The 51691-nt window shown below is 70.5% G+C and carries 44 protein-coding genes, 1 tRNA gene and 2 pseudogenes; 32 read left to right on the top strand and 15 right to left on the bottom strand.

Features of this window, described 5'->3' with window-relative positions; all coding sequences use genetic code 11:
- The 4 genes from ABD378_RS09440 to ABD378_RS09425 all read right to left on the bottom strand — a co-directional run.
- Nucleotides 1–691: FAD binding domain-containing protein (locus tag ABD378_RS09440; protein WP_344520100.1), on the bottom strand; the 691-nt coding region annotated here is incomplete at its 3' end.
- A gap of 38 nt (nucleotides 692–729) precedes the next feature.
- The gene (locus ABD378_RS09435) at nucleotides 730–2127 is read right to left on the bottom strand and encodes an MFS transporter (protein WP_344520099.1); all 1398 of its coding nucleotides are present in this window, start codon (nucleotides 2125–2127) and stop codon (nucleotides 730–732) included.
- A 68-nt stretch (nucleotides 2128–2195) separates the two neighbouring features.
- Nucleotides 2196–3467, bottom strand: a complete 1272-nt coding sequence (locus ABD378_RS09430; RefSeq protein WP_344520098.1) for an FAD-dependent monooxygenase — start codon at nucleotides 3465–3467, stop codon at nucleotides 2196–2198.
- Between the two features lie 58 nt (nucleotides 3468–3525).
- Nucleotides 3526–4557 carry a 2,5-dihydroxypyridine 5,6-dioxygenase NicX family protein gene (locus tag ABD378_RS09425; protein ID WP_344520097.1) on the bottom strand — a complete coding sequence of 344 codons (1032 nt, stop codon included), beginning with the start codon at nucleotides 4555–4557 and terminating at the stop codon, nucleotides 3526–3528.
- A 432-nt stretch (nucleotides 4558–4989) separates the two neighbouring features.
- On the opposite strand from ABD378_RS09425, the gene ABD378_RS09420 reads away from it, so the two are divergent.
- From ABD378_RS09420 to ABD378_RS09395, 6 genes are all read left to right on the top strand, one after another.
- Nucleotides 4990–6078: an ROK family transcriptional regulator gene (locus ABD378_RS09420; RefSeq protein ID WP_344520096.1), complete on the top strand. Its 1089-nt coding sequence runs from the start codon at nucleotides 4990–4992 to the stop codon at nucleotides 6076–6078.
- A 23-nt stretch (nucleotides 6079–6101) separates the two neighbouring features.
- The gene (locus ABD378_RS09415) at nucleotides 6102–7358 is read left to right on the top strand and encodes an ABC transporter substrate-binding protein (RefSeq protein ID WP_344520094.1); all 1257 of its coding nucleotides are present in this window, start codon (nucleotides 6102–6104) and stop codon (nucleotides 7356–7358) included.
- Complete coding sequence (locus ABD378_RS09410; protein WP_344520093.1) at nucleotides 7355–8302, top strand: carbohydrate ABC transporter permease; 948 nt, start codon at nucleotides 7355–7357, stop codon at nucleotides 8300–8302. The genes ABD378_RS09415 and ABD378_RS09410 overlap by 4 nt, the downstream gene beginning before the upstream one ends.
- Nucleotides 8295–9137, top strand: coding sequence for a carbohydrate ABC transporter permease (locus ABD378_RS09405; protein ID WP_344520091.1), 843 nt, complete (start codon nucleotides 8295–8297; stop codon nucleotides 9135–9137). Before ABD378_RS09410 ends, ABD378_RS09405 begins: the two co-directional genes overlap by 8 nt.
- 84 nt (nucleotides 9138–9221) lie before the next feature.
- The gene (locus ABD378_RS09400) at nucleotides 9222–10271 is read left to right on the top strand and encodes a Gfo/Idh/MocA family protein (protein WP_344520090.1); all 1050 of its coding nucleotides are present in this window, start codon (nucleotides 9222–9224) and stop codon (nucleotides 10269–10271) included.
- Nucleotides 10268–11278, top strand: a complete 1011-nt coding sequence (locus ABD378_RS09395) for a Gfo/Idh/MocA family protein (protein WP_344520089.1) — start codon at nucleotides 10268–10270, stop codon at nucleotides 11276–11278. Before ABD378_RS09400 ends, ABD378_RS09395 begins: the two co-directional genes overlap by 4 nt.
- Before the next feature lie 42 nt (nucleotides 11279–11320).
- On the opposite strand, the gene ABD378_RS44150 is transcribed toward ABD378_RS09395, so the two are convergent.
- Nucleotides 11321–12076, bottom strand: coding sequence for a CAP domain-containing protein (locus ABD378_RS44150; protein WP_425583825.1), 756 nt, complete (start codon nucleotides 12074–12076; stop codon nucleotides 11321–11323).
- Nucleotides 12028–12765, bottom strand: a complete 738-nt coding sequence (locus ABD378_RS44145; protein WP_425583824.1) for a TerD family protein — start codon at nucleotides 12763–12765, stop codon at nucleotides 12028–12030. The genes ABD378_RS44150 and ABD378_RS44145 overlap by 49 nt, the downstream gene beginning before the upstream one ends.
- A 180-nt stretch (nucleotides 12766–12945) precedes the next feature.
- Here ABD378_RS44145 and ABD378_RS09385 point away from each other — a divergent pair, with 180 nt between their 5' ends.
- Nucleotides 12946–14292, top strand: a complete 1347-nt coding sequence (locus ABD378_RS09385) for a radical SAM protein (protein ID WP_344520088.1) — start codon at nucleotides 12946–12948, stop codon at nucleotides 14290–14292.
- Here ABD378_RS09385 and ABD378_RS09380 read toward each other — a convergent pair.
- Entirely contained in the window at nucleotides 14289–14915 is a 627-nt protein-coding gene (locus tag ABD378_RS09380) for a TetR/AcrR family transcriptional regulator (RefSeq protein WP_344520087.1), read from the bottom strand. The two genes, ABD378_RS09385 and ABD378_RS09380, sit on opposite strands and share 4 nt — an antisense overlap.
- Nucleotides 14916–14997: 82 nt before the next feature.
- On the opposite strand from ABD378_RS09380, the gene ABD378_RS09375 reads away from it, so the two are divergent.
- The 4 genes from ABD378_RS09375 to ABD378_RS09360 all read left to right on the top strand — a co-directional run bounded on the left by ABD378_RS09375 (nucleotide 14998) and on the right by ABD378_RS09360 (nucleotide 18460).
- Nucleotides 14998–16038 (top strand): saccharopine dehydrogenase NADP-binding domain-containing protein, encoded by a 1041-nt coding sequence (locus ABD378_RS09375; RefSeq protein WP_344520086.1) that lies wholly within the window; start codon nucleotides 14998–15000, stop codon nucleotides 16036–16038.
- 5 nt (nucleotides 16039–16043) lie between these two features.
- Nucleotides 16044–16934: an NmrA family NAD(P)-binding protein gene (locus tag ABD378_RS09370; protein ID WP_344520085.1), complete on the top strand. Its 891-nt coding sequence runs from the start codon at nucleotides 16044–16046 to the stop codon at nucleotides 16932–16934.
- A 167-nt stretch (nucleotides 16935–17101) separates the two neighbouring features.
- Nucleotides 17102–17851, top strand: a complete 750-nt coding sequence (locus ABD378_RS09365; RefSeq protein ID WP_344520084.1) for an SDR family oxidoreductase — start codon at nucleotides 17102–17104, stop codon at nucleotides 17849–17851.
- Nucleotides 17852–17905: 54 nt separating this feature from the next.
- Nucleotides 17906–18460 carry a GNAT family N-acetyltransferase gene (locus ABD378_RS09360; RefSeq protein WP_344520083.1) on the top strand — a complete coding sequence of 185 codons (555 nt, stop codon included), beginning with the start codon at nucleotides 17906–17908 and terminating at the stop codon, nucleotides 18458–18460.
- Nucleotides 18461–18521: 61 nt separating this feature from the next.
- Here the strand turns inward: ABD378_RS09360 and ABD378_RS09355 are convergent, their stop codons facing one another.
- Both ABD378_RS09355 and ABD378_RS09350 read right to left on the bottom strand, forming a co-directional pair.
- Entirely contained in the window at nucleotides 18522–20051 is a 1530-nt protein-coding gene (locus tag ABD378_RS09355) for an amino acid permease (RefSeq protein ID WP_344520082.1), read from the bottom strand.
- Between the two features lie 81 nt (nucleotides 20052–20132).
- Complete coding sequence (locus tag ABD378_RS09350) at nucleotides 20133–21125, bottom strand: hypothetical protein (RefSeq protein WP_344520081.1); 993 nt, start codon at nucleotides 21123–21125, stop codon at nucleotides 20133–20135.
- Nucleotides 21126–21364: 239 nt separating this feature from the next.
- Between ABD378_RS09350 and ABD378_RS09345 the strand changes: the two genes are divergently transcribed.
- The 6 genes from ABD378_RS09345 to ABD378_RS09320 all read left to right on the top strand — a co-directional run bounded on the left by ABD378_RS09345 (nucleotide 21365) and on the right by ABD378_RS09320 (nucleotide 29460).
- Nucleotides 21365–22837, top strand: coding sequence for an FGGY family carbohydrate kinase (locus ABD378_RS09345; protein WP_344520080.1), 1473 nt, complete (start codon nucleotides 21365–21367; stop codon nucleotides 22835–22837).
- Nucleotides 22834–24291, top strand: coding sequence for an FAD-dependent oxidoreductase (locus ABD378_RS09340; protein WP_344520079.1), 1458 nt, complete (start codon nucleotides 22834–22836; stop codon nucleotides 24289–24291). Before ABD378_RS09345 ends, ABD378_RS09340 begins: the two co-directional genes overlap by 4 nt.
- Entirely contained in the window at nucleotides 24288–25511 is a 1224-nt protein-coding gene (locus ABD378_RS09335; RefSeq protein WP_344520077.1) for an NAD(P)/FAD-dependent oxidoreductase, read from the top strand. Before ABD378_RS09340 ends, ABD378_RS09335 begins: the two co-directional genes overlap by 4 nt.
- Nucleotides 25512–25856: 345 nt before the next feature.
- Nucleotides 25857–27044, top strand: coding sequence for a thiolase family protein (locus ABD378_RS09330; RefSeq protein ID WP_344520076.1), 1188 nt, complete (start codon nucleotides 25857–25859; stop codon nucleotides 27042–27044).
- Nucleotides 27045–27099: 55 nt separating this feature from the next.
- Nucleotides 27100–28617, top strand: coding sequence for a long-chain-fatty-acid--CoA ligase (locus tag ABD378_RS09325; protein WP_344520075.1), 1518 nt, complete (start codon nucleotides 27100–27102; stop codon nucleotides 28615–28617).
- A 78-nt stretch (nucleotides 28618–28695) separates the two neighbouring features.
- Nucleotides 28696–29460, top strand: coding sequence for a sulfite exporter TauE/SafE family protein (locus ABD378_RS09320; RefSeq protein WP_344520074.1), 765 nt, complete (start codon nucleotides 28696–28698; stop codon nucleotides 29458–29460).
- A gap of 17 nt (nucleotides 29461–29477) precedes the next feature.
- Here the strand turns inward: ABD378_RS09320 and ABD378_RS09315 are convergent, their stop codons facing one another.
- The 3 genes from ABD378_RS09315 to ABD378_RS09305 form a co-directional block, all read right to left on the bottom strand.
- Nucleotides 29478–31568: an MDR family MFS transporter gene (locus tag ABD378_RS09315; protein WP_344520073.1), complete on the bottom strand. Its 2091-nt coding sequence runs from the start codon at nucleotides 31566–31568 to the stop codon at nucleotides 29478–29480.
- 111 nt (nucleotides 31569–31679) lie between these two features.
- Complete coding sequence (gene cobF, locus ABD378_RS09310; protein ID WP_344520072.1) at nucleotides 31680–32459, bottom strand: precorrin-6A synthase (deacetylating); 780 nt, start codon at nucleotides 32457–32459, stop codon at nucleotides 31680–31682.
- A 69-nt stretch (nucleotides 32460–32528) separates the two neighbouring features.
- Nucleotides 32529–33092, bottom strand: coding sequence for a DUF309 domain-containing protein (locus ABD378_RS09305; protein WP_344520071.1), 564 nt, complete (start codon nucleotides 33090–33092; stop codon nucleotides 32529–32531).
- A 106-nt stretch (nucleotides 33093–33198) separates the two neighbouring features.
- On the opposite strand from ABD378_RS09305, the gene ABD378_RS09300 reads away from it, so the two are divergent.
- Nucleotides 33199–33272: transfer RNA gene (locus ABD378_RS09300), tRNA-Pro, on the top strand.
- Here ABD378_RS09300 and ABD378_RS09295 read toward each other — a convergent pair.
- The gene (locus tag ABD378_RS09295) at nucleotides 33238–33723 is read right to left on the bottom strand and encodes an integrase core domain-containing protein (protein ID WP_344520102.1); all 486 of its coding nucleotides are present in this window, start codon (nucleotides 33721–33723) and stop codon (nucleotides 33238–33240) included. The genes ABD378_RS09300 and ABD378_RS09295 overlap by 35 nt on opposite strands.
- Between ABD378_RS09295 and ABD378_RS09290 the strand changes: the two genes are divergently transcribed.
- On the top strand, nucleotides 33622–34002 hold the full coding sequence (locus ABD378_RS09290; RefSeq protein WP_344520103.1) for a hypothetical protein: 381 nt from the start codon (nucleotides 33622–33624) through the stop codon (nucleotides 34000–34002). The two genes, ABD378_RS09295 and ABD378_RS09290, sit on opposite strands and share 102 nt — an antisense overlap.
- Before the next feature lie 140 nt (nucleotides 34003–34142).
- On the opposite strand, the pseudogene ABD378_RS09285 reads toward ABD378_RS09290, so the two are convergent.
- Nucleotides 34143–34535 (bottom strand): annotated as a pseudogene (locus ABD378_RS09285) (hypothetical protein); the annotation flags it as partial.
- A 264-nt stretch (nucleotides 34536–34799) separates the two neighbouring features.
- Here ABD378_RS09285 and ABD378_RS09280 point away from each other — a divergent pair.
- Nucleotides 34800–35129, top strand: a complete 330-nt coding sequence (locus tag ABD378_RS09280; protein WP_344520070.1) for a hypothetical protein — start codon at nucleotides 34800–34802, stop codon at nucleotides 35127–35129.
- Between the two features lie 339 nt (nucleotides 35130–35468).
- Here the strand turns inward: ABD378_RS09280 and ABD378_RS09275 are convergent, their stop codons facing one another.
- Nucleotides 35469–36512: a helix-turn-helix transcriptional regulator gene (locus ABD378_RS09275; protein ID WP_344520069.1), complete on the bottom strand. Its 1044-nt coding sequence runs from the start codon at nucleotides 36510–36512 to the stop codon at nucleotides 35469–35471.
- Between the two features lie 408 nt (nucleotides 36513–36920).
- Between ABD378_RS09275 and ABD378_RS09270 the strand changes: the two genes are divergently transcribed.
- The 12 genes and pseudogenes from ABD378_RS09270 to ABD378_RS09215 form a co-directional block, all read left to right on the top strand.
- Nucleotides 36921–38447, top strand: coding sequence for an AMP-binding protein (locus ABD378_RS09270; protein WP_344520068.1), 1527 nt, complete (start codon nucleotides 36921–36923; stop codon nucleotides 38445–38447).
- 129 nt (nucleotides 38448–38576) lie between these two features.
- A complete protein-coding gene (locus ABD378_RS09265) occupies nucleotides 38577–38837 on the top strand; it encodes a phosphopantetheine-binding protein (RefSeq protein WP_344520067.1) in 261 nt (86 codons plus the stop codon).
- Between the two features lie 2 nt (nucleotides 38838–38839).
- Nucleotides 38840–39916, top strand: a complete 1077-nt coding sequence (locus ABD378_RS09260; RefSeq protein ID WP_344520066.1) for an anthranilate phosphoribosyltransferase — start codon at nucleotides 38840–38842, stop codon at nucleotides 39914–39916.
- The gene (trpA, locus tag ABD378_RS09255; protein ID WP_344520065.1) at nucleotides 39906–40742 is read left to right on the top strand and encodes a tryptophan synthase subunit alpha; all 837 of its coding nucleotides are present in this window, start codon (nucleotides 39906–39908) and stop codon (nucleotides 40740–40742) included. Before ABD378_RS09260 ends, trpA begins: the two co-directional genes overlap by 11 nt.
- A gap of 43 nt (nucleotides 40743–40785) precedes the next feature.
- Nucleotides 40786–41160, top strand: coding sequence for an ectoine synthase (locus ABD378_RS09250; protein WP_160508959.1), 375 nt, complete (start codon nucleotides 40786–40788; stop codon nucleotides 41158–41160).
- A gap of 51 nt (nucleotides 41161–41211) precedes the next feature.
- Nucleotides 41212–42351, top strand: coding sequence for an acyl-CoA dehydrogenase family protein (locus ABD378_RS09245; protein WP_344520064.1), 1140 nt, complete (start codon nucleotides 41212–41214; stop codon nucleotides 42349–42351).
- Between the two features lie 58 nt (nucleotides 42352–42409).
- Nucleotides 42410–43084, top strand: a complete 675-nt coding sequence (locus ABD378_RS09240; RefSeq protein WP_344520063.1) for a transglutaminase-like domain-containing protein — start codon at nucleotides 42410–42412, stop codon at nucleotides 43082–43084.
- Between the two features lie 59 nt (nucleotides 43085–43143).
- A complete protein-coding gene (locus ABD378_RS09235) occupies nucleotides 43144–44508 on the top strand; it encodes a TrpB-like pyridoxal phosphate-dependent enzyme (protein WP_344520062.1) in 1365 nt (454 codons plus the stop codon).
- 5 nt (nucleotides 44509–44513) lie between these two features.
- A complete protein-coding gene (locus ABD378_RS09230) occupies nucleotides 44514–45221 on the top strand; it encodes a phosphoribosylanthranilate isomerase (protein WP_344520061.1) in 708 nt (235 codons plus the stop codon).
- Nucleotides 45202–45984 carry a beta/alpha barrel domain-containing protein gene (locus ABD378_RS09225; protein WP_344520060.1) on the top strand — a complete coding sequence of 261 codons (783 nt, stop codon included), beginning with the start codon at nucleotides 45202–45204 and terminating at the stop codon, nucleotides 45982–45984. Before ABD378_RS09230 ends, ABD378_RS09225 begins: the two co-directional genes overlap by 20 nt.
- The gene (locus ABD378_RS09220) at nucleotides 45981–47456 is read left to right on the top strand and encodes a UbiD family decarboxylase domain-containing protein (protein WP_344520059.1); all 1476 of its coding nucleotides are present in this window, start codon (nucleotides 45981–45983) and stop codon (nucleotides 47454–47456) included. Before ABD378_RS09225 ends, ABD378_RS09220 begins: the two co-directional genes overlap by 4 nt.
- A gap of 373 nt (nucleotides 47457–47829) precedes the next feature.
- Nucleotides 47830–51691, top strand: a pseudogene (locus ABD378_RS09215) (amino acid adenylation domain-containing protein); the annotation flags it as partial.

The following is a 51691-nucleotide window of genomic DNA, read 5'->3' as shown; positions in this document are numbered from 1 at the left end:
CCGCCTCCGGCACCCGCACCACGGCGGCGGCGACCCCGCCGAGCGCGACGCGCCCGCCGCGTACGGTGCCGCCCCCGGCGTCGAGGTCCACGACGGCGGAGACGAGCGCGAAGTCCCCCTGCCGCTCGGCGAATTCGGTGAGCGCGGCGTGCGGTGCCGGGCGCGGGAAGACGATCTCGACGAGGATCTCGTCGAAGTCGAGGGCGGTGGTGTAGTAGCCGAGGAAGAAGTCCACGGCCGCGATCCTGCGCTCACCGCGTGGCCCGCGGGCCACGAACTCGGCGTCGAGCGCCACGGCGAGCAGACACCACTCGGCGGTGGCATCGGCGTGCGCGATGCTGCCGCCGACCGTGCCGCGCGTGCGGATCGGCAGATGCCCGATCCACGGCATGGCCTCGCGCAGCACCCCGAAGTCCGCCCCGATCAGCCCCGCCGGGTCCGTCTCCACCGTGTGATGGGTGGTGAGCGCCCCTATGCGAAGCCCGCCCGCCGTGTCGGTGTGCAGCCGGTCGAGCTCCCGCAGGCCGCCTATGTCGACCAGGTGCCGGGGCCGGGCAAGACGGAAGTTCATCATCGCGACCAGACTCTGGCCGCCGGCGACGACCTTGGCGTCGTCACCGAGCTCGGCGAGCAGCCGCGTGGCGCCGTCGAGATCGCGGGCCCGGTGATAGGCGAAGGGGGCGGGCTTCATGGTCCTCCTGTCGTACGTACGGTGCGTGACGGGCGCGGTCAGAGCGCCGCTTGCTCGGCGACCGGCAGGGGCGCCGCGGATGCCGGGGGCTCCTCCTCTCCGTCCAGCGCACGCCCCTTCGTCTCCGGCGCCGCCACCGCCATCCAGGCGACGGCCACCAGGACCGTCCCGCCGAGCACGGCGAACGTCAGCGGAAGACCGAGCACCGGCCACATCACCGAACCGAAGAGCAGCGGCGCGAACCCGGTGAGGACCCGGCTGACCGAGGAGGCCCAGCCGAAGCCGCTGGCCCGCAGGGGAGTGGGGTAGAGCTCGGAGACGTACGCGTACAGGGCGGGGATGGCCAGCTGGGCCAGGAAGCCGAAGACGCCGATGGCCACGACCGAGCCGGTCGGCAGGTCCCGGACGAGCGCGAACACCACCAGGGCGAGCGAGGCGACCGGCGCCGAGACGCCGATCAGCCACTTGCGGCCGACGAGGTCGACCAGGGCGGTGGAGACAAGCACGCCGACGATGCCGACGCCGCTCATCAGGGTGGTGCTCATGAACGCGGCCGTGTCGCCCTGGCCCTCCTCCTTGAGGATCGAGGGCATCCAGCTCAGCGCCGCGTAGTAGACGAGCATGATCGTGGAGAAGAGCAGCCAGGCCGCGGAGGTGATGCGCGGGCTGAAGCGCCAGATGCGGCGCAACTGGTCGACGGCGGCGGCCACTCCGCGCGGCCCGTCGTCCACCGGCGGCTCGGGGATGACGTAGGGCTCCACGGGGGCGCCCGTCCGTGCCACCAGGTCGTCGATCACCTTCCGTGCCTCGGCCTCGCGGCCCTTCTTCGACAGATAGATCGGCGACTCGGGGATGCCGCGCCGGGCCCAGAAGAGCAGGAGCGCGGGCAGCACCATCGTCGCCAGCATCCATCGCCAGTTGCCGTCGAGGGTCAGCATCGCCGTCGAGACGAGCCCGCACAGGGTCACGCCCACCGGCCACCACGCGTCGAGCGCGGTCAGGATCCGGCCCCGGTACTTGCGCGGCGAGAACTCGCCCACCAGGGCGTAGTCCACGGGGATGCAGCCGCCGAGCCCCACACCCGCGAGGAACCGCAGGGCGAGGAAGACCGGATACGTCGGCGCGAGCGCACCGAGCACCGAGAACATGGCGAAGATCAGCAGCGTGACGCTGAACGCCTTCTTGCGGCCGATCCGGTCGGCGACCGCGCCCCAGGCGACGGCGCCCACGGCCATCCCCACCAGGTTCGCGGTGGCGACGAGCCCGCGCTCGCTGAGCGAGAGGTCGAAGTGCTTGCCCAGGAGCGGCATGAGGAAGCCGTTCAAGGCGATGTCGTACGCGTCGAAGAGGTAGCCGAGGCCACCGATGATGAAGATCTTGCCCTGGACCGACCATCTCCAGGGAAGTTCCTGAACAATCTGATCGCCTGTTTTCACGTTCGCTCCACGGGGTCGTGTCGGGGACGTACTGCGGCGGTTGCGGGTGCCGGGGAGGTCCTGCTGGATCAGCGGGTGAACTGGTAGGAGAAAGCGCCGAGATCGGGGTCGTTGAGCGGGCTGCCGCCCCAGAGCCAGTCGTAGGAGAGATCGGACTCGCCGTCGAAGTCCCGGCGGAGCTTCTCGTCCCTGGCCTGCTGCTCGGGGCCGTCGGGGAAGTGGTAGAAGGTCTTGTTATGGAGGGATGCGTCCTGCACCATCCCGGCGTGCTTGGCGCGCCGGTCCACATAGCGGCGCAGCGCCCCTTCGATGCCGTCCGTCGTGACAGCGCCCAGTTCCTCGGCGAGCACGGCGGCGTCCTCCATGGCCTGCGAGGCGCCCTGCGCCTGGTAGGGGAGCATCGCGTGGCAGGCGTCGCCGAGCAGGGCGACCCGGCCGTCCTGCCACACCGGGTCGCGGCGCCGGTGGTAGAGCGCGAAGCAGGAGACGTCCTCCTTCGCCTTGGAGAGCATCGCGGGGACGCGGTCGTCCCAGCCGGGGAAGGCGTCGACGAGGTCCTGCGCGGTGGCGGCGACCGACCACTTCTCGGCGACCTCGTCCGTGCAGGGCACGCAGGCCACGATGTTGAGGAACTCGCCGCCGCGGATCATGTAGTGGACCAGATGGCGGTCGGGCCCGTACCAGATCGTGGACTGGTAGCGGTCCACCAGCCAGCGCGTCGCCGGGTCGGCCGCGATCAACTCGCCCGGTATGAGGGCCCGGTAGGCCATCTCGCCGGAGAACAGCAGGGTGTCGGGTGCGCCCATCAGGTCGCGCACCTGGGAACGGATGCCGTCGGCGCCGATGACGACGTCGGACACGTACCGCCGCCCGTCGTCCGTGACCGCCACCGGACGCGCGGGGTCGGTGCGGTCGAGTTCGGCGACCTTGCTCGCGGTGTGCAGTGCCACGACAGGGCCGGGACCCGCAGGGTCGACACAGGCGTCCATCAGGACGCGGTGCAGGTCGGCCCGGTGGTAGTGCCAGTATGGCGCGTTGAACTGCTCCTTGCAGCGCCGGCCGAGGGAGGTCAGGCCGACGATGCTGCCGTCCTTCCAGCGCCGCCGCACCTGGTCGAGCGGCTCGGTGTGGATGGCTTCCAGCTGCCGGCGCAGACCCAGGCCGAGCAGGATGCGGCTGGCGTTCGGAGCCGTCTGGATGCCCGCGCCCACCTCGCCGAGCTGCGGCGCCTGTTCGAGCACGGTGACCCGCAGGCCGCGGTGCCGCAGCGCGAGGGCGGCGGTCAGGCCACCGAGGCCGCCTCCGACGACGGTGACTTCGTACGACTGGCTGGACGCCACGCTTCCTCCATCTTCCTGATGCGTACTTCCCGATGCGTACGGGCAGTTGGTGCGCGGGTCAGCGCTCGGTGAGACGGCCGCCCGTCACGACCTCCGTGTCGTCGACCGTGACGGTGCAGCCGCGCATGGCGATGTCGAGATGCGCGTACGACTCGCGCCCGAGGACGGGGTGCGGTCCGGTCGACCACAGGAAGTTCCCCGCGAAGGCGCGGGCGTCCATGCCCATCAGGTCGTCCTTGCCGTACATCGCGGTGGCGAACCAGTCGGCCGTACGCATCAGACCCCAGCCCATGTGGGAGAGGCTGCGCGCCCACTGGTCGTCGGCGTCCTCGAAGAAGGTGGACAGGAGCTCGGCCTCGGCGCCGCCCGACACCTTCTCGATCTGCCCGCCCGCGATCTGCAGGGTCACCGGCTGGCGGACGTACTCCTTGAAGGGCAGCAGGATGTCGCCCTCGGCGAGCACGATCTGCCCGTCGGAGATCTCCGGCCAGCACAGGACCATGGTGCTCGGCCAGTGGTCCCAGCGGCCCGGGTCGTCGGCGAAACCGCACTGGAACTCGGGCTTGGAGCCCGCGAGTTGCACGGTCAGATCGGTGCCCGCGTCCGAGGTGACCTTCATGACGGACGACCGCTTGAGCAGCTGGACGCCTTCGAGGACCTCGTCCTTGTCGGCCTCCTTGGGCAGATTGCGGATGAGGACGTCGGGTGCGTCGCAGACGAAGATGATGCGAGTGCCCGCGCGCAGGATCTCCTGCTGCACCGGCGCGTGGATGAAGCCCTCGCGGGTGAGGTCGACGACCAGATCGGCGGACTTCAGCAGGTCCTGCGCGGTGGAGTCGTTGAGCACGGACACGAGGCCTGGGCCCGCGCCCGTGTGGGTGCTCGGCATCGGCGCGGGGCTGCCGCCGGGGACGGTCGCGGCGATGACATGGGCGCCGCAGGTCTTCGCGGCACCGAACGCCGCCGCCACATAGTCGCCGCGGCTGCCGGGCTCGGAGAGGACGACGACGTGCTCGCCCTCGCGGAGCTTGCACAGTCGCAGTTCGCGGGTGAACGCGTCGAGCAGATCGACGGACGAAAGATCGAACACGGGGGATCCCTTCTTTCGGGCTGCCGCGGGGATGCGGGCAGCACGACTCCGGACACATCGTGCGAGGGGATTGCGAGGGGGCATGGGGGAGCTATGGGGTGCTCAGGCAGGCCTCACTGGCCCGCCGCACAGGGTCTGAGCTGCGGATACGAGGCGGTGGGTGACCGCCCGACTGAGATAATCCGAACACGTACTATCTCCGTTGGCAAGGGGTCGTGCACGGAGTTAACCCGGGTGTTTCCTGATGGGTCATCAGGATGGCGGGGCGGCGCGAAGGGGGTTCCCCCTCGGCCATGGATATGCAAGTCTCCTCCTAAATCTCCGGGAGCAGCCGTTGACCCACTGGTCAACAGCGCTGCCACGGCCTCGACATGGGGTGAAGAAGTGTTGCGGAACGGGACACGAGGGCACGATCTCGCCTCGCTGCGCCGGTTGAACACCACCGTCGTGCTGCGCGCCCTGCACCGCCGCAGCCCGCAGACACTCGCGGAGCTCGCCGCGGGCACCGGACTCTCCCGGCCCACCGTGGAATCCGCCGTCGAGGAGCTGACCGCGCACGGCTGGGCCGGGGAGGCCGAGCGCGACGACAGCGAGCGCGCACCGGGGCGCCCGGCCCGGCGGTTCCGCTTCCGCGTGGAGGCGGGCCGCGTCGTGGGCGCCGACATAGGCCTGCACAAGATGGTGCTGCTCCTCGCCGATCTCGGCGGGACGGTGCTCGCCGTGCGGCGCGAGGACATCGACCCGGAGCTGGGCGGAGCCCAACGGCTCGACCTGCTTCGGAAGGGACTCGAAGCCTTCCTGGACGCACACTCCGTGCGGCGCGACGATCTCCTCGCCCGCTGCGTCGGCGTACCCGGCGTCGTCGACGCGGGCGGCACCATCACCTCCTACGTCATCCCCGAATGGTCCGGCGTCGACCTCGGGCGGCTCCTGGCCGACGGGGAGCCGGGCCACACCCTGGTCGAGAACGACGTGAACCTCGCCGTGCTCGCCGAGCGCTGGCAGGGCGCGGCCACCCTCGCCGGTGACGTCGTCTGCGTCCTGACCGGACACCGCGTGGCGTGCAGCCTCACCATCGGCGGGCGGCTGCACCGGGGGCGCCGGGGCGGCGCGGGCGAGCTGGGCCTGCTTCCGCTGCTCGGCATGAACACCGCTCAGGACGCGCTCAGTTGGAAGGGTGAGCGGCGCGCCGGCGAGTCCGAGGTGGCCGCCCTGGCCCGCGCTGCGGACGCGGCGGACCCGCGCGCACTCGCCGCCGTGACGGACTTCGCCGACCGGATCTCGCCGGGCATCGCCGCCCTCGCCCTCGCCGTCGACCCGGAGCTGGTGGTGCTCACCGGCGGCGCGACCCCGCTCGGCGGCCATCTCGTGCCGCTGATCGAGGACAGGCTGCGCCCCCTGACCCTGCACGTCCCACGCATCGCGCTGAGCACGCTCGGCGAACAGGGCGTCGCGATCGGCGCCGTACGCAAGGCACTTGACCAGGTCGAATCCGATCTCCTGACGGATTCGGCGCTCTAGAAGCCCTAGAACAGGAGGCGCTCATGCGCAGGAGGACTCTGCTGTACGGAGCGATGGCGGCGCCCCTGCTCGCCGCCTGCTCCGGCCAGAGTGACGACGGCAAGGGGAGTGGTGGCCGGACCACCCTCTCGTACGGGGTGTGGGACGTGGCCCAAGTGCCGGGTCTTCAGAAGGTGATCGACGCCTTCGAGGAGGAGAACCCCGGCATATCCGTGCGCATGGAGCTCACGCCCTGGTCGAGCTACTGGACCACCCTGAAGACCGCGATGCGCGGCGGGACGGCCCCCGACGTGTTCTGGATGAACGCGGTTAACCTGCAGCTGTACGCCTCCAGCGGAGTCCTGGAGCCGCTGAGCGGCCACATCGAGAGCGACGCGACCCCCGTGGACCGCCACCCGGAATCGCTCGTGAAGATCTACGCCTACCAGGGCACGCAGTACGGCATCCCCAAGGACTTCGACACCATCGGCCTCTGGTACAACAAGGCGCTCTTCGACAAGGCGGGCATCAAGTACCCGGACACGACGTGGACTTGGGACGACGTGCGCGACGCCGCCGCGGAACTCACCGACCCGCGCGAGCGGGTGCACGGCATGGCCGCCGAGATGGACCGCCAGGGTCAGCTCTACCCGGCCATCCACGGAGCGGGCGGCTACGTCCTCGAGGACGGGAAGTCCGGCTTCGGCGACGAGCGCTCCATCGAGGGCCTCCGCTACTGGACCGACATGATCGACCGCGGCTGGTCACCGCCGCAGAGCGCGATGGTCGAGTCCAAGGCGCGCAACCGCTTCTGGTCGGAGAAGGCCGCCATGGTCTACGAGATATCCGCGTTCTCAGGGCAGTATCACGCCGTTCCCGCGATCAAGGACCACGGCGGCGTCACCGTCCTGCCCAAGGGCCGGGAGCGGGCCACGATCATCCACGGCCTCGCCAACGTCATCTCCGCCAAGAGTCGCAAGAAGGCGGCCGCCTGGAAGTTCGTCCACTTCATGGCCGGTCGCAAGGCCGCCGAGATCCAGGCGTCGGCGGGCATCACCATCTCCTCGTACGAGGGGACACAGGACGCGTGGTTCAAGTCGATGCCCGAGTTCGACCTGAAGTGCTTCGTCGAGATGCTGGAGTACGCCGTGCCGTACCCGAGCTCGAAGAACACCGCGGTCTGGGAGAACCTCCAATACCCGCTCCTGGGCGCCGCGTTCAGCGGAAAGGGCGGCATCGAGAGCGCCGCCCGCACGCTGGGCGAACAGATGGACCGAGCCCTGAAGGAGGAGCGCGCATGATGAGTGTCTTTCCCTCCACGGCGGCGGCGAGGAAGGCGAGCCGAAGCAAACCGGCGGCAGGTTCCGCGCCCAAGTCCCGCAGCCAGCGCGCCGCTTACCTCTTCATCGCCCCGCTCGGCATCGGCTTCGCCGTCTTCTACTTCTGGCCGCTGCTCCAGACCTTCTACTACAGCTTCACCGAGTTCGGGGCGTTCGGCGGCAACACGTGGGTCGGCACGGACAATTACGTGCGCGTCCTGAAGGACGTCACGGTCTGGCAGGCGCTCGGCAACACCCTGATCTACTGCGTCATCGGGCTGCTCGCCCTGCCGCTCGCGATCGGCGTCGCGGCGCTGCTCAACCGGCGCGGACTGCGCGGCGTATCGCTCTACCGCGCCCTGTACTTCATCCCGTTCGTGACGCTGCCCGTCGCCGTCGGCCTCGTCTGGAACTGGCTCTACAACGGCGACTACGGACTGATCAACGAAGTTCTGGAGTGGTTCGGCGCGGACCGCCGCTACTGGGTCTCCGACCCCTCGACCGCCGTGTACGCGATCGGCACCGTGATGGTCTGGTCGACCACCGGCTACTACTTGATCATCTTCATGGCGGGCATCAAGGGCATCCCGCAGGACTACTACGAAGCCGCCGAGCTGGACGGCGCCGGGCCGCTGCGCCGCTTCTTCACGATCACACTGCCGCTGCTCAGCCCGACGATCTTCTTCGCGTCCATCATCTGCATGATCAACTCGCTGCAGACCTTCGACCTGATCTACATCATGATGGCCGAGAAGAACCCGGCGATCGGCGACACCCAGTCGGTGGTGAGCCTCTTCTACAAATGGGCCTTCGTCGAGAACGCCCAGGGCGCCGCCGCCGCGCTCGCCTTCCTGCTCATGCTGATCATCGCGGCGCTGACGCTGGTGCAGTTCAGGCTGCAGAAGAGGTGGGTGCACTATGCGTGAGTCCTCGCCCCGTCGGCGTATCAATGCCGGTTCGGTCGCCACCCACGCCGCGCTCTCGCTCGGCGCCCTGGTGATGGTCTTCCCCTTCCTGTGGCAACTGCTCACCGCCGCCAAGTCCCTCGCCGAGACGGCCAAGGTGCCACCGACCTTCCTGCCCGACACCTGGAACTGGTCGAGCTTCGAAGAGGTCTTCACCGCGCTGCCGTTCCGGGAAATGCTGTTCAACAGCGTCTTCAACACCGTGGGACGCACGGTCGGGCAGCTGGTGTTCTGCTCACTGGCCGCCTATGCCTTCGCGCGCATGCAATTCCGGGGCCGCAACGTCCTGTTCGCGCTCTTCCTGTCCGTACTGATGGTGCCGAGCTCGCTGCTCGTCCTGCCGCAGTACGACATCATCCAGCGGCTCGGCCTACTCAACTCGGCGCCCGCGCTGTTCCTGCCGGGCATGTTCAGCGCGTTCGGGACCTTCATGCTGCGGCAGTTCTTCCTGACGCTCCCCAAGGAGCTGGAGGAGGCCGCACGGATCGACGGCGCGGGGCCGTTCCGCATCTTCTGGTCGATCATGCTGCCGCTAGTGCGGCCCGCGCTCGCCGCGCTCGCCGTCATCACCGCGATGTGGTCGTGGAACGACCTCCTGTGGCCGCTGATCGTGAACACCGACCCGCAGAAGATGCCGATCAGCGCGGGACTGACCTCACTGGAGGGGCAGTTCGAGACCAACTACCCCGTGATGATGGCCGGTTCGCTGATCGCGAGCCTTCCCATGCTCATCGTGTACGTCTTCCTGCAGCGGCACTTCGTGCAGAGCGTCGCGCTCTCCGGATCCAAGAGCTGACGCCCGCCTCAAGAAGCCGACCCCCATCGATCCCTGCCGACCCCCGCCGACCCCCTCTCTGGACCAGGAAAGGTAATTCCCTTCATGCGACCGCTTCACATCGGCCTGATCGGCGCGGGCGGCATCGCCCGTGCCCATCTCCCCGGCTGGCTGGAACTGGGTGCGCGCGTCAGCGTGTACACCGTCGACGGCTCGGCGGAGAAGCTCGCCGCCGAGTACGCGGGGCGCGAGGTCGCCGTGGTGGCGGGCCTCGACGAACTGCTCGCCGACTGCACGGCCGTCGACATCTGCACCCCCACCCCCACCCACAAGGAGCTCGCCCTCGCGGCCGTCGCCACGGGCCGGCACGTCATCTGCGAGAAGCCCCTCGCGCTCAACGCCACCGACGCCGAGGAGATCGCGGCAGCCGCCGAAGCGGCGGGCGTGCGGCTGCACCCCGCCCATGTCGTGCGGTACTTCCCGGCGTACGCGGCGATGCGACAGGCGGTCGAGCGAGGCGAGTTGGGTGATCTCGCGGTACTGCGGTTCACGCGCGGCGGTGCGCGACCACAGTGGGCGCCCTGGTTCGGTGACCCCGCCAAGTCCGGCGGCGTCATCATGGACCTGATGGTGCACGACATCGACATAGCCCGCTGGATCGCGGGCGACGTGGTCCGCGTGCACGCGCAGACGCGGGGCGTCGAGCACACCACGGGCGGCACGGAGGCCGAGGTCGTCTCCGCGACCGCCGTCCTCACCCACGCCTCCGGCACCATCAGCCACATCACCGGCCTGTGGGGCCTCGCGGACCAGCAGTTCCGTACGACGTTCCGGATCGCGGGCAGCGACGGGCTGCTGCGGCACGACTCCACGTCCGTGCCCGGCTACCGGATCACCGCACAGGGGGTACGCGCGGCCAACGAGGGCATCCCGTCGAGCCCGATGACGGAGAGCCCCTACCTGGCCGAGCTGCGGGAGTTCGCGGCGTCCTGGGAAGAGGGCGGTGGTGAGCCGCGGGTGAGCGCGCGGGACGGGATCGAGGCGGTACGGATCGCCGAGGCGGCGGTCGAGTCGAGCCGTACGGGCCGGGCGATCGAGATCGGGACGAGCCGGGCGACCGAGACCCGGACGATCACCAAGGAGGTCACGCGATGAAGGTCGCCGTGCTGTCGTTCGCCCATGTCCACGCGGCCGGATACCTGCGGCTCCTTTCCCGTATGCCGGGTGTCGAGGTCATCGGCAGCGACCCGGACACCGGGTCGGCCGCGCCCGGTGAGCTGCGGGGACACGCGTTCGCGGAGGAGATGGGGGTCGCGTACGCGCAGACGTACGCGGAGGCCTTCGCCTGGGGCCCTGACGCGGTGATCGTCTGCTCCGAGAACGCGCGCCACCGTCCGCTGGTGGAGCTCGCGGCGTCTCACGGCGTCGACGTCCTGTGCGAGAAGCCGCTCGCCACGACGGTGGAGGACGGCGAGGCGATGCTGGCGGCGTGCCACGCGGCCGGCGTACGGCTCGGGGTCGCCTTCCCGGTCCGCTTCAGTCCCGCGTACGCGGCCGTCAAGGCGGCCGTCGCGTCGGGTGAGGCGGGCCGGGTCCTGACCGTGTCCGGCGCGAACAACGGCTCCATGCCGGCCTCCCGGCGCTGGTTCGCCGATCCCGAACTCGCGGGCGGTGGCGCCCTGATGGACCACACCGTCCACATAGCCGACCTGCTGGACGACCTCTTCGGCGAGGCCCGCCCCGTCGACGTGTACGCCCAGACGAACAACCGCATGTACGAGGGCGAGGTCGAGGCCGAGACGAGCGGTCTGGTCACCGTGACCTACGACAACGGCTCGGTGGCCACGATCGACTGCAGCTGGTCGCATCCGCGCTCCCACCACTCCTGGGGCGGGCTCGAACTGACTGTGGTCGGTGAGCGGGCGACCCTGGAGATGGACGCCTTCGACCAGTCGGTCCACGGCTACAGCGAACGCCGCGGACAAGGGCTTGAACTGCCCTTCGGCGCCGATCTGGACGAGCGGATGCTGCGGGCGTTCCTGTACGGGCCGGGGGACGGCGGCACGGACGTGGCCGACGGCGAGGGCGGGCTGCGGACGCTGAAGATAGTGACGGCGGGCTACGCGTCGGCCCGGAGCGGCGTTCCGGTGCCCGTGGCCTGAGGGGCCGCGGCGGCGGGCCGCTCATCGGCGTCCAGGCGGACCTCAGCCGCCGAAGAGCTGCGTCCAGTACGTCCCCGCCGAGCCGCCGCCCGCGAAGCCGACGCCGAGGTGGGTGAAGGAGGGCTTGAGGATGTTGGCCCGGTGTCCTGGGCTGTTCATCCAGCCGTCCACCACCTCGGCGGGTGTGCGCTGACCGCAGGCGATGTTCTCGCCGATCGCGCGGTGCGTGCTGCCCGCGGCGGACGCGCGGTGCCAGGGTTCGCCGCCGTCGGGCGAGGTGTGGGAGTAGAAGGCGCGGGCGATCATGTCCGCGCTGTGGCCCTGCGCCGCCACCGTCAGGAGCGGGTCGGGGGAGAGGGCGCGCAGGCCTGCCGCCGTCCGTTCGGCGTTGGTGAGACGGAGCACGGCCGACGCCCACTCCGCGAGCCCTTGCGGGCTGAACGGGGTGGCCCACAGCGCCGTCCAGTAGACGTCGCCGGAGCGCGCGTCGGCGGTGTGGGCCACCCCGACGTGCGTGTACGCGCGATTGTGCACCGTGCGCCGCGACTGCTCGCCGGAGAGGCAGTACTCCACGAAGTCGGCGGGCGTGCGTGGCCCGGAGACCAGATGCTCGCCCATGGCCAGGTACGCGTACCCGCCCGCGACGACGCGCTGGTAGAGGGACGTGCCGTCCGCGTGCTCCGAGCTGAGCGTGGAACGCGCCGCCATCCCGGCGGCGTGCGCGCCCGCGGCGGCCGTCAGCCGGGCGTCTAGGGAGACGGGAGGCGCGCCCGCAGACGCCCGCGCGGCGTTGACCAGGCCGAGGAATCCGTCGGGGGCGGCCGGAGCGGACGGATGGAGCCGGGGCGGGCCGGTTCGGGCGGCCGGTGGATGACCGGAGGATGAGGGGCGCAGAGGCGAGGGCGGACCAGCAGGGGCGGTCGGCGGCCGGCCGCCGGGGGCGCCGGCGGCCGGCCGCCGGGTGCGCGCGGCGGTGGACCTGCAGCGGCGGGTGGCTGCGTGGCCTCGTCCTCCGCCACGTCCACCCCGAAGTCCCGCGCCACCCCCGCAAGACCGTCCGCGTACCCCTGACCGAGCGCCCGCAGCTTCCACCCCGGACCCCGGCGGTAGATCTCCGCGAGCAGCAGCACCGTCTCGCGGTCGGGGCGCGGCGGTGTGAACCGGGCCACGAGCAGGCCGCCGGGGCCGTGCACCTGGAGCGCGATGGCGGGCAGCCGGCCCAGGGGAGTGCCCGGCTCGGCGGGGCTGACGGCCACCGTGACACGGCTCGCACCGGGGCGCAGGCGCCGCCCGTCGACCGTGACCGTGTCGCCCTGGAGCCGGGCGCCGGACGTGGCGGGCTGGTTGTAGAAGACGAAGTCGCCGTCGCCCGCGACCTTCCCGCTGTCACCTGTGACGATCACGGACAGGTCGAAGGGGCCGGGCACCCGGAGGGTGACGGCACCGTCCGGCAGCGGCACGTTCCCCCCGGCAACCAGCTCGTTCATGCAAGGACAACGCGAGAGCGCCACCGCGAGGTTCCCAGCCGGGACGCTCTGCCGCGCGGGTACTACCTCAAGGCGGAGGGCCGCTGAGACCGGAGGCGGATCCGCGCCGCGAAAGCCGCGTATTAGCGTGGGGGGCACGGGAAAGCACAATTCACCGACAGGATCCGAGGTGCCCGGCAGATGGCAAGCCGCAGCGAGAGCCGTACCCAGCTCGTCGAAGGACTCATGGAGCGGTTCCCGCAGGTGCCGCGAGAGGCGGTGATCAAAGAGGACCTGCTCAGGGGAGGGATGGCGTTCGACGAGTCCGCCCTCAGCGACAACGAAGGCGGCGAGGTCAAGCCGAAGTCGTACTTCATCTTCTCCTTCGACCACAGCACACTGCCCGAGCTGGGCGCCGCCGCCCTGCGCCGCCCGCCCGAGGAGATCGTCCTCACCGGCGGCCCGTACGACCTGCGCCGCACGGTCGTCTCGGTCCGCGTGAACCCCTCGTCGCCCTACCGCGTGGCGGCCGACGCCGACGGCGTACTCGGCCTCTACCTGGACGGCGTACGCATCTCCGACGTGGGCCTGCCGCCGATGCCGGACTACTACCGGCACACGCTGGAGAACGGCAAGTCCGTGATGGAGGTGGCGCCCACCATCCAGTGGGGCTACCTCATCTATCTGACGGTCTTCCGGGTCTGCCAGTACTTCGGCGCCAAGGAGGAGTGCCAGTACTGCGACATCAACCACAACTGGCGCCAGCAGAAGGCGGCGGGCCGCCCCTACACGGGCGTGAAGCCGATGGAGGAGGTCCTCGAAGCCCTCGCCATCATCGACAAGTACGACACCGCGAAGTCCTCCACCGCGTACACGCTCACCGGCGGCGCCATCACCTCGCAGATCGGCGGCAAGGACGAGGCCGACTTCTACGGCCAGTACGCGAAGGCCATCGAGGAGCGCTTTCCGGGCCGCTGGATCGGCAAGGTCGTCGCCCAGGCCCTGCCCAAGGCGGACGTGCAGCGCTTCCACGACTACGGCGTGCGGATCTACCACCCCAACTACGAGGTGTGGGACCCGTATCTGTTCGAGCGGTACTGCCCCGGCAAGGAGCGCTACGTCGGCCGTGACGAGTGGCACCGCCGCATCCTGGACTCCGCCGATGTCTTCGGGCCGCGCAACGTCATCCCGAACTTCGTGGCGGGCGTGGAGATGGCGGAGCCGTTCGGCTTCAAAACGGTCGGCGAGGCCATCGACTCCACCGTCGAGGGCCTGCAGTACTTCATGTCGCGCGGCATCACGCCCCGCTTCACCACGTGGTGCCCGGAGCCCACGACCCCGCTGGGCAAGGCGAATCCGCAGGGTGCCCCGCTGGAGTACCACGTACGCCTCCTGGAGGCCTACCGCGCGACGATGGAGGCCAACGGCCTGACGTCGCCGCCCGGTTACGGTCCCGCGGGGCCGGGGCGCGCGGTGTTCTCCGTCTCGTCCTTCATGGACAGCCTGGCCCCGGATCAGGCGGCGGAGGAAGTCGGGGAAACGGTCTAGAGAGCTGAGGCGCGGCCGGCCAGCGCCGACAGCAGACGTTCGGCCTCCGCCGTCACCGAGGTGAGGGCGGAGGCGGGGTCGGGCGAGCGGGCCAGGAGCATGCCCGCCTCGCACAGCGCGCCGAACATCATCTGGCAGCGCACGTCCAGATCCCCGTCGCCGATGTGGCCCGCGGCCGCCGCCGCACGCATTCCGCCGGTCAACACCCGCAGCGTATGGGCGTATTCGATCTCGCGGACGGTCTCCCAACCCAGGACCGCGGGCGCGTCGAGCAGCACGATCCGCCGGAACCCGGGATCGAGGCAGTGTTCCAGGAACCGGCGGCAGCCGCGCCGCAGCGCGGACCAGGCGTCGGGCTCCTCGGCCGCCGCACGCTCCAACTCCGCCGCGATCTCCTCCTGTTCGCGGACGAACACCGCGTGGAAGAGGGCCGCCTTGCCCTCGAAGTGGTGGTAGGCCGCGCCCTTGGTGACCCCGGCGTCGGCCGCCACGGCGACGATCGACGTCGTCGCGTACCCGTCCCGGCCGAAGAGCCGCTGCGCCGCGGCGACCAGCTGCGCGGTGGTCGCGTCGGAGCGTTCCGCCTGGGTGCGGCGGGCAGTCGGTCGCGCGGACGGGATCACGGTCGGCTCCTCTTGACGAACATACTCAGGGTACGTAGGTTCCGCACCAGTTGCATACCTTCGGTATGGAAGCGAGTTGAGCATGACAAAGTCGCTCTTCGCAATCTACGGAGCCTATGGCCACACCGGACGCCTCGTGGCGTCCGAACTCCTCGCCAGGGACGAGGAGTTGCTCCTGGTCGGCCGCGACGCCGAGGCGTTACGCGCGCTGGCCGACGAACTCGACGCGGGGGAGCGGGTGCAGACCCGCACCGCCTCCGTGGACGACACGGCGGCACTGCGCGAGGTGATGATCGCCGCCGACGTCCTCATCCAGTGCGCGGGCCCCTTCGCCGTCACCGGCGCGCCCCTCGCCACGGCCGCGGCGGAAGCGGGCTGCCACTACGTCGACCACGCCCTCGAACCCCACCACGTGAAGCGCGTCTTCGACACCGCGCAAGCTACGGCGGAGCGCACCGGCGCCGTCATGATCCCCAGCCTCAGCTTCTACGGAGGCCTCGGCGACTTCCTGGCGGGGGCGGTGTCGGACGGCATCGCGGGCATCGAGCGGATCGTCGTCGCGTACGCGGTGAACGGCTGGCGCCTGACCACCGGCGCCAAGAACACCGCGACGCACCTCTTCGCCGAGACCGAACGCCTCACCTTCAGCGAAGGCGCCCTGCGGGCGGGCTACGTCGAACCGCGCAACGCCGTCTTTCCCTTCCCGCCACCGCTCGGACCGCGCCCGATGATCGCGCCGTTCCCGTCGAGCGAGGTCGTGACGGTGCCGCGCCATGTCCCCGTCCGCAACATCGACTTGATGCTCAGCACGAGCGCCTTCGAGGCGAAAGAGGCGTTCGAGAGCGAGCACATCGGCGCCGCGGAACGAGCGGCCACCGACTTCACCATCGCCGTCCAGGCGATGTGGGAAGGAGGCAGCGCGGCAGGGCAGTTGGCCGGTCACGACCTGTGGCGGGCCGGAGCGCTGGCCTCGGTGGAGGCGGCGGTGCGGATCGCGGAGGGAAGGGGCCCGGCGAAGACAGGGGTCCTCGCACCCGGCGAGGCGTTCTCCGCGGAGCCGTTCCTGCGGGACCTTGAGCGGCGGGGCGCGTTCACGCTCACGCTGCGGCGTGGAGAGGGGTGAACGGGATGCCGACGAATCCGCCGAACGAACCGGTCCTCGTCACGGGGGCCGCAGGGGGACAGCAGGGTTCCACCGGCGGCCATGTGGTGCGGCTGCTTCTCGAACGTGGTCAGGCGGTACGAGCCTTCGTGCGCACCGACGACGAACGCGCCGCCGCACTGCGGAAGATGGGCGCGGAGGTGGTCGTCGGCGACCTCCGCGAGATAACGGACGTACTCACGGCGGTACGGGGCGTGCGACGCGCCTTCTTCACATACCCGGTGACCGACGGTCTCCTGGAGGCGACCGGCGCGTTCGCGGCGGCGGCCCGGCGTGAGGGCCTTGAGCGCGTGGTCGAGGTGTCCCAGCTGGCGGCAGCGCCGGACGCGGGAACACCTCGGATGCGGCAGCACTGGGTCGCCGAGGAGGTCTTCGACTGGGCGGGGATCGGGGCGGTGCACCTGCGCGCCGGGGTCTTCTTCGAGAACCTGGACTTCTTGGTACGGGCGGGCGGCGGCCGTGAGCTCGCGATGCCGCTGGGCTCCCTGGACACGGTGCTCCCACTGATCGCGGGGCAGGACGTGGCACGGGTGGGAGCGGGCCTGCTGGCAGCCCCGATGCCGGAGTGCTCTGATCCCGTGGTCCTGCTGACGGGGCAGGTGCTGACGGTCGGCGAGGTGGTGGAGACGTTCGGCGGCGGCCTGAAGTACGTGGATGTGGCACCGGAGGAATGGCGCGAGCGAGCGATGACCCTCTACGGCGACACGCACGTGGTGGCCCACCTGGACAAGCTCTGGGAACTGTTCCGCCTGATCGGCTCGCACCACGAGCTGTATCAGGTGACGGAGACGATCGAGCGGTTCGGGGGGAGGGCGCCGGGGACGTTGGCGGAGTTCGTGCGGGGGCGTCGGGGCTGATTCTCAGCCCGTCCGGCGTTTGAGGACGAACTCGGCGAAGCCGGTGATAACGGCAACCAAGGCCACTGGAAGGCCCTCGCGCCAGAGCGAGTTTTCGGGAAGGGGCGGGGTTGGGGAATGATCGATCAAACGGCAACCCCGCCCACCCCGCACCTCCGGAGGACCACGTGCAGCACAACCCCGTCACGGTAGTGACCGGCGGCAGCCGAGGCATCGGCGCAGCCATCTCCACCCGCCTCGCCGCCGACGGCCACCACATCGCCCTCGGCTACCACTCCGACGCCGACGCCGCCGAAAAGGCAGCCGCCCAAGTCCGCGCGACAGGCGCAGCCACAGGCGCCCGCTGCGTCACCGTCCAAATGGACACCGCCGAAGAGACGGACGTCGACCGCCTCTTCGAGACCGCCGCCGCGGAACTCGGCCCGGTCACCGGGCTGGTGAACAACGCCGGAATCGGCGCCCCGGTGGGCCCCCTCGCGGAGGCCGACGTCGCCGCCATGCGCCGCGCACTCGACGTGAACGTACTGGGCTATCTCCTCTGCGCCCGCCGAGCGATCCGCGACATGACGCGGACCGGCGCCGGCGGCGGCATCGTGAACATCTCCTCCGCGGCGGCGACCCTGGGCGCCCCGGGCGAGTACGTGCACTACGCCGCGGCCAAGGGGGCCGTCGACACGATGACGGTCGGCCTGTCGAAGGAGGTCGCGGCGGACGGCATCCGCGTCAACGCCGTCGCTCCCGGCGTGATCTGGACCGAGTTCCACGCCGACCCCGAGCGCCCGGCGAAGCTCGCCGCGGGGATCCCGCTGGCCCGTGCGGGCCGTCCCGATGAGATCGCGGCGGCCGTCGCCTGGCTGCTCTCGGACGACGCGTCCTACGCGACCGGCACGATCCTGCGGGTGGCCGGCGGAAGGTGAGCGGAGCCGAGCGGTAGGGGCCCCCGGGGGCCCCGCACTCCTTACCCTTGGCGCATGATCAGCGAATCGGCACGCATCGCCCCCGACGTCGTCATGCGCCCCGCCACCATGGAGGACGCGGGCGGCCTCGCCCGCGCCCGCCTGCGCAGCCGCGCCCACCTGGAGCCGTGGGAACCCACCCGGCCCGAGGACTACTTCACCTCGCAGGCGCAGGCGGCCCGGCTCCGCGCCCAGCTGGAGGAGTGCCGGGCCGGGCGTACGGCACCCTGGGTGCTCGACCGCGAGGGCGAGATCGTCGGCACGGTCACCCTCTCCACCATCGTCCTCGGCCCCTTGCGCAGCGGGAACCTCGGCTACTGGATCGACGTGGACCACATCGGCCGCGGCCTCGCCACCGCCGCGGTGACGTACGCCTGCGCGTCGGCCGACACCGAGCTCGGCCTGCACCGCGTCGAGGCGGGCACCCTCCTCGACAACGTGCCCTCGCAGCGGGTCCTGGCCAAGTGCGGCTTCGAGGAGTTCGGTGTCGCGCCGGATTTCCTGCACATCAACGGTGCCTGGCGCGACCACCGGCTCTTCCAGCGGATCCTCAACGACCGCACCCCGTAGGGCGATCCGGGGGACTCGGCAAGGGGATACGGCAAGGGGGACACGGCAGCCTGACGGCCGCCTAGACGATGTCCTCCGCTATCTCCGCCTGCTCGCGCTCCGACCCGTACGCCGACGGGGTGCTGTAGGAGCGCCGCGCCACGAACCACCACACCGTGGCGAGGGTCAGCACCACGGCGAGCGCGATCGACGCGTAGTTCATCGTGTCGACCGTCACCGGCGAGGCCTGTGGCAGGCAGAACAGGACCGTCACGAACGCCACCCAGAGCACGGCGACCCAGCCGATCGGCTTGCTCCAGCGGCCCAGGTTCCACGGGCCGGGCTGGAAGCGGTCGCCCGCGCGCAGCCGCAGGAAGATCGGGATGGCGTACGCGGGCGTGATGCCGATGACGTTGATGGCGGTCACGGCGGTGTACGCGGTCGTCGAGTACAGGGACGGCAGGGCGATCACCGCGGCCAGACCGACCGAGAGCCACACCGCGGGCACCGGGACCTGGGTGCGGGAGCTGACCTTGCGCCACACCTTGGAGCCGGGCAGCGCGTTGTCACGGCTGAAGGCGAACACCATGCGGCTCGCCGCCGCCGTCTCGGCGTTGCCGCAGAACAACTGCGCCACGATCACGATGAGCAGCAGCGCCGTGGCGCCGGACTCGCCGATCGCGTCGATCATGATCTGCGCGGGCGGCACGCCTGTCTCGGTGTTCTGCGTGCCCGCGTAGTCCTGGATCGCGAACGTCAGCCCGGCAAGCAGGACGAAACCGGCGATCCACGAGGCCCAGATGGCGCGCACGATGCCGCGCGCCGCGGACACCGAGGCGTTGGAGGTCTCCTCCGACAGGTGCGCGGACGCGTCGTACCCGCAGAAGGTGTACTGCGCGAGGAGCAGACCGATCGCCGTGACGTAGAGCGGGTTGTCCCAGCCGGTGTGGTTGACGAACTCACCGAAGACGAACCCCGGCGACTGGTGGTGGTCGGGCACGATGGCGAGAACGCCCACGATCACGGCGACACCGCCGACGTGCCACCACACGCTGATCGAGTTGAGCAGACTGACCAGACGTACGTTGAAGAGGTTCAGTACGGCGTGAAGCAGCAGGATGCACAGGAAGATCAGGAAGGTCTTCTCCGGCGTCGGCGTGAAGCCGAACTTCAGGTTCAGGAACGCTCCGGAGAAGAGCGCAGCGCCGTAGTCGATGCCCGCGATCGCGCCGAGCAGGCCGAGCAGGTTGAGCCAGCCCGTGTACCAGCCCCAGCGGCGCCCGCCGAGCCGGTCGGCCATGTAGTAGAGGGCCCCCGATGTCGGATAGGCGCTGGTGACCTCGGCGAGGGCCAGGCCCACGAAGAGAACGAAGAGGCCGACGCCCGCCCAGCCCCAGAGCATCACGGCAGGACCGCCGGTGCCGAGCCCGAACCCGTACAGGGTCATGCAGCCGGACAGGATGGAGATGACGGAGAAGCTGATGGCGAAGTTGCCGAAGCCGCCCATCCGGCGTGCCAGGACCGGCTGATAGCCGAGCTCCCTGAGCCTCGCTTCCTCGTCGGGCAGTGGCGCTGCGGTCGAGGCGGGGCTCGACCAGGTGGTGCGGGACACGGATGTACCTCCGTCGGGGAGCGGTGGGTCGGGGAGAGCGGGTGGTGCCGATTCGGGAGGCCGCGGTGCGCGGCGGGGGCCTCAGCCCTGATCTCGGACGGCGCCGAGACAGCGCGTACGTGCCTGCGTGAACGCCTCGGCCGCCGCGTCCGCGTCACCGGGCGACCGCGTGCGGTACGTCCACGGCGCCACGGTGTAGAAGGGGTCGAGTACCTCGAACACCCGTGTAGCGTCCCGGAATTGATGCGCGCCCCATAAAGCGTGGGCCAGGTGGCTGAGGTCGAGGAGCGAGGTCGCCGCGGGCAGCGCGTGCTCGAACCACAGGTGCAGCGCGCGCAGGGCGGAGCGGGTCGCGTCCTCCCCGATCCAGTGCAGATCCAGGGCCTTCTCGCTGCCGCCGTCCTTGCGGTACCGCTCGACGCGCACATACAGGGGCAGTACGTGGAGCGCCGAGCCCGCGTGCGCCGAACCGGACGCCCAGTGGGAGAAGTTGACCGCCTCGGTGAGGGGGCCTCCGGGGCGGCGTGTGTACGCGAACTGCAGCATCCGGTGGTAGGCCTCGCGGTTGCCCGGGTCGCGCTTGTCGGCCTCGGCGAGGAGGTGCCAGGGTCCGGGGAACAGCATCGGCTCGGGGGCCGGCACCCGGTGCTCGTCCCAGCGCTGCCCCTTGTCGAGCTGGGCGAGGGCGAGCAGGCAGACCCACGGCACGGGATCCTCGGGCGAGGCGTCGATCGTGGCCCCGCACGCCGCTGCCGCCTCGCGCCACAGCTCGTTGGTGTGGCGGTGTCCGGCGCGATGGGCGCGCAGGGTCCGCTCGACCAAAACCCTGGTGTGCAGCACGGACGCGGCGGCGCTGTGCGGCTCCTCGGCCTGCCAGGCCCTGACCACGTCGGATCCGGCGACGGCGGCCGCCAGGATCTGCGTACGTTGCGTCCAGAGCCCCCAGTCGGGCGTCGAGTCGAGAAGGTTGCGCGTCGACACCCAGCGACCCGTCTTGAGGTCCTGGAGCACGGCGCGCAACTGTTCGTCGTGGCCCGCCGGGTGATACACGGGGCGGCCTGACGGAGTGGGCATGAATCCTCGGTGGGGGAGGGCGGAGGGCAGGGCGTGTGAACCGGCCTATGACGGAATGATGTTGTTCGGCGGTCAGTGTAGATCTGCAACTTCCGTTTACATGGCGGTTCGTGGATCTTTTGGGATCGAATTGTGCCCAACTCGGCGCGCCGGTTGGCAATTTGAAGAAAGGTCAGGACGGATCCGGCCCGGCGGTGGGGCCCTTGACGCCTTCCTGGCCGCTGTAGCAGGCTTCCGCGGTGATCACCAATGGCAGAGGACCGCGCGGCGAGGCAGTCCTCGCCATCGACCAGGGCACGTCCGGCACGAAGGCTCTCGTTCTCTGTCCGGAACGCGGAGTGATCGGTTCCGGCGCAGCGCCGGTACGCCCGCGCCACCTCCCCGGAGGCCGGGTGGAGGTCGATCCGGCGGCGCTGTTCGCCTCGGTGGTCGACGCGGGACGCCGCGCCCTGGCCGAAGCTGCGGAGCCGGTCGCCGCCGTCGGCCTCGCCAATCAGGGCGAGACGGTGTTCGCCTGGGACCCCGCTTCCGGCCGCCCGCTGACCGACGCGATCGTGTGGCAGGACCGGCGGGCGGAGCCGCTGTGCGCGGAACTGGCCCCGTACGCCGACGAGTTGAGGCAGCTGACGGGACTCCCTCTCGATCCCTACTTCGCCGCGCCCAAGATGGCGTGGATACGCCGCCACCTCACCCGAGAGGGCGTCGTCACCACCAGCGACGCCTGGCTGGTCCACCGGCTCACCGGTGAGTTCGTCACCGACGCCGCGACCGCGGGGCGCACCCAGCTCCTCGACCTGGACGACGTCACGTGGTCACCGCGCGCCCTCGACGTCTTCGGCCTCGCCGATGAGCGGCTGCCGCGCGTCGTCGACGCTGCGGGCCCGGTCGGCACCACGAAGGCATTCGGCCCCGAGCTCCCGCTGACCGGCCTTCTCGTCGACCAGCAGGCCGCGCTGCTCGCCCAGGACGTGACCGCGCCCGGCACCGCCAAGTGCACATACGGCACCGGCGCGTTCCTGCTCGCCCAGACCGGCTCGCGCCCGCGCCGGGGCGGCTCCGGTCTGGTGAGCTGTGTCGCCTGGCGCCTCGCGGGGGAAAGCAGCTACTGCCTCGACGGGCAGGTCTACACGGCCGCGTCCGCCGTGCGCTGGCTCACCGACCTCGGGGTGATCGAAGGGGCGGCGGATCTCGACCTGGTGGGCTCGTCGGTGCCCGACGCGGGTGGCGTCACGTTCGTGCCCGCGCTTGCCGGGCTCGCTGCGCCCTGGTGGCGCGGCGATCTGCGCGGCTCGATCACCGGCCTCGGCCTCGACACGGCCCCCGGCCATCTGGTCCGCGCCCTGTGCGAGGGCATCGCGGCCCAGGTCGCCTCGCTCGCCGACGCCGTGGCCGCCGACCTGGGCGAGCCCCTGACGAGTCTGCGCGTCGACGGCGGTCTGACCCGCTCGGCCCTCCTGATGCAGACCCAGGCCGACCTGCTCCAAATCCCCGTCGAGGTATCGGCGTTGCCCGACGTCACCGCACTCGGCGTGGGTGTGGTCGCACGCATGGGCCTCGACCCGAAGCTCACGGTGCGGGACGCGGTCCCGCGGTGGCGGCCCACCACCGTGTACGAGCCGAAGATCGACGCCACCCGGGCCGCCGAGCGCCTGGGCGGCTTCCGCTCGGCGGTCGGCGCCCTCCTCGACCGCGCGCCCGTGCCGTCGTCATGACCGTCACCACCAAGGGCCCGCTGCCGCCCGGGCCCTACGACGTGACCGTCGTCGGCGCCGGTGTGGTCGGCTCGGCCATCGCCCGCGAACTGGCCGGGCATCATGGCCTCCGGGTCGCCCTTGTCGAAGCCTCCGGTGACGTCGGTGACGGCACGTCCAAGGCCAACACCGCCATCCTGCACACCGGTTTCGACGCCGTGCCGGGCTCCCTGGAGTCCCGCCTCGTACGTGAGGGCCGGCGGCTGCTCGCCGCGTACGCCGCCGAGTCCGGCATCCCCGTCGAGCCGGTCGGCGCGCTGCTCGTCGCCTGGGACGAGGAGCAACTCGCGGCGCTGCCAGACCTGTTGAAGAAGGCCGAGGCCAACGACTACGACGACACCCGGATCATCGGCCCCGACGAGCTGCGGGCCCGCGAACCCCACTTGGGCGAGGGCGCGCTGGGCGCGCTCGACGTCCCGGGCGAGTCCATCATCTGCCCCTGGACGACGACACTGGCGTACGCCACCCAAGCCGTGCGCGCGGGCGTGGACCTGCACCTCAACTGCGAGGTGGAAAAGCCCAGTTCATCGAAAACATCGACATCCCCGGGCGGTCCCGGCCGCCACCATGAACTGACCACGCCCCGAGGCGTCGTACGCACCCGCTACCTCATCAACGCCGCGGGTCTGCACGCCGACGCGCTCGACCGGCGGCTGCTCGGGCGCGCCGAGTTCACGGTCACCCCGCGCCGTGGTCAGCTCATCGTCTTCGACAAGCTCGCCCGCGACCTGGTCCGCCACATCCTCCTGCCGGTGCCGACGGCCCTCGGGAAGGGCGTCCTTGTGGCACCGACCGTGTACGGAAACGTTCTTCTCGGCCCCACCGCCGAGGAGTTGGACGACAAGAGGGCGACGGGCACGACGCGGGACGGCCTCGCCGGACTGCGCGCCAAGGGCAGGCGCATCCTGCCCGCGCTGCTGGAGGAGGAGGTCACCGCGGTCTATGCCGGGCTGCGGGCGGCCACGGAACACGACGACTACCAGATCCACGTGTCACCACAGGAGCGTTACATCACCGTCGGCGGCATCCGTTCCACGGGCCTCACCGCTTCGATGGCCATCGCGGAGTACGTCGTCGGCCTGCTCGCCGATGCGGCGGGCCCCGACCTCGACCTGACGGTGGCCGGAAACCTGGACCCGGTGCGCATGCCGAACATGGGCGAGGCGTTCCCGCGCCCCTACCAGCGCGCCGACCTCATCGCGACCGACCCCGCGTACGGCAGCATCGTCTGCCACTGCGAGCGCGTGACCCGCGGGGAGATCAGGGACGCCCTCATCAGTACCGTCCCGCCCGGATCACTGGACGGCCTGCGCCGACGGACACGCGCGCGGGGCGGGCGCTGCCAGGGGTTCTACTGCGGGGCGGCGGTACGCGAACTCTTCGACGGCTGGGGCGAGTCGGGGGCGGCGCGATGAGGCGGCAGCGGGGCGTGGACGTCCTCGTCGTCGGCGCGGGTCCCGCGGGACTCGCCGCGGCGGCCCGGCTCGCCGCTTCGGGCACGGGCACGGTGGAGGTACTCGAACGGGAGGCGCGGGCCGGCGGGGTGCCGCGCCACTGCCACCACGGAGGATTCGGGCGGTGGGGAGTGACGGGGCCGCGGTACGCGGAGAGCCTCGTCGAGGCCGCGCTCGGCGCGGGAGCTGCCGTACGGACCGGGGTGACCGCCACCGGCTGGGCCGGACCGCTCTCCCTGGACACGACGGGACCGCACGGCCTGGAACGGATCACCGCGCGCGCCGTGATCCTGGCCACGGGCGCGCGGGAACGGCCGCGGACGGCGCGGCTCGTGCCCGGGACGCGCCCGGCGGGAGTGCTCACCACGGGGGAGCTGCAGCAGGCGGTCCACGTCTACCGCCAGGAGATCGGGACCCGGGCGGTCGTCGTGGGGGCGGAGCCGGTGAGCTACGCGGCGCTGTCCGCGCTGCGGCTGGCGGGCGTGGAGGTCGCCGCGCTCGTCATGGAGGAGGCGCGGGCGCAGGTGGGCTTGGCGCGGGCCACGGCGGCCCGGCTCGGGGTTGCCCGGGTGCCGCTGCTGACCGGCACGGCGGTGACCGAACTCCTGGGCCATGGACGGCTGTCAGGGGTGCGGCTGCGACACCGTGACGGGCGGGAGACGGTGCTCGCCTGCGACACGGTGGTGTTCACCGGAGACTTCGTTCCCGACCACGAACTGGCCCGGCGCGGGGGAGTGCTCCTCGACCCCGGGACGCGGGGACCCGCGGTGGACGGTTCGTTCCGCACGGCATCGCCAGGTGTCTTCGCAGTGGGCAGCGGGGTGCACGCGGTGGAGCCGGCGGGGGTGGCCGCGGGGGAGGGGGCGCGGGTCGCTCGCGCGGTGCGGGGCTACTTGGACGGCGCGGGGTGGCCGTCCGGCGGCGTGCCGGTGGTGGTCGATACCCCCCTGCGATGGGTGGCACCGAACCGGCTCGTGCCAGGTGCTCATGGGGGCCGCTTTGTCCTGCGGACGGCGGAGGCTTTGGTCTGCCCTGTCCTGGTGGTCACGCAGGACGGGCGGGGCCTGTACCGGGAGCGGGTGCGGCGGAGGGTGCTGCCCAACCGGGGGGTGTATCTCTCGGGGGGTTGGGTCGGGAGGGTGGATGCGGGTGGTGGTCCGGTGCGGGTGGCGTTCGGCTAGGGCCTTTTATTTCCCCAACCCCGTCCCTTCCCGAACTGGGGCTCCGCCCCAGACCCCGTACAAGATGTCCTCAATCGCCGGACGGGCTGAAAGATTCAGCCCGTCCGGCGATTGAGGACGAGCTCGGCGCAGCCGGTGATGACGGCAACCAAGGCCACCGAAGGGCCCCCGCGCCAGAGCGGGTTTTCGGGAAGGGGCGGGGTTGGGGAAAAGACCGCTCTTCCGTCTAGCGGCAGCTGCCCGTACACTCCAAAACTAGCAGTGCTAATTTACGTCACGCGATGCCCCCGCAAAGCCCTCGCAGAGCCCCGCAGACGACCACCGCAAACGATCCGGAGCCGTATCGTGCGCCCAGTCCACTTCGCCGCAGCCCGCCGCACCCCCATCGGCAAACTCCGCGGCAGCCTCTCCTCCGTCCGCCCGGACGACCTCGCCGCCACGGTCGTACGCGGCCTCCTCGCAGGGACCCCCGAGCTGGACCCCGCCCGGATCGACGACATCTACTGGGGCGCCGCCAACCAGGCGGGCGAGGACAACCGCAACGTCGCCCGCATGGCCGCCCTCCTCGCAGGACTCCCCGAATCCGTGCCCGGCGCCACCGTGAACCGGCTCTGCGCCTCCGGGATGGAGGCCGTCACCGCCGCCGCCCGCACCATCGCGTCCGGCGAAGCCGACATCGTCCTCGCGGGCGGCTCCGAGTCGATGAGCCGCGCCCCCTTCGTCCTGCCACGCCCCGACGAAGCGCTGCCGCACAAGATGGAGACCGCCGACACCCGCCTCGGGTGGCGCCTCGTCAACCCGGCCATGAAGGACCTGCACGGCGTCCTCGCGATGGGCGAGACCGCCGAGGAAGTCGCCGAGCGCCACAACATCTCCCGCGAGCGCCAGGACACCTTCGCCCTGCGCAGCCACCAACGCGCCACCGAGGCCCGCAAGAACGGCCACTTCGACGACGAGATCCTCCCCGTCACCCGACCCGACGGCACCCTCGTCGACCTCGACGAATGCGTCCGTGAGGACACCTCGTACGAGAAGCTCGGCAGCCTGCGCCCCGTCTTCCGCAAGGACGGCACCGTCACCGCGGGCAACGCGTCGCCGATGAACGACGGCGCGGCCGGGCTCCTCCTCGTCAGCGAGGAAGCCCTGAACGAGCTCGGGCTCGAATCCCTCGGGCGGTACGTCGCCGGCGCCTCCGCCGGTGTGCACCCGGACGTCATGGGCATCGGGCCCGTGCCCGCCACCCAGAAGGCGCTCACCCGCGTCGGCTGGACCGTCGGCGACCTCCAGGAAGCCGAGTTCAACGAGGCGTTCGCGGCCCAGGCCCTCGCCTGCGTCGACGCCCTTGCCATCGACCCGGAGCTGGTGAACCCGACCGGCGGCGCCATCGCCCTGGGCCACCCCCTCGGCTGCTCCGGCGCCCGCATTCTCACCACCCTCCTGCACCGCATGCGCCGCACCGGCGCGGCCCGCGGCCTCGCGACGATGTGCGTGGGCGTCGGCCAGGGCAGTGCGCTGCTCGTCGAGCGCGGCTGAATCTCTCCCCCCCCCCGCAAGGCCGCACGGAACGCACGGAAACGGAGCACCACCCATGGCCACGCTGTCCCTCGCCGCGATCCTCGCCGAGCCCGCCCGTCGCCGGCCGGACCGCACCGCCCTCGTCGAGGGTGAACTGCGGCTCTCCTTCAGCGAGTTGTGGGGGCAGTCCCGCGCGCAGGCGGCGGCGCTCGTGGGGCTCGGGGTCGGGCCCGGGGACCGGGTGGCACTGATGGCGCCCAACACCGCCGAGTTCCCGCGCGCCTACTACGCGATCCTCGCCGCGGGCGGCGTGGTCGTCCCCGTACACCTCCTGCTCTCCGCGGAGGAGGTCGAGCACGTCCTGCGGGACAGCGGCGCCACCCTGCTCCTCTGTCACCCCGCGCAGGCCGAGACGGGCAAGGCCGCCGCTGCCGCCACCGGCGTACGCATGCTGACCCTCGGCGAGGACGGCGAGCTGGAGACCCTGACGGGCGCGGCCGAGCCGCTCCCCACCTACCTCACCCGCGACGCCGACGACCCCGCCGTCGTCTTCTACACCAGCGGCACCACGGGCGTCCCCAAGGGCGCCGTGCTCAGCCACCTCAACCTGGTGATGAACGCGACGGTCTGTGCCTTCGACGCCCACGACGTGCGCAGCGACGACATCGCGCTCGGCGCGCTGCCGCTCTTCCACGCGTTCGGCCAGACCGTCTCCATGAACGCGACCTGGCGCGCGGGCGCGACGCTCGTGCTGCTGCCGCGCTTCGACGCCGCGCGGGCCATCGAGCTGATGGCGGCGGAAGGCGTCAACACCTTCCACGGGGTGCCGACGATGTACGTGAACCTCGTGGCCGCCGCGGCCACGGCCCCCGAGCTGCCCACGCTGCGGCTCGCGATCTCCGGCGGCGCCTCGCTTCCCGTGGCCGTACTCGAACGCTTCGAGGAGGCCTTCGGCGTACCGGTCTACGAGGGGTACGGGCTCTCCGAGACCTCGCCCACCGCCTCCGTGAACCAGCCCGTCTTCGGCACCAAGGCGGGCAGTATCGGCCACCCGCTGTGGGGCGTGGACGTGGAGATCGCCCGCGCCGACGTCGAGGGGCGGATCGAGCTGCTGCCGGCTGGGGAGCTCGGCGAGGTCGTGGTCCGTGGCCACAACGTCTTCTCCGGCTACCTGGGGCGCCCGGAGGCGACCGCCGAGGCCGTCGTCGACGGCTGGTTCCGCACCGGGGACCTCGGCACCAAGGACGCCGACGGATTCCTGGCCATCGTCGACCGCAAGAAGGACGTCATCATCCGCGGCGGCTTCAACGTCTACCCGCGCGAGGTCGAGGAGGTGCTCATGCGCCACCCGGACGTCGCGCACGTCGCCGTGATCGGCCTGCCCGACGACGTGCACGGCGAGGAGATCTGCGCCGTAGTCGTCGCGGCTCCCGGCTCCGCGCCCGATGCCGCGCAGATCACCGAGTGGTCGAAGGGACACCTGGGCCGCCACAAGTACCCGCGCCGCGTGGAGTTCACCGCCGAGCTGCCGCTCGGCCCCAGCATGAAGATCCTCAAGCGGGAGCTGCGGGTCACTTACAGCGGGTCCTAGGCGACTGCTACGGAGGCGTCCAGGATGTGGCCGCCCCTGACGGCCCGGAGATAGTTGGGCCTAGCATCTGTTCTCGGCATGGACATATCTCTCGATGTATCTCTCTGGGAATTCGCCGCGCTCGCCGCGGCCGCGGTGCTGGTCGGCTTCTCGAAGACCGCCGTCAGCGGGGCCAACACGGTCAGCCTCGCCGTGTTCGCGGCGGTCCTGCCGGCCCGCGAATCGACCGGTGTGCTGCTGCCCATCCTCATCGCGGGTGACGTACTGGCGGTCCTGACCTACCGCAGGCATGCCCACTGGCCCACCCTGTGGCGGCTGTTCCCCGCAGTCGCGGGCGGCGTGGTGGTGGGCACGGTCTTCCTGATGTGGGCCGACGACGCCATCGTCCGTACGTCGATCGGGGCGATCCTGCTCCTGATGGCCGCGGTCACGGTGTGGCGCCGCCGGGCGCCCGCGGACGGGGCGGAACCCGAGCGACCCTCGCGCGGCGCCCGGCTCAAGGCCCCCTCCTACGGCGTGCTCGGCGGTTTCACCACCATGGTCGCCAACGCGGGCGGCCCGGTGATGTCGATGTATCTGCTTTCCGCGGGCTTCAGGAAGCTGAGCTTCCTGGGGACGTCGGCGTGGTTCTTCCTCATCGTCAACACTTCCAAGGTGCCGTTCAGCGTGGGCCTCGGCCTGATCGACGCGCACTCGCTGCTGCTCGACGCGGCGCTCGTGCTCTTCGTCGTCCCCGGCGCCCTCATCGGCAAGGCCGCCGTGCACCGCATCAATCAGCGCCTCTTCGAGCAGCTGGTGATCGGAGCCACGGTCCTCGGCGGACTCCAGCTGCTGCTGCGCTGACGGAGCAGCAGCCGGGGTCAGGCCTTGCTCAACGGGACCGGGACCGGCCGCCTGGCCTCGGGGGCAAGGCCGTGCTCCAGGTCCTCCACGAGCAGCCGCTTCGCGATCGCGTCGACCGCCTTGACGAGGTCCTGGTCCGCGGGACGGCCGCTGTCCTTCTCCACCTGCTCGCCCAGCCACTTGGCCCACGCCTTGCCGATCACGTCGGCCTCGCGCTCACCCGCCGGGGTGTGCGAGAAGAGCAGTCCTGAGCGAGTGAGGAAGCCCTCCTCGACCATGCGGTTGAAGACCGGCACCAGGACTTCGGACGGCAACTGACGCCGTGCGGCGATCAGGCTGAGACTCGCGTGACCGACCATCCGGTCGAAGAGGGACACCTGCATCACGGCCCACGCGCCCGCGATGTCGAGCCGGGTGTCGGAGTCGTCGATGACACGACGCGCGGTGTCCATACCCGTACTGCGGATGATGTTCCCGACCGCCAGCTCGAGCACCTGGTCCGGGCTGCCGCTCGACGTCGGTGACGCGAAGCCCTCGCCCATGTCCGAGGAACTCATCCGCGCGCTGTCCCGCAGCTGCACCTGCTTGAGGAAGAGGGCCACCAGGAACCCGAGCAGCGCCACGGGCACCGTCCACAGGAACACGGTGTGCAGCGTGTCGGCGTACGCCTTGATGATGGGCGCCGCCGCCTCCGCGGGAAGATCGTGCAGCCCCTGCGGACTCTGCGCGGCCTTGGCCACCACGGCCGGATCCGCGGCCCCCGCCTCGGCCGCCGCGGCGACCCCGTCCGCGAGGTTCGGCTTCAAGGTGTTGGCGTAAATAGTGCCGAACACGGCGGTGCCGAAGGAGCTGCCGAGCGTACGGAAGAAGGTGACTCCGGAGGTCGCCGTGCCCAGATCCGAGTAGACGACGGTGTTCTGCACGGCGATCGTCAGGACCTGCATGCAGAGCCCGATACCGGCGCCGAGGACGAACATGTAAAGCGACTCGAGCCAGGTACTGGTCTCACTCCCCATGAGCGAGAGCAGATAAAGCCCGAGAGCCATCACCAAGGCACCCACGATGGGAAAGATCCGATACTTCCCGGTCTTGCTGACCACATTGCCGCTGAAGATCGAGGCGATGAGCAGACCGATCACCATGGGCAGCGTCCGCACGCCCGAGACAGTGGCCGAGTCCCCGTCCACGTACTGCAGATAGGTCGGCAGGAACGTCATCGCGCCCAGCATCGCGAACCCGACGATGAAGCTGAGGATCGAGCAGACCGTGAAGACGGGATTGGCGAAGAGCCGCATCGGCAGCATCGGTTCGGCGGCCCGCGTCTCGACCACACAGAACAGCGCGAGCGCGATGGCGCCGCCCACGAACAGCGCGATGATGGTGCCCGAACCCCACGCGTACTGGTTTCCGCCCCAACTCGTCGCCAGAATCAGCGCGCTGGCGCCGATCGCGACGAACGCGATGCCGAGATAGTCGATGACGGGACGCACCGCCGACTTCACGACGGGAATGGTCCGGGCCGCGGCGATCACCACGACGATCGCGATGGGTACGTTGACGTAGAAGGCCCAGCGCCAGGTCAGATGGTCGGTGAAGAGCCCGCCGAGAAGCGGCCCGATGACGGTGGCGACGCCGAACACGGCACCGATCGCACCCTGGTACTTCCCGCGCTCGCGCAGTGGGATGACATCGGCGATCAACGCCATCGACGTCACCATCAGACCGCCCGCGCCGATGCCCTGCAGCGCGCGCCAGGCGATGAGCAGCGTCATGTTCGTGGACAGACCGCACAGGAACGAGCCGGTGATGAAGACGATCGCCGAGACCTGAAAGACGATTTTCCGCCCGAAGAGATCGCCGAACTTCCCGACGAGCACCGTGGCGACGGTCTCCGCGAGCAGATACGACGTCACGACCCACGACATGTGCTCGGCGCCGCCCAGATCCGCCACGATCGTGGGCAGCGCTGTGCCCACGATGGTCTGGTCGAGTGCGGCGAGCAGCATCCCCAGCATGATCGTCACGAAGACGATGTTGCGGCGGCGCTTGTCCAGGACGGGCGGCCCCTGGGCGGGGGCCTCGGCGGCGGGCTCGGCGGTGGTGGTCACACGATCACCCTCACACCGCGTTTGTGCCTGTGCATGCGGGGCCGGTCCGCCCCGGTGATGGCCCCGGTGACGGCCCCGGGACGGCGAGGCAGGCGGACCGCCCCCGTTCGCTCAGCCCAGGTTGCGGCGCAGCAGATAGGTGTCCATGATCCAGCCCTTGCGCTCGCGCGCCTCGGCCCGGAGGGCCTCGATGCGGGGAGCGGCTTCGTCGAGCGGCCCGGAGACGAGGATTTCATCGGCGGTCCCGATGTAGGCCCCCCAGTAGATGTACATGTCGCCGCCCACCCCGCCCTGGTACTGCCGGAAGGCCTGATGCGCATCAAGCATCACCACGACATCATCGACCCCCTCGGGAAAACCACCGTCGGCGAGGCGACGCCCGGTGGTGATCTGCACGGGCCGCGCGACGCGGTTCAGGCCGGTGCGGTGCTTCGCGGCGAGCGAAGAGACACTGCTGATACCGGGCACGACGTCGTACGAGAAGGCCACCGCACCCCGGCCGAGAACCTCCTCCAGAATCCCGAGGGTGCTGTCGTACAGCGCGGGGTCGCCCCACACCAGGAACGCACCGCACTCGTCCGCGCCCAGCTCATCAGCGATCATCCGCTCATAAATGTCCGCACGGCGGCTGCGCCAGTCCACGACGGCGGGGGAGTAGTCCGCACCGCCCGCCTCCCGGTCGCGCGCGGGGTCCGGCGCCTCGACCACACGGAAGGCACCGTCGGCGCGGTGCGCGCCGAGGAGATCACGCCGCAGCTGGACGAGGTCGTCCTTCTCCGCGCCCTTGTCGAGGATGAAGAACACGTCGGTGCTCTTCAGCGCCTTGACGGCTTGCAGGGTCAACTGGTCGGGGTCGCCCGCGCCGATACCGATGACATGAATCTTTCGCACACCGAAAGTGTGCCGTACGGGTGCGCTGCGGTACCCCCTGGGAGGGCACGAGCCCGCCCCGCACCACCATCAGCCCCTGCCACCCCCGTCACCCCTGCCCGCTCCCCGCAGCCGCGGCGCGTGCTCGGCCGCGTCAACCGTCGGCCCGTCCCCTTCCACAGACTCCCCTTCCAGAGACTCCGCTTCCAGAGTCTCCGCCAACTGCCGTGCCCACACCACGAGTCCGTCCACATCGATCCCGTAGGGCCGCTCCCCCCACTGCCCCGTGCCGATCGCGCCCGCCCCCCTGAGCAGCAGCCGCGCCCCGCCGGTGACGTTGCCGCGGGCCGAGTGGGTCAGCCCAACGGCCAGCTGCGCGAGCCCCTTCCACAGGTCGCGCTCGCCATCGGGCCCCGACTTCCAGGCGTCCTCGAAGACCTCGTGCGCGTGAAAGGGCCGCCCCGCGTCGAGCAGGGCCTGCGCCTGAGCGACTGTCTCCTCGGGCGTACGCGTGACGCCTTCGGGCTGCCGCTCCACACCCTCGGTGCCGTACGGCAACGGCCGCCCGAGCCCATCACGCGGCCGCGCATTGCGGGCCCGCCCTTCGTCATCACGGTCACGGCCACGGTCATCTGGTCGAGGTGCGGTGCTCATACGGCGATTGTCCCTCGCCAGACATCCGACGGACGGAGCGGACCACCCCCGAACGTGGGGTAAAGTTCTGTCTGCGCGATCACGCAGAACACCGCGAGACACGCATCGGGACGTGGCGCAGCTTGGTAGCGCACTTGACTGGGGGTCAAGGGGTCGCAGGTTCAAATCCTGTCGTCCCGACGGAAACGTCGCAGGTAGGGGTCGCCTTCGGGTGGCCCCTACTTCGTGTTTGGGAGTGGTTTTGGGAGCAGGGGGGGCCGCTCCCTGTGCTCCCTGGGAGCGGGAGTCTGGGAGCTCCCAGGGAGCATCTCCGCTGCCCGGTCTGGTGCACGAGGGAAGGGGTCGCGCTGTTCGCCCCCTTGTCCGAATACTCGTCAAGGGGCGTCCTCCCACTCGTCCCCATGACGGCTTTCACCGACCCTGTGGGTGCCCGAAACTCGGCCGCCCTACGCGACCTGCGTGTATTCGTGAATGACACCGCCGAGTAGATCTCGACGGGTGACCTTGCCGTCCGGGCGCGGTGTGGGCGGTGGGTGTTGAAGTGCGTCTCATATGCGGCCAGGACGGTGCGCAGGTGCCGTTCGTTGACGATCAGTGTGCGGTCGAGGAGTTCCCGGCGGCATCCGCCGATCCAGCGTTCGATGTACGCGTTCGCCTGCGGGGCCCGGATGGGAGTGAGCAAGACCTGGATGGCCTCGGATGCGAAGACGGCGTCGAAGGCGTCAGTGAACTTCGTATCTCGGTCTCGGATCAGGAACCTGAATCGGTCAACGCGGTCGTCCATTGCCATGAGGAGGTCACGCGCCTGCTGGACTGCCCAGTTGCCGGTCGGATGGGCAGTGACGCCCAGGAGGTGTACTCGGCGGGTAGAGATCTCCATGGCCACCATGCAGTACAGGCGCCGCAGTAACACGGTGTCGACGTGGAAGAAGTCCACGGCGAGGATCCGGAGGCCTGGCTGCGTAGGAACTGTGCCCACGTCGGGCCCGAGCGTCGTGGCGCCGGGGCGATCCCGGCTCTTCTCAGGATCGCCCATACCGTGGAGGCGCCAACTGGACGACCGGCGCGGGCCAGTTCGCCGGCGATCCTGCGGTATCCCCAGTGCGGGTTCTCCGCGGCGATCCGCAGCACCAGCTCCCGTACGGTGGGCGGGGTCGGTGGTCGGCCTGGTCCTCGGCGTTTGTAGGTCCAGCGGCGCTTGACCAGGTCGGAGTGCCAGCGCAGCAGCGTGCCCGGGGTGATGAACAGGTGGCCTCGAAGGGCCTTGGGCAACAGCCGGACCAGTGCCGCGACCACTGCCTGGTCTGCCCATGAGGGTTGCGGGCGGAGGACGTGTCGGCGGAGCACGGCGAGCTGGTGCCGCAGTACGAGTATCTCTGTGTTCTTGGAAGTCTCCGATCGGGCAAGCAACGCAATCCTTCCCAAGATCTTTGGGAAGGGCATATCGCCGCCAGGGTTCTTCATGTCTGTGAGCCCACGCGGGCGGAGCGCCTCTACTCGGCCACAAGTCCGGCCCCACAGCGACGAGTTGGCCGAAGAGCTGGATGTTCTCTGCTGGGGCGGCGCCGCGCCGCCGGGGCCATCGATCTCTTGGTGTGTGCGACAGTGATCGGTGTGTGCGACTGCGACCCACCACGATCACACGGTGCTCCACGTGGACAACGGCTTCGCGCGAACCGGGAGTGGGGCAGTCGACCACCTGCGGAGATGGTCCCGCTGGGCTCGATGGGCCCCAACCGGGCGGGCCGGCACCGCCACCGCGACCGGGGTCAGCATCCCGCGCTGTGCGGGCGGCACCGCGCATCGGCCGAACGCACCTGCGCACGCATCGTGATTGTGCCGAAGCCGAAGTACACCCCGGACGCGGTGACGGGAACCACCGCCCATACCCGCCCGCTCACAAGATCAGCGGCTGAGCCGGATTGCGTGATCGTGGATGAGGCGCAGCTTCTTGCGCCGGCGGCGTCATCGCAGGAAGAACCGCCTGGTGAAAGCGGAATAGCGGAATATCAGAACCGCGAAGTGGTCTGGCTCTAGCCCCGGGATATTGCCGGAACATCTCTGACCCCGCGCCAAAAGAGTGCCGCGTCGTTTACCAGGACCCCCAGGCCAGGTCACGGCAGTGGGTTTTGAACTTCGTGGATATGGTCATGCGCAGTCTTGCACTCATCACTCCCCCTGGTGGTGCACGAGCATAAGCAATCGCATCAGGGAGAGGTGTGGACGGAAAGCCTCTTCATTGAGTGTCCGCACCGGCTCAATGCCCCGTTCGCAAACCGAAACGCTCGCGGTCCCCCCGCTCACTTTTCCGCAATGCGGAAAAGTGTTTCTGCATGTCGGTAGATTATGACTCGGTGGCAGAACTGTCAACGCCGACTACCGAACGTTGTGAACGTTCTCCTGGTGGGCGCCGGGTACGTCGACGAGCTGTAGGGCCGCCGCTTTCACGCCAGCCTCGAATCGGCTCTCGGCGTCGAGCTTCTCCATGATCGACGTGGTCATGCGGCGCAGGGTGCGAGGCGAGATGCCGAGGGCCCGGGCGATCGAGTCGTCCTTGCTGCCGTTGGCAAGCAGCTTGATCACTGCCGTCTCGCGCTCGTCCAGTTCCACTTCGCCGGGGGTGTCCACGGCGCCCGTGGGGGCCGCCGTGGCGTCGGGCGGCACCGTGCCGTGCACCCAGCAGTGCTGGAAGGTGCCGCGCAGCAGCTGGCAGATGTCGGGGCCGCGGGCCTCCAGTGCGGTCATCTGTCCGTCACGGGGTGAAGCGGACATGTAGGCAAGGGCGTTGTCCACGAGGATCATCCGGAACGGCAGCACGGAGGCGAGTCGAACCTCGCAGCCGGCGTCCTTCAGGGCGGCCAGATGGGCGCGGCCGTGGGGCAGGCTCGCCATCGAGTTGAGGTGGATGGCCCGCATGGTGACGCCCCTGTTCAGAGCGGTCTGATTGCGTTCCATGCTCTCCTGGAGCATGCGCTGCGGCAGGGGCGAGCCCGGGTGCATGCTCAGGATCTCGTTCTGCGCCTTGATGGCCGCGCCGTGCAGCGCGGCGGCGATGCTGTCCTCGCCGATCAGCAGATTGAGCTGGGCGTCGCTCTCCGTCCTCGACTGCAGGGCGAGGAGGTTGGAGCCCAGGATCGCCATGGTCTCCGACAGCTCTTCGTTGAGCGTGAGCCGCTCGCGTATCGCCTGCTGCTCGAGGGCGAGCAGCTGCGCCAGGGCCGTCTCCGGGTGGACGGCGACGAAGGTGTCGCCGGCGGTGGTGGGCCGGATGAGACCCAGCTCGAGCAGCAGCGCCTCGGCTGCTTCGAAGGTCTGGTCGCTCAGCTCGAGGCGGGTCCGGGCCGCCGAGGTGCTCCTCCCTGATTCGGCCAACATATGGCGGAAGAGTTTGTGAGCGTCGACTGCGGTTTCCTGGTGCATGGGTCCCTCGATATCGGGCGAGCTGGCGGGTTACCACAACTTTCAACGGTTTAAGTTTGAAACTGACTTGCCCCCCAGACGGGCCCTTCGGACCCGCTGCTGCACGTTAACTCATGACTTCCGCTTATGGACATGGCACTGAGTGGCCACGGTTCCCGCTGGACTCTTGCAGGTTGAAACAGAAAGGATCGTGATGTCGATGCCCGGTGGCGGCTGAAAGGCGGCCAAGGGTTTCCGCCCGGTGTTCGTGCGAACCATGGCCCGTTTATCGGGAAGAGCTCGCCCGGCGCACCGGATTCTTTCTCTCCTGGCGCAGCGATGGCGCTGCCCGGAGAGCTCCAGGGAATCTCGGGGGGCATGGCTCCGACCGGATCACGTCTTTTGCATTACAGGGGGGATGACTGCGCGATGGCATGGACCACGTTGCCGGAACGCGTCGGCACACAGGCCGAGCAGCGCCCGGACGCCCCGGCCCTGCTCTGGCACGGGCAGGAGATCGGCTACGCCGAGCTGAGCGGCCTGGCCGGCACGGCTCGCCGAGGCCTCGAAGCGCTGGGGCTACCGGGCGAGGGCCCGGTAGCCCTGGTGGCCAAGAAATCTCCACAGGCCGTCGCGGTGCTGCTCGCCTGTCTTGCCCTGCGTCAGCCCGTGCTCATCCCTTCCGCCGAGCTGGGTGAGGAGACGCTGGGCGAACTTCTCGCCCGGGCCGGCGCTCAATGCCTGCCCAGTCCCTCGGAGTTGACGGACCAGGCGGCACACTCCGGCCTCGTGCTCGGCGAGCCGGCCGGCCCCGAGGGCTCCAGGTGTGCGGCCCTGCCCGAGGACACCACTTTCCTGCTGACCACCTCTGGCTCGACCGGACTGCCGAAGGCCGTGCCCGTGTCCGCCGCCGCCCTCGACCGCTTCACCGCCTGGGCCGGGCAGCGGTTCGGGATCGGACCGGGATCCACCGTGCTCAACTACGCCCCGCTCAACTTCGACCTGTGTCTCCTCGACATCTGGACGACCCTGGCGAGCGGCGGCTGCGCGGCCCTCGTGGACCAGGACCTGGCGGTCAACCCGGCCCATCTGCTGCAGCAGTTCCAGGCCCGCCCGGTCCAGGTGGTGCAGGGCGTACCGATGCTCTTCCAGCTGCTCGGACAGGCCGAACGGCGCTCCCGCGGCGATGAGTTCGCGCAGGTCGAGCACGTCCTGCTGACCGGCGACGCAATCTCCGCGAAGGGGCTCGGAGCCCTGCCGGGGCTCTTTCCGAAGGCCAGGCTGCACAACGTCTACGGCTGTACGGAGACCAACGACAGCTTCGTCCACGAGATCGATCCGGCCGTGGATCCGGGGCGCTACGGTTCGGTGCCGATCGGCCGCCCCGTCACCGGCGCCGACGCGCTCGTCCTCGATGAGGAGGGCGCCGTCCTCACCGGTGCGGGCCGGGGTGAACTCATGGTCCGTACGCCCTTCCAGAGCGCCGGATACCTCGACCCCGCCCTGGACGACGGCGTGTTCGTCCCGCACCCTGGCGACGGCTCCGCCGAGCCGGGCGCGACCGGGCGCTGGTACCGCACCGGTGACCTGGTCCGACGCCACCCGGACGGAACGCTGACGCTCGAGGGCCGGCGCGACTTCGTGGTCAAGGTTCGCGGAGTACGCATCAACACCGCCGAGGTGGAAGAGGCGCTGCGCCGGCATCCGGAGGTGGCGGACGCGGCGGTGCTCGCCCTCCCCGACGAGCGGGCGGGCAAACGGCTGCACGCGGTCGTGCAGCGCACCGAGCATTCGGCGCTGGGCGGGCTTCAACTCCGCGAACACGCCGCCAAGTTGCTGCCCAGAGTCGCCATTCCCTCGAAGGTCGAACTGGTGGACACCGCGCTGCCCCGCACCCCCACCGGAAAGCTCGACCGCAAGGCCGTGCTGGGACAGCTGCCCGGGCAGAGCGCCTGACTCCCGTACGAATCCACCCCGCTGCGGCGCCCCGCCCGGCTGCCCTGCGGGCTCGCCCGGCACTCCCGGCTCGCCCGTGCGACCCGTCCGATTCCCGTATGAACCCGTCACCCTTTTCAGGAGGCCGACATGGCACGTATCGACGACATCAAGAAGTACCTGGTCGAGGAGTTCCTGCTCGACATCCCCGCCGACGAGCTGGCCGACGACTACGACCTGCTGGCCAACGGCGTGATCGACAGCCTCGGCCTGCTCACCCTGGTCAGCTGGCTCGAGGACCGGTACCGCCTTGACATCGACGCCATGGAGATCGCCCCGGACAACTTCCGTTCGGTCGGCGACATCGAGGTATTCGTGGCCTCGGGCGACGTACCGGCCGGAGCCAAGTAGCCGTGACCGAGCTGCTCCACAGCCTCGTGGCCCGCACCCGGCCGGTGACCGTCCAGGAATGGGACGGCTTCTGGGACCGGCTGCGGCACAAGGAACTGCACCCCGGAGAGGCCCTCGCCACGGTCAGTGCGCTGTCCGCCCGGATGCCGCAGGCGCAGACCGCGGTGGCGCTCGTGGCCGCGCTGGACGCACGGCGCGAGCAGCCGGCGTCCTGGCCGGGCACGGTCAACGTGGTCGGCACCGGGGGTGGCCCTGCCACTTTCAACCTGACCACCGCTTCGGTCCTGGTCGCGGCCGCCACCGGCGTCAAGGTCGTGAAGACCGGGTCGCGCGGCTACACCAGCCGATTCGGCTCCATCGACCTCCTCGAACGCCTCGGCATCCCCACCGCCTCCTCGTACGCCGAGTGCGAGGACCTGCTCGACGCCCATGGCATCGCCTTCGCGGACGGGTTCGTCTACCCGGCGGAGCTGAGCCGTCTGGCGCGGGCGATCCTCCCGTACGGCATGAAGCAGGTCGGCCGGATCTTCAACGTCCTTGGCCCCTTCCTGGCGGCCGTTCCGGTCGGCGCCCAGCTGACGGGAGTCTCCGACGCGGCGCTCGTCCCGGCCCTGGCGGAGGTGGCGGACTCGCTGTCGGGGCGCGAGGTCTGGCTGCTCCACAACAACCACGGGGTGGACGAGCTGATCGGGTTCGCGAGGAACACGATCCGTACCGGGGCAGGCAGCCCGGACCTGACGATCGAGCCCGGAACTCTGGACGGGGTGTGCCTCCACCCGGGCACGCTCGCCGAACTGGGTCCGAGTTACGACGACGCAGGGTCGCCGGTCCCGCAGCTGCTCGCGCTGCTCGGCGGGGACGGGCCCGACGCCGCCGTGCAGAGCATCTGCCTGAACGCGGCCGCGGCGGCGGTCGCTTCGGGCACCCGCACCGATTGGGCGGAAGCCTTCCGAGTCGCTCAGGACGCGGTGCACTCGGGCGCCGCGCTCGAGTTGGTCGATCGGCTGCGCGCATTTCGCCGGGCGCAGTCGCACCCGGCGGGCAACCAGGGGAAGCCGGTGATGGCACGTGTCGGCTGAACCGACCCACGTAGCAGGCGCGTCGGAGCGGCGGTTCTTCGCGGGGCGCGGACCGTCGGACCCGGGGCTCGCGCTCTTCGTGAACGCCGGCGACCCGGGCCTGGACCGGCTGCGCGACCTCGTCCTGCTCCTGGACGAGGCGGGCGTGGACTGCCTGGAGCTCGCGGTGCCCTTCCCGGACTCGGTCACCGACGGCCCGGTCATCCGGCGCTCCGCCCGCCGGGCCCTGGACAGGGGGACGGACCTGGACGCCGTCCTGGGGTTCATCGCGGCGGTGCGGCCCCGGCTGCGGCACACCAAGGTGGCGTTGCTCGCGGACTGGCGGCACTCCGTACGGTCCGTGGGGATCGGGGAGTTCGTGGCCAAGTCCCGTGACTGCGGCGCTGACGGCGTCCTGTTGCACGGACTGCCGCCACGGGCGGCCCCGGGCTATCTGGAGGCCGCCGAGCGGATCGGCCAGCCCGTCGTCACCAGCTGTTACGCCGGGTCGGAACCCGACGTACTGGCGCAGGCGGCCCGGCATGCCACCGCCTATCTCTATCTCGTCGCCCACTACGGGCGTTCCGGTACCGCCCCGCCGCCGCGGGCGGACACGCTGAGGCCGGTCCTCGCCACCCTGCGGGGCAGCACGGCCGCGCCGATCGCCGTGGGCTTCGGGGTGCGGACCGGTGCGGACGTCCGGACGATGGGCGCACTCGGTGCCGACGCGGCGATTGTCGGCACAGCCCTGGTGGACCGCGTCGAGCAGGCGCAGAACGCCGGCGGCGACCTGCTCGCCGAGGTCGGCCGGTTCGTCGAAGGGCTGCGCCCGGAACCGGTGCACTGACAGTCAACTACGTATTCACAGCAGAGTCGTTGGGGGGAGATCCGTGATCATTCGCAAGCTGGAAGACGTGAAGACCGTGGACTGGGGGAATGGCGTCAGCCGCAGATTCCTCCTCGAGGCCGACAACATGGGGTACACGGTCACCGACACCGTCGTGGCCGCCGGCTCCAAGTCCCTGCTCGAGTACCGCCGCCATCTCGAAGCCTGCTACTGCATCTCGGGCCGTGGCGAGGTCGTCGACATGGCGGGGGAGAGCCACCTCATCGAGCCGGGCACGCTCTACGCCCTCGACGAGCACGACGCGCACTGGCTGATCGCCTGGCCGGAGGAGGACCTGCGCCTCGTCTGTGTCTTCACCCCGGCCCTCAACGGTGACGAGGTCCATTCGCTGGACGGCGCGGCCTCGTCCCACTACTGACGCACCCCACCACCGTGCCGCGCACCGCCACCACCTTCCAGGAGTTCCACCGTGATCGAATGGTCAAGCGACCAGCGTGACCTGCGCGACGGCCTCACCCCGTGGTTCGAGAAGTTCGGCGACGACCACTTCCGTTACGACAAGCAGGCCGAGTTCCCCCGCGTGCCGTGGGACGCCGTGGCCCGGTCCGGGCTGCTCCGGCTGCCGTTCGGCGAGGAGTGGGGCGGGCTCGGACAGTCGCTGCTCACCACCATGTACGTCCTCGAAGGACTCGGCCACGGCTGTCGCAATGGCGGACTCAACTTCTCCGTCACCACCCACATGGTCAGCACCGGCGTGTCGCTGCAGCGGTTCGGCTCGGCCGAGCTCAAGCGGCGTCATCTGCCGGGCGTCTGCGAAGGAACGACCATCGGCGCGCATGCGATCAGCGAACCGGGCAGCGGCTCGGACGCGATGAACATGCGCACCACCGCCGTCGCCGACGGCGATCACTTCGTGCTCAACGGCAGCAAGACCTTCGTCAGCAACGGCCCGGTGGCGGACCTGATCGTCGTCTACGCCAAGACGGACCCTACGGCGGGCCCGCTCGGGGTGACCGCGTTCCTGGTGGAGCGGGACACCCCTGGGCTCACCGTCGGCAACCCCATCGAGAAGATGGGCCTGAAGGCCTCGCCGCTGTGCGAGCTGTACTTCGACGACTGCCGGGTGCCCAAGGCGAATGTGATCGGCCGGGTCGGCACCGGCTTCCTGGTGCTCGATCACGTGATGAAGTGGGAGATCCTCTGCTCCTTCATCGTCGGCACGGGCGAGATGCAGCGCCGCCTGGAGAGCTGTATCGCGTACGCCGGTGAGCGCACGGCGTTCGGGCAGCCGATCGGTGGCTTCCAGTCGGTGGCCAACCGGATCGTCGACATGAAGATAGGTCTCGAGACCTCCCGCAAGTGGCTGTACGACACCGCACAGAAGGTCACCACCGGGCAGAAGGTCACGGTCGATCTGGCCACGGCGAAGCTGATCGCCAGCCGGGCCGCGCTCGAATCAGCGCTGAGCGCCGTCCAGATCTTCGGCGGCAACGGCTACATGGCCGAGTACGGCCTGGAGCAGGAGCTGCGCGGAGCCGTCGCCGGAACCATCTACTCCGGTACCACCGAAGTCCAGTACAGCCGTATCGCCTCGATGCTCGGCCTGTGAGCAGGAGGAGCGGGAGAAGCGGAGAAGCGGGAGAACAGCTGTGACAGGGAGAACGACCATGCAACCCACACTCGCCGCCACTGACTTCCTCGACCACGGCTCCGCCGAGGTGACCGGGTTCGTCGACGAGGTGCTGCCCGATGGCGGGGCCGACGACCGGGACCGGGCGGTGCGCCTGTACTACGCGGTCCGCGACAAAATCGGCTACGAGATCTACGGCGCCGACTTCTCCCGCGAGGGGCTGACCGCGTCGCAGGTCGTCAAGGCAGGCAAGGGACTGTGCATCCACAAGTCCGTCCTGTACGCCTCCGCGCTGCGCTCGGTCGGCATTCCGGCCCGGCTCGTGCTCACCGATGTACGCAACCATCTGTCGTCGCCGAAGATCCGGGAGTTCATCGGCGGTGACGTCTTCCACTACCACGCGCTCACCTCCGTACGGCTCGACGGCCGTTGGATGCGGGCCACCCCGGTGTTCAACCGGCTGCTCTGCCGCCTCTACGGCATGCGGCCGCTCGACTTCGACGGCACCGCCGACAGCGTCTACCACCCCTATGACGGCCAGGGGAAGGCGCACATGGAGTTTCTCAGAGAGCACGGCGAGTTCGACGATCTGCCCTACCAGCAGATCCTCGACGGCATGCGCAGTGCGCACCCGAAGATCTTCGCCGGCCCCGGCCGGACCCGCTTCGCCGACGGGTCCCTGGTGGCCGATGCCGCCGCCGAGCGCGCCTGACGCCTCATCAATTCCCTTTATTCATCAGCCTTTTCACCGCAATCGCGAGGACTGCCGACGTGGACACCATCAAGTACCAGCTGCGTGACGACCAGATACCCACCAGCTGGTACAACATCGCCGCCGATCTCCCGCGGGTCGACCCGCCGCTGCACCCCGGCACCGGGCAGCCCGCCACCGTCGACGACCTGACCGGCATCATGCCCAAGCAGCTCGCCGAGCAGGAGCTGACCCTGGAGCGGGACATCGAGATCCCCGCCACCGTGCGGCAGATCTATGCGCAGTGGCGTCCCTCGCCGCTGTTCCGTGCCCGCCGCCTCGAGCAGGCGCTCGGCACCCCGGCGCGCATCTACTACAAGTACGAGGGCGGCAGCCCGGCCGGCAGTCACAAGCCGAACACGGGTATCGCGCAGGGCTTCTACAACAAGGAAGCGGGCATCCGCCGTCTGGCCACCGAGACCGGCGCCGGCCAGTGGGGCTCGTCCCTCGCCCTGGCCGGCGCGTTCTTCGGCCTCGAGGTCAAGGTCTTCATGGTGAAGGTGAGTTATCACCAGAAGCCCTACCGCAGGGCCCTGATGCACACCTACGGCGCCACCTGTGTGCCCAGCCCCTCCACCGAGACCGCGGCGGGCCGCGCCATCCTCGCCGAGGACCCTGACTGCCCCGGCGCGCTCGGCATCGCGACCTCGGAGGCGATCGAGGTCGCCATGAACGACCCGTTCACCAACTACGCCGGTGGCAGCGTGCTCAACCACGTCGCGCTGCACCAGACGGTCATCGGGCAGGAAGCCCTGCTGCAGATGGACATGGCCGACGACTACCCGGACATCGTGATCGGCTGCGCCGGCGGCGGCAGCAACCTGGCCGGTCTCACCTTCCCGTTCCTCGGCGAGCAGCTGCGCGGCGGCAAGCAGGTCCGGGTGATCGCCTCCGAGCCCGAAGCCTGCCCGACCCTCACCAAGGGCCAGGTCGCCTACGACTTCGGTGACACCGCGCAGCTCACCCCGCTGCTCAAGATGCACACCCTCGGCCACTCCTTCGTCCCGCCATCCATCCACGCCGGCGGCCTGCGGTACCACGGCATCGCCCCGCTGGTCAGCCAGGCGCTGCAGGACGGTCTGATGGAGGCGCGGGCGGTCCCGCAGACCGCCTGCTTCGAGGCCGGCCTCACCTTCGCCCGCAGCGAGGGCATCGTGCCCGCCCCCGAGTCGACGCACGCCATCCGCGCCGCCATCGACGAGGCCCTGCGCTGCCGCGAGGAGGGCAGGTCCGAGGCGATCCTGTTCGGCCTGTCCGGCCACGGCCACTTCGACCTGGGCTCGTACGAGAAGTACATGGCCGATGAGCTGGCGGACGAGGGCTACGACGAGGAGCTGGTGGCCCGCTCACTGGCCCGCATCCCCGCTCCCTTCGGCCAGGTCTGATCCCCGTGTGGCTCAAGGTGTGCGGACTCACCCGCACCAGCGAGATCAGACTGCTGAGCAGCTCCCCGGTGACCACGGTCGGCCTCTGGTACGGAGTGCCGGACGGCAAGGCCGACCTGACGCGGGACGAGCTGACGACGTTGGCGGGGCTCGCCCTGGAGCGCGGTCTTGAGCCCGTCCTGGTCACCCTCCTCGACGACCCGGAGCAACTGCGCGATGCCGTACGGGCTTCGGGGGTGCGTCGCGTCCAGCTGCACGGCTACACCACGCCGCAGCAGGTGGCCGCGGTCAGGGCGGCCCTGCCGGACGTCGTGCTGCTCAAGGTGCTGCATGTGCGCCGCGGCAAAGTGCTTGAGAAGCCCTTCGTCACGGCCTTCGAGCGTGCGGGCACCGACCTGTTCCTGTTCGACTCGGTGGGCGACGACGGGCGGATCGGCAGCACCGGCAAGCCACTTGACCCCGCGGCCCTGGCACCTGTGCTCGACACGGTACGGATCCCGTTCCTGCTCGCCGGCGGGCTGACCGCCGACGCGGCCAAGGAGCACGGCGCGGCCCTGCGGCACGACGGATTCCTCGGCATCGATGTGGACAGCGGGGCGCGCAGGCCCGACGGCACGATTGCCCCGCTGATCATCGATGGGATCCGGCACGCCTGGAGCGGGGAACTGCGCCGACGCAGAGAGGAGCTGCGCCATGCCGTCGCCGTCAGCTGATTCCGCACCCGCCGAGCTCACCGGCGGCGGACGCTTCGGTGCCGCGCTGCGCACCGCCGACACCCCCGTGATCATGGAGCTCAAGCGCAACAGCGCGCACGGCGCCGACTTGTTCGCAGGCCGTCCGGTCGGCGAGCTGGTGGCGCGGTACACGGCGCTCGGCGCGCCCGCGCTCTCCGTGGTCACCGGGTCCTGGTTCGGCGGCACACCCGAGCTGCTCGAAGAGGTGGCTGCGGCCACCGAACTGCCCCTCCTTGTCAAGGACTTCTTCACCAAGGAGAAGCAGATCGCGGCCGCGTCCGCGGCCGGGGCGTCCGCGGTCCTGCTCACCGCGACCGTGCTGCCGCGCACGGTGCTGCGCCGGCTGATCGGGATCTGTCTGGAGCACGACGTGACCCCGTTCGTCGAGATCACCTCCGAGGCCGAACTGGCCACGGTGGAACAGGCGCAGGACTGTGTCATCGCCGTCAACAACAAGGACATCCGGCAGCGCGAACGCGACACCGGAGACCTGGGACGCAGCCATCGGCTGATCGACCGGGTCCGCGCCACGGGCACCGCCGTACCGGTCAGCGCCAGCGCCATCGAGACCCCGGGCGACGCGGCCGGACTGCTGTCCGCGGGCTATCGGGGGCTGCTGATCGGTACGGGTCTGCTGCGGGCCGCCGACCTCGACGCCTGGTTCGGCGAGCTCAGGGCCCTGTGGCCCCCGGGCGCGCACGACACCATCGGGGCCGACTCCCGTAAGGAGCGCACTCCATGACCGGCAACCCCGGCCTTTCGGTGCGCGCCGCACTGGCCCAGCTGCGGGCCCAGGAGCCCGAGGCACTGCACGAGTACACCGAGCCGATGCCCGTGGCGGAGGTGGCGGCCCACTTTGCCGCCGCCCACGCCGGCGTACCGGCCGTCGGGGTCTCCCGCAGCGAGCCCGCGGTGCTCTACCGCGGCGTCAAGGGATTCCAACTCCCGGTCCTGCTCGGTCTGTACGGTGACGCGGCCCGGCTGCGGCGCTGGCTGCCGGGGCTCCCGGACCGGGCCGCCCCGGACACGGTGGTCCCGCTGCTCGCGGCGGCGGCCCGGACGGCGCCGCGCGAGGTGGCCGACGCGCCCTGCCGTGCGGTGGCCGCCGTCGGCGACGAGGTCGATCTGCTCCGGCTGCCCGTACTGACCAGCACACCTCGGGACGCGGGCCCGTATCTGACCACCGCACTGATCCGGGCCGAGGACCCGGTCACCGGGGAGACCGCGCTCTCCTGCCACCGCATGCTGGTGCTCGACCGGTCCCGGCTCACCGTGTGGATGGTGCCGGGCCGCAAACTCGGCGAGCTGCACCGGCGGGCCCTGGAGCGGGGCGATCGCCTCCCGGTCAGCGTCAGCATCGGGGTGCCGCCCGCCGTCATGGTGGCCTCCGCGGTCAACACGGCCTTCCTGGGGCCGGGTGACGCTCCGTCGGCGGACGAGCCCTCGGTCGACAAGCTGGCCCTCGCCGGGGCGCTGGCCGGCGAGGCGATCGAGCTCTCGCCGGGCCTGACCCAGCCCGTGCCCGCGCTCGCCCAGGCCGAGATCGTCATCGAGGGACACCTCGACGACCAGGTGGCGGACGAGGCTCTCGATGGCGCCGAACCGGGCCTTTCGCTGCCGGAGTTCCTCGGCTACGACGGCGGGGCCCGGTCCGGCCTGCCGGTACTCACCGTGACCGCGGTCACCACCCGCCACGATCCCCTCTACCAGGCGGTCGTCGGCCCCGGCCGGGAGCAGTCGTATCTCCTCGGCACCGCCGGGGCGCTGTCCGTCGCACTCTCCCTGCCGCACCACCCCGGCCTGGCCGTCCACGACCTGCACTTCGCCGCGGCCGGCGGGGGCATGCTGCTGCTCACCGTCGCGGTGCGCAAGGCATCCGCCGCGGGGGACACCGCCCTGCCCGGCCTCGCCCGCGAGATTCTGCGCCGGCACCCCTTCGTCAAGACGGTCGTCCTCACCGACGAGGACATCGCCGTCTCCTGTACGGAGGACGTGCTGTGGGCGATGACCACCCGCTCGAACCTGGCGGCCGACTGTACGGAGTGGACGGATCTGGGGCCCGTACCGATGGACCCCTCCCAGACCGAGGCCTGGGCCGAGCACCGGGCGGCGGGCCGGATCCCCGGCCGGGTGGCCCTCGACGCGACCACCCCCTTCGCCCTGCGCGAGACGACCAGACGCAGCTTCGCCGTGCCCGCGCCCCGGCCCGACTGAGTGCCGAGCGGACCGGCCCCTGGCCTGTAGCGGCCATGGCCGCTTTGTGGCACCGCGGCATCGCCCCGACCATGCCCGTGCATGGCTAGGGTCGACTGTCCGGTGCCCTGAACAGCACGCCGTCGTGCCGAGTCGCCCGCGTCAGGACGTGGCGCCCTGTGCCGCCGCGTCGTACGAACCCCGCGGCAGCCGCTGACGCCAGCGGATCCGCAGGTGGCCCCCCGCTCGTGCCGCAGCGCCGCGGCCCGGCAGCAGACGAATGAACAGACGACAACGAGACGTTGCGCGGGCGTCGTCCGCGAAGGAGCACCGGGACATGTCGAAGAGCCTCAACGAGGACGAGTACCGCGCCATCGTCGAGTGGAACGGCGGAGCGGCAGGCGCCGCCCGCCCGGAGCCGGCCGACGCCACGCTGCCCGCGCTCTTCGCGGAGACCGTCCGCGCCCACCCGGACCGCACCGCCGTCAGCTGCGGCACCGACGCGCTGACCTACGCCGAAGTGGCCGCCCGGGCGAATCGCCTGGCCCGCCTGCTTGCCGAGCGAGGCATCGGGCCCGGCCGGCTGGTGGCCCTGGCCCTGCCCCGCTCCCTCGACCTGGTCGTCGGCCTGCTCGCGGTCACCGCCTCGGGCGCCGCGTATCTGCCGATGGACCCGGACTACCCGGCCGACCGCGTGGCCCACATGCTTCAGGACGCGGCCCCCGCCGCGCTGCTCACCGACACGGCGACGGCTCCCGGACTGCCCGCCAACGCACTGCCCGCGATCCTGGTGGACGGCGCGGACCACGCCGCGTACAGCCCGGAAGAACTCACCGACGCGGACCGCGCCCGGCCGCTGCACGCCGAGGACATGGCGTACGTCATCTACACCTCGGGCTCCACCGGCCGCCCCAAGGGCGTCCCCGTCACCCACCACAACGCGACCCGGCTGTTCTCGGCGACCGAGCACTGGTTCGGCTTCGACGAGCGGGATGTGTGGACCCTCTTCCACTCCTACGCCTTCGACTTCTCGGTGTGGGAGTTCTGGGGCGCCCTGCTGCACGGCGGGCGGCTCGTGGTGGTGCCGTATCTGACCGGCCGCGACCCCGCGGACTTCCGCGCCCTGCTGGCCCGCGAGCAGGTCACGGTCCTCAACCAGACGCCGTCCGCGTTCTACCAGCTGGCCGCCGCCGACCGCGAGCATGCCGACCGCGAGCATCCGGCCGGTGAACTGGCCCTGCGCTACGTCGTGTTCGGCGGTGAGGCCCTCGAACCCGCCCGACTCGCCGACTGGTACGAGCGGCACGCGGACGACACGCCCACCCTGGTCAACATGTACGGCATCACCGAGACCACGGTGCATGTCTCGTACGTCGCCCTCGACCGTGCGGCGGCCGCCGCGAGCACCTCGAGCGGCATCGGCGTGAACATCCCCGACCTGCGCGTCTACGTTCTCGACGAGGAGTTGCGGCCGGTACCGCCGGGTGTCACGGGTGAGTTGTACGTCGCCGGGGCAGGTGTCGCCCGCGGCTATCTGGGCCGGCCCGCGCTGACCGCCGAACGGTTCGTCGCTGACCCGTTCGCCGCGTACTTCGGTGTGAGCGGCAGCCGGATGTACCGGTCGGGCGACCTGGCCCGGCGTACCGCCGACGGGCGATTGGAGTACTTCGGGCGCGCCGACCAGCAGGTCAAGATCCGCGGCTTCCGTATCGAGCCGGGCGAGATCGAAGCGGTGCTCGCCGGGCACCCGGACGTGGCCGATGCCGCCGTCGTCGTACGCGAGGACATCCCGGGCAGCAAGCGCCTCGTCGGCTATGCGGTACCGGCCCGCGATGGCGTGACCGGCGCCGCGCTGCGCGAACACGTCGCGGCAGGGCTGCCCGCCCACATGGTGCCGTCCGCCGTGGTCCTGCTCGACCGGCTGCCGCTCACCGCCAACGGCAAGCTCGACCGCGGGGCCCTGCCGGAGCCGGGTGCGAGCCGCCCGGCCGGCTCCGGGCGCGCGCCGAGTACGCCGCGTACGCCGCAGGAAGAGCTGCTCTGCGGGCTGTTCGCCGAGACGCTGCGACTGCCCCAAGTCGGCGTCGACGACGACTTCTTCGCACTGGGCGGCGACTCCCTGCTGGCCGTCCGGCTGCTGCGTGCCGTGCGCAAGGAGCACGGCAGCGCGCCCACGGTGGCCGCGCTGTTCGGCGCACCGACGGTGCGCGGTCTTGCTCCGCTCGTCGGTGGCACCGGTGGCGGGGCCGGTGATGTCGGTGATGTCGGTGGTGCCGGGCAGGAGATGCCGCCGCTGGTCCGGGCCATCGGGCACGAAGGGCCGCTGCCGCTGTCGGCTCAGCAGCGCAGTCAGTGGTTCCTCAATCGCTTCGACGGCTCCGATGCCGAGCGGGACGGCGCGCTCTACAGCATTCCGCTCGCCCTCCATCTCGACGGCGCGCTCGACATGGCGGCACTGCGGGCCGCGCTGGGCGATGTGGTGGAGCGGCACGAGGTGCTGCGTACGGTCTTCCGCGAGGGGGCCGACGCGCCGCACCAGGTGGTGCTGCCGTTCGGCGAGGCTGCCCCCGCGCTGCTCGACGGTGGCCGTATCGGCAGAGCCGCCTTGCCCGCGGCCCTGCGGGCCGCCGCCACCCGGGGCTTCGACCTGAGCGCTGAAATCCCGCTCCGCGCCCAGCTGTTCCACGTCGGTCCGCAGGCGCATGTGCTGCTGCTCGTGGTGCATCACGCCGCGTGCGACGGCCGGTCCCTCGAGCCGCTCGGCCGGGACCTCTCGCAGGCGTATGCGGCGCGGTGCGCAGGCGTGGCGCCCACGTGGGTGCCGTTGCCGGTGCAGTACGCGGACTTCGCCCTGTGGCAGCGTGCGGTGCTCGGCGACGAAGGTGCTGAAGGCGATGAAGGTGATGGAAGCAGCCTGGGTGCTCGTCAGCTGGTGTTCTGGCGGGAGGCTCTGGCCGACCTGCCGGAGCAGCTGGACCTGCCGGTGGACCGGGCCCGCCCGGTCCGGCCCACGTTCCGCAGTGGCTCGGTCCCGCTGAATCTGCCGGCCGCCTTGCATGAGCAGATCCGGGGAGTGGCCCGGGAGCACGGGGTCACCTCATTCATGGTGCTGCAGTCGGCGCTTGCCGTGGCGCTGACCCGGTTCGGCGCGGGCACCGACATCCCGATCGGCACCCCGGTCGCGGGCCGCGCCGACGAAGCCCTCGACGATCTCGTCGGACTCTTTGTGAACACCCTTGTGCTGCGGACGGATACGTCGGGGGATCCGACGTTCGCGGAGTTGCTGGGGCGGGTGCGGGAGACGGATCTGGCGGCGTTCGCGCATCAGGATGTGCCGTTCGAGCGTCTGGTGGAGGAACTGAACCCGTCGCGGTCGCTGGCCCGGCACCCCCTCTTCCAGATCCTCCTCGCCTTCCAGGAGAGCCCCCTTGCCGAGCTCGACATGCCGGGTCTGACCGCCCGCATGGAAGAGATCGACTCCGGTTCCGCCACCTTCGACCTGGTCGTCGACGTGGTCGAGCGCTTCGGTGCCGAGGGAGCGGCGGCCGGGCTCGAAGGCAGCGTGCAATTCTCGCTGGACCTCTTCGACCGGGTGACGGTGGAGCGGTTTGTGGGGGTGTTGGTGCGGGTGGTGGAGGCGTTGGTCTCTGATCCGGGTGTGCGGGTGGGTGCGGTGGAGGTGTTGTCGTCGGTTGAGCGTGGGCTGGTGCTGGGGGAGTGGGTCGATACGTCGCGTGAGGTGGCGGGGTTTGCTTTGCCGGGGTTGGTTGAGGCTCAGGTGGTTCGGACGCCGGGTGCGGAGGCTGTTGTTTTCGGTGAAGTGTCGCTGTCGTATGGGGAGTTGAATCGGCGGGCGAATCGGCTGGCGCGGTATCTGATCGGTCGGGGTGTGGGGCCGGAGCGGTTTGTGGCTCTGGCGTTGCCGCGGTCGGTGGAGATGGTGGTGGCGTGGCTGGCGGTGTTGAAGACGGGTGCGGCGTATCTGCCGGTGGACCCGGGGTATCCGGCTGACCGGATCGCGTACATGCTCGAAGACGGACAGCCGATGGTGGTGCTGACCACGGCCGCGGTCGCCGGGCAGGTCGCCGACACCGGTACCGAGGTACCGCTTGTGGTTCTCGACGACCCTGAGACCTCGGCCCTGCTGGGCAGCCACGCTGACCACGACGTTCTCGATGAGGAGCGGGCTCAGCCACTGTTGTTGTCGCATCCGGCGTATGTGATTTATACGTCGGGGTCGACGGGTCGGCCCAAGG

This window comes from Streptomyces rectiviolaceus, assembly GCF_039533825.1.
GTDB lineage: Bacteria > Actinomycetota > Actinomycetes > Streptomycetales > Streptomycetaceae > Streptomyces > Streptomyces rectiviolaceus.
Note: the sequence above shows the minus strand (reverse complement) of the source record. Positions and strands in the feature narration are given on the sequence as shown.

Coding starts and splice junctions, on each gene's coding strand:
- ABD378_RS09415 (WP_344520094.1), top strand. CDS start 6,102: ATGCGCAGGAGGACTCTGCTGTACGGAGCGATGGCGGCGCCCCTGCTC.
- ABD378_RS09410 (WP_344520093.1), top strand. CDS start 7,355: ATGATGAGTGTCTTTCCCTCCACGGCGGCGGCGAGGAAGGCGAGCCGA.
- ABD378_RS09405 (WP_344520091.1), top strand. CDS start 8,295: ATGCGTGAGTCCTCGCCCCGTCGGCGTATCAATGCCGGTTCGGTCGCC.
- ABD378_RS09400 (WP_344520090.1), top strand. CDS start 9,222: ATGCGACCGCTTCACATCGGCCTGATCGGCGCGGGCGGCATCGCCCGT.
- ABD378_RS09395 (WP_344520089.1), top strand. CDS start 10,268: ATGAAGGTCGCCGTGCTGTCGTTCGCCCATGTCCACGCGGCCGGATAC.
- ABD378_RS44145 (WP_425583824.1), bottom strand. CDS start 12,765: ATGAACGAGCTGGTTGCCGGGGGGAACGTGCCGCTGCCGGACGGTGCC.
- ABD378_RS09385 (WP_344520088.1), top strand. CDS start 12,946: ATGGCAAGCCGCAGCGAGAGCCGTACCCAGCTCGTCGAAGGACTCATG.
- ABD378_RS09375 (WP_344520086.1), top strand. CDS start 14,998: ATGACAAAGTCGCTCTTCGCAATCTACGGAGCCTATGGCCACACCGGA.
- ABD378_RS09370 (WP_344520085.1), top strand. CDS start 16,044: ATGCCGACGAATCCGCCGAACGAACCGGTCCTCGTCACGGGGGCCGCA.
- ABD378_RS09360 (WP_344520083.1), top strand. CDS start 17,906: ATGATCAGCGAATCGGCACGCATCGCCCCCGACGTCGTCATGCGCCCC.
- ABD378_RS09350 (WP_344520081.1), bottom strand. CDS start 21,125: ATGCCCACTCCGTCAGGCCGCCCCGTGTATCACCCGGCGGGCCACGAC.
- ABD378_RS09340 (WP_344520079.1), top strand. CDS start 22,834: ATGACCGTCACCACCAAGGGCCCGCTGCCGCCCGGGCCCTACGACGTG.
- ABD378_RS09335 (WP_344520077.1), top strand. CDS start 24,288: ATGAGGCGGCAGCGGGGCGTGGACGTCCTCGTCGTCGGCGCGGGTCCC.
- ABD378_RS09325 (WP_344520075.1), top strand. CDS start 27,100: ATGGCCACGCTGTCCCTCGCCGCGATCCTCGCCGAGCCCGCCCGTCGC.
- ABD378_RS09320 (WP_344520074.1), top strand. CDS start 28,696: ATGGACATATCTCTCGATGTATCTCTCTGGGAATTCGCCGCGCTCGCC.
- ABD378_RS09305 (WP_344520071.1), bottom strand. CDS start 33,092: ATGAGCACCGCACCTCGACCAGATGACCGTGGCCGTGACCGTGATGAC.
- ABD378_RS09280 (WP_344520070.1), top strand. CDS start 34,800: ATGGTCCCGCTGGGCTCGATGGGCCCCAACCGGGCGGGCCGGCACCGC.
- ABD378_RS09275 (WP_344520069.1), bottom strand. CDS start 36,512: ATGCACCAGGAAACCGCAGTCGACGCTCACAAACTCTTCCGCCATATG.
- ABD378_RS09270 (WP_344520068.1), top strand. CDS start 36,921: ATGGCATGGACCACGTTGCCGGAACGCGTCGGCACACAGGCCGAGCAG.
- ABD378_RS09265 (WP_344520067.1), top strand. CDS start 38,577: ATGGCACGTATCGACGACATCAAGAAGTACCTGGTCGAGGAGTTCCTG.
- ABD378_RS09240 (WP_344520063.1), top strand. CDS start 42,410: ATGCAACCCACACTCGCCGCCACTGACTTCCTCGACCACGGCTCCGCC.
- ABD378_RS09225 (WP_344520060.1), top strand. CDS start 45,202: ATGCCGTCGCCGTCAGCTGATTCCGCACCCGCCGAGCTCACCGGCGGC.
- ABD378_RS09220 (WP_344520059.1), top strand. CDS start 45,981: ATGACCGGCAACCCCGGCCTTTCGGTGCGCGCCGCACTGGCCCAGCTG.